45 protein-coding genes (2 of these 45 running past the window's edge) are annotated in these 57671 nt (G+C 50.1%); 10 read left to right on the forward strand and 35 right to left on the reverse strand.

From position 1 onward, the window contains the following. The 4 genes from DFQ01_RS03490 to DFQ01_RS03505 form a co-directional block, all read right to left on the reverse strand. Positions 1-559: the 5' portion of a carbohydrate ABC transporter permease gene (locus DFQ01_RS03490; RefSeq protein WP_217490346.1), read on the reverse strand. 329 nt of this gene lie to the left of the window's left edge; 559 of the gene's 888 nt are visible here — the first part of the coding sequence; it begins with the start codon at positions 557-559; its stop codon lies beyond the left edge, outside the window. 244 nt (positions 560-803) lie between these two features. Beyond that, complete coding sequence (locus DFQ01_RS03495; protein ID WP_110042496.1) at positions 804-2108, reverse strand: ABC transporter substrate-binding protein; 1305 nt, start codon at positions 2106-2108, stop codon at positions 804-806. A gap of 487 nt (positions 2109-2595) precedes the next feature. Beyond that, complete coding sequence (locus tag DFQ01_RS03500; RefSeq protein ID WP_174812569.1) at positions 2596-4152, reverse strand: response regulator; 1557 nt, start codon at positions 4150-4152, stop codon at positions 2596-2598. Beyond that, on the reverse strand, positions 4133-5935 hold the full coding sequence (locus DFQ01_RS03505) for a sensor histidine kinase (RefSeq protein WP_174812568.1): 1803 nt from the start codon (positions 5933-5935) through the stop codon (positions 4133-4135). The genes DFQ01_RS03500 and DFQ01_RS03505 overlap by 20 nt, the downstream gene beginning before the upstream one ends. A gap of 322 nt (positions 5936-6257) precedes the next feature. On the opposite strand from DFQ01_RS03505, the gene DFQ01_RS03510 reads away from it, so the two are divergent. Further along, positions 6258-8330, forward strand: a complete 2073-nt coding sequence (locus tag DFQ01_RS03510) for a CBM35 domain-containing protein (RefSeq protein WP_110042499.1) — start codon at positions 6258-6260, stop codon at positions 8328-8330. Between the two features lie 242 nt (positions 8331-8572). Here DFQ01_RS03510 and DFQ01_RS03515 read toward each other — a convergent pair whose 3' ends face one another. Beyond that, a complete protein-coding gene (locus tag DFQ01_RS03515; protein ID WP_110042500.1) occupies positions 8573-9364 on the reverse strand; it encodes a hypothetical protein in 792 nt (263 codons plus the stop codon). Positions 9365-9548: 184 nt separating this feature from the next. Between DFQ01_RS03515 and DFQ01_RS03520 the strand changes: the two genes are divergently transcribed. From DFQ01_RS03520 to DFQ01_RS03530, 3 genes are read left to right on the forward strand one after another with little or no spacing between them, the layout of a single operon-like run. Beyond that, positions 9549-10502, forward strand: coding sequence for a hypothetical protein (locus DFQ01_RS03520; RefSeq protein WP_110042501.1), 954 nt, complete (start codon positions 9549-9551; stop codon positions 10500-10502). Next, complete coding sequence (locus tag DFQ01_RS03525; RefSeq protein ID WP_110042502.1) at positions 10499-11773, forward strand: ABC transporter ATP-binding protein; 1275 nt, start codon at positions 10499-10501, stop codon at positions 11771-11773. Before DFQ01_RS03520 ends, DFQ01_RS03525 begins: the two co-directional genes overlap by 4 nt. A 6-nt stretch (positions 11774-11779) precedes the next feature. Next, positions 11780-12463, forward strand: coding sequence for an ABC transporter ATP-binding protein (locus DFQ01_RS03530; RefSeq protein ID WP_110042503.1), 684 nt, complete (start codon positions 11780-11782; stop codon positions 12461-12463). Between the two features lie 136 nt (positions 12464-12599). Here the strand turns inward: DFQ01_RS03530 and DFQ01_RS03535 are convergent, their stop codons facing one another. The 10 genes from DFQ01_RS03535 to DFQ01_RS03585 all read right to left on the reverse strand — a co-directional run bounded on the left by DFQ01_RS03535 (position 12600) and on the right by DFQ01_RS03585 (position 25465). Then, positions 12600-14720 (reverse strand): alpha-galactosidase, encoded by a 2121-nt coding sequence (locus DFQ01_RS03535; RefSeq protein ID WP_110042504.1) that lies wholly within the window; start codon positions 14718-14720, stop codon positions 12600-12602. A 6-nt stretch (positions 14721-14726) separates the two neighbouring features. Beyond that, positions 14727-15572: a carbohydrate ABC transporter permease gene (locus DFQ01_RS03540; RefSeq protein WP_110042505.1), complete on the reverse strand. Its 846-nt coding sequence runs from the start codon at positions 15570-15572 to the stop codon at positions 14727-14729. Positions 15573-15576: 4 nt separating this feature from the next. Further along, a complete protein-coding gene (locus DFQ01_RS03545) occupies positions 15577-16515 on the reverse strand; it encodes a carbohydrate ABC transporter permease (RefSeq protein ID WP_245946504.1) in 939 nt (312 codons plus the stop codon). 134 nt (positions 16516-16649) lie between these two features. Beyond that, the gene (locus tag DFQ01_RS03550) at positions 16650-17972 is read right to left on the reverse strand and encodes an ABC transporter substrate-binding protein (protein ID WP_110042506.1); all 1323 of its coding nucleotides are present in this window, start codon (positions 17970-17972) and stop codon (positions 16650-16652) included. A gap of 185 nt (positions 17973-18157) precedes the next feature. Further along, positions 18158-19774, reverse strand: a complete 1617-nt coding sequence (locus DFQ01_RS03555) for a response regulator (RefSeq protein WP_110042507.1) — start codon at positions 19772-19774, stop codon at positions 18158-18160. 3 nt (positions 19775-19777) lie between these two features. Further along, the gene (locus DFQ01_RS03560; protein ID WP_174812567.1) at positions 19778-21508 is read right to left on the reverse strand and encodes a cache domain-containing sensor histidine kinase; all 1731 of its coding nucleotides are present in this window, start codon (positions 21506-21508) and stop codon (positions 19778-19780) included. Between the two features lie 431 nt (positions 21509-21939). Further along, on the reverse strand, positions 21940-22476 hold the full coding sequence (locus tag DFQ01_RS03570; protein WP_110042510.1) for a VanZ family protein: 537 nt from the start codon (positions 22474-22476) through the stop codon (positions 21940-21942). 21 nt (positions 22477-22497) lie between these two features. Next, positions 22498-23604 (reverse strand): DUF4179 domain-containing protein, encoded by a 1107-nt coding sequence (locus DFQ01_RS03575; protein WP_110042511.1) that lies wholly within the window; start codon positions 23602-23604, stop codon positions 22498-22500. Further along, entirely contained in the window at positions 23591-24124 is a 534-nt protein-coding gene (locus DFQ01_RS03580; protein WP_110042512.1) for an RNA polymerase sigma factor, read from the reverse strand. Before DFQ01_RS03580 ends, DFQ01_RS03575 begins: the two co-directional genes overlap by 14 nt. 162 nt (positions 24125-24286) lie before the next feature. After that, a complete protein-coding gene (locus DFQ01_RS03585; RefSeq protein WP_110042513.1) occupies positions 24287-25465 on the reverse strand; it encodes a serine hydrolase domain-containing protein in 1179 nt (392 codons plus the stop codon). A 193-nt stretch (positions 25466-25658) separates the two neighbouring features. On the opposite strand from DFQ01_RS03585, the gene DFQ01_RS03590 reads away from it, so the two are divergent. Next, positions 25659-26090 (forward strand): pentapeptide repeat-containing protein, encoded by a 432-nt coding sequence (locus DFQ01_RS03590; RefSeq protein ID WP_110042514.1) that lies wholly within the window; start codon positions 25659-25661, stop codon positions 26088-26090. A gap of 272 nt (positions 26091-26362) precedes the next feature. Here DFQ01_RS03590 and DFQ01_RS03595 read toward each other — a convergent pair whose 3' ends face one another. Together DFQ01_RS03595 and DFQ01_RS03600 are read right to left on the reverse strand one after the other, a co-directional pair. Continuing rightward, complete coding sequence (locus DFQ01_RS03595) at positions 26363-27373, reverse strand: glycerophosphodiester phosphodiesterase family protein (protein WP_110042515.1); 1011 nt, start codon at positions 27371-27373, stop codon at positions 26363-26365. Then, positions 27366-27950: a TetR/AcrR family transcriptional regulator gene (locus DFQ01_RS03600; protein WP_110042516.1), complete on the reverse strand. Its 585-nt coding sequence runs from the start codon at positions 27948-27950 to the stop codon at positions 27366-27368. Before DFQ01_RS03600 ends, DFQ01_RS03595 begins: the two co-directional genes overlap by 8 nt. A gap of 207 nt (positions 27951-28157) precedes the next feature. On the opposite strand from DFQ01_RS03600, the gene DFQ01_RS03605 reads away from it, so the two are divergent. Both DFQ01_RS03605 and DFQ01_RS03610 read left to right on the forward strand, forming a co-directional pair. Next, positions 28158-28658, forward strand: coding sequence for an NUDIX domain-containing protein (locus tag DFQ01_RS03605; protein WP_245946505.1), 501 nt, complete (start codon positions 28158-28160; stop codon positions 28656-28658). Positions 28659-28669: 11 nt separating this feature from the next. After that, a complete protein-coding gene (locus tag DFQ01_RS03610; RefSeq protein ID WP_110042517.1) occupies positions 28670-29668 on the forward strand; it encodes an anti-sigma factor in 999 nt (332 codons plus the stop codon). A gap of 105 nt (positions 29669-29773) precedes the next feature. Here DFQ01_RS03610 and DFQ01_RS03615 read toward each other — a convergent pair whose 3' ends face one another. From DFQ01_RS03615 to DFQ01_RS03695, 16 genes are all read right to left on the reverse strand, one after another. Then, positions 29774-29929 carry a carbohydrate-binding protein gene (locus DFQ01_RS03615; protein ID WP_110042518.1) on the reverse strand — a complete coding sequence of 52 codons (156 nt, stop codon included), beginning with the start codon at positions 29927-29929 and terminating at the stop codon, positions 29774-29776. 770 nt (positions 29930-30699) lie between these two features. After that, on the reverse strand, positions 30700-32547 hold the full coding sequence (locus DFQ01_RS03625) for a DUF2264 domain-containing protein (RefSeq protein WP_174812566.1): 1848 nt from the start codon (positions 32545-32547) through the stop codon (positions 30700-30702). Continuing rightward, on the reverse strand, positions 32538-33659 hold the full coding sequence (locus DFQ01_RS03630; RefSeq protein WP_110042520.1) for a glycoside hydrolase family protein: 1122 nt from the start codon (positions 33657-33659) through the stop codon (positions 32538-32540). Before DFQ01_RS03630 ends, DFQ01_RS03625 begins: the two co-directional genes overlap by 10 nt. Positions 33660-33672: 13 nt before the next feature. Beyond that, entirely contained in the window at positions 33673-35493 is a 1821-nt protein-coding gene (locus DFQ01_RS03635) for a heparinase II/III family protein (protein WP_110042521.1), read from the reverse strand. Positions 35494-35632: 139 nt separating this feature from the next. Continuing rightward, positions 35633-37234: an AraC family transcriptional regulator gene (locus DFQ01_RS03640; RefSeq protein ID WP_110042522.1), complete on the reverse strand. Its 1602-nt coding sequence runs from the start codon at positions 37232-37234 to the stop codon at positions 35633-35635. Beyond that, positions 37227-39056, reverse strand: coding sequence for a cache domain-containing sensor histidine kinase (locus tag DFQ01_RS03645; RefSeq protein ID WP_110042523.1), 1830 nt, complete (start codon positions 39054-39056; stop codon positions 37227-37229). Before DFQ01_RS03645 ends, DFQ01_RS03640 begins: the two co-directional genes overlap by 8 nt. A 73-nt stretch (positions 39057-39129) precedes the next feature. Continuing rightward, positions 39130-40539 carry an ABC transporter substrate-binding protein gene (locus tag DFQ01_RS03650; protein ID WP_110042524.1) on the reverse strand — a complete coding sequence of 470 codons (1410 nt, stop codon included), beginning with the start codon at positions 40537-40539 and terminating at the stop codon, positions 39130-39132. A gap of 386 nt (positions 40540-40925) precedes the next feature. Continuing rightward, positions 40926-41768: a carbohydrate ABC transporter permease gene (locus DFQ01_RS03655; protein ID WP_110042525.1), complete on the reverse strand. Its 843-nt coding sequence runs from the start codon at positions 41766-41768 to the stop codon at positions 40926-40928. 29 nt (positions 41769-41797) lie between these two features. After that, complete coding sequence (locus DFQ01_RS03660; RefSeq protein ID WP_245946536.1) at positions 41798-42700, reverse strand: carbohydrate ABC transporter permease; 903 nt, start codon at positions 42698-42700, stop codon at positions 41798-41800. A gap of 792 nt (positions 42701-43492) precedes the next feature. Further along, positions 43493-44854: an FtsW/RodA/SpoVE family cell cycle protein gene (locus DFQ01_RS03665; protein ID WP_174812565.1), complete on the reverse strand. Its 1362-nt coding sequence runs from the start codon at positions 44852-44854 to the stop codon at positions 43493-43495. After that, positions 44851-45183, reverse strand: a complete 333-nt coding sequence (locus tag DFQ01_RS03670) for a PadR family transcriptional regulator (protein WP_110042528.1) — start codon at positions 45181-45183, stop codon at positions 44851-44853. The genes DFQ01_RS03665 and DFQ01_RS03670 overlap by 4 nt, the downstream gene beginning before the upstream one ends. Before the next feature lie 579 nt (positions 45184-45762). Beyond that, positions 45763-47259 carry a cysteine peptidase family C39 domain-containing protein gene (locus DFQ01_RS03675; RefSeq protein WP_174812564.1) on the reverse strand — a complete coding sequence of 499 codons (1497 nt, stop codon included), beginning with the start codon at positions 47257-47259 and terminating at the stop codon, positions 45763-45765. A 432-nt stretch (positions 47260-47691) separates the two neighbouring features. Then, positions 47692-49014: a sensor histidine kinase gene (locus DFQ01_RS03680; protein WP_110042530.1), complete on the reverse strand. Its 1323-nt coding sequence runs from the start codon at positions 49012-49014 to the stop codon at positions 47692-47694. Continuing rightward, complete coding sequence (locus tag DFQ01_RS03685; RefSeq protein ID WP_110042531.1) at positions 49014-49682, reverse strand: response regulator transcription factor; 669 nt, start codon at positions 49680-49682, stop codon at positions 49014-49016. Before DFQ01_RS03685 ends, DFQ01_RS03680 begins: the two co-directional genes overlap by 1 nt. A gap of 233 nt (positions 49683-49915) precedes the next feature. Next, positions 49916-51421 carry a UxaA family hydrolase gene (locus tag DFQ01_RS03690; protein WP_110042532.1) on the reverse strand — a complete coding sequence of 502 codons (1506 nt, stop codon included), beginning with the start codon at positions 51419-51421 and terminating at the stop codon, positions 49916-49918. Continuing rightward, positions 51421-52932, reverse strand: a complete 1512-nt coding sequence (locus tag DFQ01_RS03695) for a tagaturonate reductase (protein ID WP_110042533.1) — start codon at positions 52930-52932, stop codon at positions 51421-51423. Before DFQ01_RS03695 ends, DFQ01_RS03690 begins: the two co-directional genes overlap by 1 nt. 147 nt (positions 52933-53079) lie before the next feature. On the opposite strand from DFQ01_RS03695, the gene DFQ01_RS03700 reads away from it, so the two are divergent. Continuing rightward, on the forward strand, positions 53080-53940 hold the full coding sequence (locus tag DFQ01_RS03700) for an AraC family transcriptional regulator (protein WP_110042534.1): 861 nt from the start codon (positions 53080-53082) through the stop codon (positions 53938-53940). Between the two features lie 110 nt (positions 53941-54050). On the opposite strand, the gene DFQ01_RS03705 is transcribed toward DFQ01_RS03700, so the two are convergent. After that, positions 54051-54305: a hypothetical protein gene (locus tag DFQ01_RS03705; RefSeq protein ID WP_245946506.1), complete on the reverse strand. Its 255-nt coding sequence runs from the start codon at positions 54303-54305 to the stop codon at positions 54051-54053. A gap of 140 nt (positions 54306-54445) precedes the next feature. Here DFQ01_RS03705 and DFQ01_RS03710 point away from each other — a divergent pair, with 140 nt between their 5' ends. Continuing rightward, positions 54446-55072 carry a helix-turn-helix transcriptional regulator gene (locus DFQ01_RS03710; RefSeq protein WP_245946507.1) on the forward strand — a complete coding sequence of 209 codons (627 nt, stop codon included), beginning with the start codon at positions 54446-54448 and terminating at the stop codon, positions 55070-55072. Between the two features lie 60 nt (positions 55073-55132). Here the strand turns inward: DFQ01_RS03710 and DFQ01_RS03715 are convergent, their stop codons facing one another. Further along, positions 55133-57436: a glycoside hydrolase family 2 TIM barrel-domain containing protein gene (locus DFQ01_RS03715; RefSeq protein ID WP_110042535.1), complete on the reverse strand. Its 2304-nt coding sequence runs from the start codon at positions 57434-57436 to the stop codon at positions 55133-55135. A 139-nt stretch (positions 57437-57575) separates the two neighbouring features. Here DFQ01_RS03715 and DFQ01_RS03720 point away from each other — a divergent pair, with 139 nt between their 5' ends. Continuing rightward, on the forward strand, positions 57576-57671 hold the 5' portion of the coding sequence (locus DFQ01_RS03720) for an AraC family transcriptional regulator (RefSeq protein ID WP_110042536.1). The gene runs 729 nt beyond the window's last position; 96 of the gene's 825 nt are visible here — the first part of the coding sequence; it begins with the start codon at positions 57576-57578; its stop codon lies off the right edge, out of view.

Consider the following 57671-nt stretch of genomic DNA (forward strand, 5'->3'; position numbering starts at 1 on the left):
CCTTAGGGATAGTCGTTAGTCCCGTCGTCAGCAGGATCATGTTGAACGGAATACCGATCCACGTATTCGCGATAATGAGCGTAATCATCGCTGGGACAGGAGTTACGAGCCAGTCGATATGACTGCCAAGATGCAGGTGCGTGATCGAATCGTTCACAACGCCATCTCCGCTGAACATGAACTTGTACATCATTGCGGTGATGGTTGCAGGCAGCAGCCAGCTGATCATAACAAGTCCGCGAAGCCGCTGTGCAAATCGGAACGTCTTCGAGAACAAGAGTGCGAAGGCTAGACCAATAATGAACTGCAATACGATACAAGCAACCGTGTAAATTAACGTGTTCACGATCGACGTGACGAGCACGCCTTCCTCGAACAATTCCTTGTAATTACCGAGCCCAACGAACGGCTGCTCGCCATGCGAGACGTTCATCACGTTGACGTCGAGCAGGCTGAGCCGAATATTATCGATAATCGGATAACCAACAAAGAACAGCATATAAAACAAAGCGGGCAGTACAAGCACATAGCCCGTTATTTTGTTTTGTCTACTCAGCATGGACTTCATCTCACCACCCTAACTTAAGCATTTGAAGTACGGGGCGATGGCACCGCACCGTACTCCAATCGCACCTCTATCTATTAGTCCGCTTTTGATCACGAAGCATCACATGAAGTGAATTCGGCATCGAATCTTGAATGAAGCTGTGACTTCCGGTTCTCACGTAGCAAACCACTACGCTCCGATCCTCATTCCCCGCTTGATCCAACCTTCTTGGTGCTGAAAACCGGACTTTTGAACATTACTTGCCAAGAATTTTATCGATCTTCGCTTGCGCTTCCTTCGCGTTGTCTTCTGCCGTGCCGCTGCCAAGCAGCGTCTTGTCGAGCGCTTCCGACAGTGCATTCGAGATTTCAGGCCATTTTGGATGCGGACCACGCGGTTGTGCGTAGTTCATATTGTCTGCGAACACTTTCAGTTGATCGTTATCTGCCCAGTAAGGATCAGCCGCTACGTCTTTACGCGCTGGGAAGTAACCAAAGCCTTGTGCGAAATCTTTCAGCACGTCCGGCGATTCTACGTACATAGCGAAATCAACCGCTTGGTCGACATGCTTGCCGTTAACGATACCGAGGTTCTCGCCGCCTAGTACGGAGGCGTACTGTTGGTCCTTTGGTAGAAGCGCAATACCATATTTCAGATCTGGCGCGTTCGTTGCAAGCTCTGGCAGCTGCCAAGGACCGTTGACCATCATCGCGATTTTGCCAGAAGCGAATTGCTTCATCACGTCTGCTTGCGTCCAGTTGATAACGTCTTTGCTCATCGAGCCGTCATTGACCAGATCAGCCAGGAAGCCGTATGCCTTCGCGCCTTCTGCTCCGCCGACATTATCGAAAGTTGCGCCAGCCGACAGCAGCCACGGCAGGAATTGGAACGTGCCTTCTTCGTTGCCTGGAGCCGCGATGCCGATGCCCGTTGTGCCATCCTTCGTAAGCGCCTTCGCAGCGGTACGCAGCTCATCCCATGTCGTCGGAGGCGTTACGCCTGCATCCGACAGCATCTTCTCGTTGTAGAACAACGCGAGGTTGTTGCTGCCCAGTGGAATGGCGTATTGCTTGCCGTCCAGAATCGTCGAGGACCAAGGACCTGGGAAGAATTGATCTTTGTCCGCCCAAGCATTGACCTTCTCCGTAATGTCTGCGAACAAGCCCATTGCCGCGTAAGCCGCTGTATCCGGGTTGTCGATAACGACGATGTCCGGCAGATCAGAAGCAGCAAGACCAACCGACAGCTTCTTCTTAAAGTCTGCGAAAGGAATGAAGACAGGTTCGATTTCCACGTTCGGATTTTTTGCCGTATAGCCATCCGTCAGCGCCTTGATCTTATCGAAGCGCTCTTTGCCCTCGAAGTAGAACCACAGTGTAAGCTTTGTTTTCTCTGCCGTGTCCGTCTTCGCTGTGGTGTCAGTCGTTGTTGCCGCGGACGAGTCCGTTTCCGTCTTCGTCGTTGTTTGAGTCGTATCGCTATCGTTCTTGTCCGAAGAACCACAGCCAACAAGACCAGTCACAAGCGCCGCCATAACAAGGCCAGCTGCCATCTTTTTCATGCTTGAACCCCCTAAGGATCGTTGTTTGTACTTGCAAACTTAGTGTACCGAAATGAAAGCGCTTAGAAAATTTCATAATCATCCGAAAGGTGGATATATTTCATGTGACTTTATATCTATTTCGTGCATGTTCAAAAAATCCGGTTTTCAGCACCGAGAAGGCTGGATGAAAGCAGGGAATGAGGATCGGAGCGTAGTGATGTGCTACGTGAGAACCGGAAGTCTCTGCTTCATTCAGGATTCGATGCCGAATGCTCTTCCTGTGATACTTCGTGATCAAAAGCGGACTTTTTGAACTACCTCTATTAGTGCATGTTCAAAAAATCCGGTTTTCAGCACCAAGAAGGCTGGATGAAAGCAGGGAATGAGGATCGGAGCGTAGTGATGTGCTACGTGAGAACCGGAAGTCTCTGCTTCATTCAGGATTCGATGCCGAATGCTCTTCCTGTGATACTTCGTGATCAAAAGCGGACTTTTTGAACTACCTCTATCTAGCATTTAATTTCTGATACTCGCCCGGCGTCATCCCTGTCGCTTCCTTGAACACGCGGGAAAAATATTTCGGATCCGGATACCCGACCTGCTGTGCAATCTCGAACGTTCGCAGCTCGCTCCCAAGCAATAGTTCCTTCGCTTTGCGCAGCCGCAAGTCTCTTATGTACACAGAAAATGGCCGTCCGACTTCCTTGTTGAATTGGCCGCTTAGATAAGCCATCGTCACGCGAAGATTGTCGGCGATCTCATCAAGCGTAATCCCTTCGGCATACTGCTCCTGCACGATACGGACCGCCTTCTGAATCAGGAGGCTGTATACTGGCGTCTCTGCAGGAGCGTCAATGTCCAGCAGAGCCTCGCCAATTCGATTCATCGTCTGCTCGAATTGGCCAAGCGAGCGAACATCCCGCAGCGACCGCTGCCATTCACTTTGAAGCGGCTCCGGCAGCATGAATCCATGCACATCCCCCGCCAGCTTCAGCATGTAGGAAACGAACCGAATGCTGTATTCGATCGTGAGGACAGGCCCGTACTTCATATCCTTGAACTCGTTCACCATGCTGTGGAACTGCTTCTCGATGTCTTTGCTGTTTGCGGTCACAATCGCGCGGGAGCACTTGCCCTCCAGCAGCACCGGATACGGAATCTCCCGAGTTGCTACTCGGTTTACATTCTCTCGGCGAATCGCTCGCTTGCTGCCGAGCACCATCGACCATTTGGCCAACTCGAGCAGTTCCTCCATGTCCCGCTTCAGATTGGACAAGCGAAACACCTCACCAAGGCTGTACTGCACCTCTAATCCAGCTTTGCTGATTGCAGGAATAAGCCGCTCATCTACAAGCTTAGCGGCGTCGAAGTCAGCGTCCTCCGCCTGTGCGATCCCGATCAAGATGCCGCGCGAGGCAAGACCAAATACGGTACTCGTCCCAACCAACTTCCATTCCGACTCCAGCAGCGCCCGCAAGGTGGATAGTTGTTTCTCTTTATAGCTGCCATAGGAGACAACAGATAGATGAAAAGGCTGATCGTCGCGGAAGCCAAGCTTCGCTCGAATACGAGCCTCCTGCTGCTCCGCCTCTTCCCCAAGCAAGTCCATCAATCGGAGGAACATGGAATCAAGCGTCCCTGGCTCTTCTTCGACAGCCGCTTGCGCATGCTGCTGACTCTGCTGCTTCTGCTCCTCCAGATCGGCCCGCACGTTATCCAGCGCCTCGCGCAGATCGGGCACCGTAATCGGCTTCTCTAAGTAATCGCTCACGCTCATTTTCAGCGCTCGCTGCGCATATTCGAACTCGGAGTAACCGGTGAGAATAATCATTTTGTGCCGAAAACCCTTGCTCCTCAGTTGACTGAGCATCTCAAGGCCCGACATGCCAGGCATATTAATATCGGTGATGACGAGATCCGGCTTCATTTGTTCAATGACCGCCATCCCGTCTGTTCCGTTCATCGCTTCACCTACCACTTCATCTCCCGCGTCCAATCTGCCGATCAACCGAATCAGCCCTTCTCTGGAGTTGTGCTCATCTTCAACGACGACGATTCGCATCTTCTTCCTCTCCTTCCGTATCCATCGGCAGCGTAATGGTGACGACCGTTCCTTGTCCCAGCTCGCTCTGAATGTCGAGATGCCCTCGATTGCCATAGTAGCTGCGAATCCGATCCGCAACATTCCGAACCCCAAGCCCGCTGCCTGCTGCTTCGTCCTCCGATTGATGTTCCGATAAGAGCGTCTTCCGTTTGTCCTCCGGCATCCCCACGCCATTATCCTCAATTCGAATCATCAATTGTTTCGTATCCAGCTCCTTCACGACGATGCGAAGCAGCCCGCCGCTGTTCACACCGTAGAAGCCATGAATGATCGCATTCTCGATGAACGGCTGGAACGTCAGCTTGTGAACGGGGCAATGGTGCAGATGCTCTGGACATTCCACCTCGCAATTAAAGGATGAACGGAACCGATGCTGCTGAAGATAAACGTACGAGTTCATCCACTTCAGTTCCTCCCGCAGCGTAACGCGCTTATTGCTGTCCTTCACGCTGTACCGGAGAATTTGCGCCAGTTCCTTCAGCATTTGGCTGATCTGATACTCTTCCTTCTCGATGGCCATCCAGTTGATTGAATCAAGCGTATTGTATAAAAAATGCGGATTGATCTGCGCCTCCAGCGCTCTGATCTCCGCTTCCTTCTGCTTCTCTATGGCAGACTTCGACTCATTCATCAGCTCGCTTACCTTCAGCATCATCTTATTAAAGCTGAGGGCGATGACGGACAAGTCGTCGTGCGCCGTGCCTTCCACCTGGACATCAAGCGTTCCGTGCTGCGCGGTCCGCATCGCTTTCAGAATGCGCCGGATTGAACGGGTTAAGCGCCCGGAGAAAATCGTAATAAGAATAACCGTCAAGACTGCCGCTGATAGGCCGAAATAGAGGGTCAGATGCTGCATCGCGTACATTTCTTTGAACAGTTGATTCTGGTCGACGAGGTTATTCACCCATAGTTTGCTCGACATGTTGTAGTACGTGTTCAGAATGGTAGAGTCCGTGACGATGTCGTTCACATTCAGGCCAATCTGAGACTTATCGGGCGAGGAAACGATGATGCCGGACTTATCCGTTAGAAAATTCCGCTTGTTCAGCCGTGGCGAATCATTGGCGGTACTTGGTTCCTCCAGATTAATGGCCTGTGCGAGCACCGACTCGTACACCGTAATGACCGCCACACCTATTGGCTCTAAGCTAGCCACATTGAGGTCGCTTAGTTGTCTAGCAAGATGGAAGCCGTACTGCTCGTTGTTATTGATCGTGTCGATCTTGAGCGGCGGTGTAATGACCGGCTGCCCTTTCCCATCAATAGCCTTCTGGTAGATTGGAAGATGGATCAGGTCTTTCACGCTGGACCACATATTATCGTAGGGAGAGCCCGTCTGCCGGTCGTAGGTAATAAGCGTATTATTAGAAGTAAAAATCGCAATGCTGCGAATCCCTTCTTTGGCATACGAATACCGCGACAAAATGTTAATGAGCTTCCTCCTGCTAAACTCTGGTGACTCTGCCGTTGGGTCGTTGATCTCTTTCACTAGACTCATGACGTTATCGTCGGTGAACACTTGGAATAGCAAATCCTCATAGTCTTGCATCGAAGTGTCGAGATTCTTGGACGTTTGCAGCAGATTCACGTTGATCAAATCATTCATATTCGTCTTCATAGCGACCGTCGACGTGTAGTATGACATCATCTCCACGGCGAGCATCGGCAGCAGACTGACTAGCAGGAAGGTAACGAGCAATTTATTGCGGAAGCTGATGCCTTTCTTGAACGGCTTATCCATGCGCTTCTTCCCTTTCTTTTGCATCTTTGCCTATTAATCATACGATAGGACGTGGATCGTGAAAGCGTTTTTATGGTGGAAATATTATAGAAAAGTGGACATTTATTAGATGGATTTGCAGCGAATATGAAATCCTCGGATTTATTGGACTTTCGTGCAGCATCGAATATAAATATTTCCACCTATCGTAAATCATTAGAATGGAACATTCCCCCGTTTCGGATTAGCGTATTGGCTGAAGGGAGGAGATTGAACACGCTTTCAAGAGGAAGCAAGCAACTGCTATACAGATGCAATAAACGAACTAATAGGAGGTTTACTAATGAGTCCATTCGTGGCTAAGAAAACGATGAAAAAAGCGATGTTATTCGGTATGCTGACCGCGCTTGGCGGCAGCTTGATCGGTGTCTCCCCCGCTTATGCTGCTACGGCGATGACCGTCGATCTATCGAGCGTTATTGGGCCCGTCACGCATAGCGCTGCTGGCTCGCTATACGGTGTCATCGAGAGTCAGCCGGATAACAACCTGATACTCCCGCTGCATGCCAAAGCGTTCAACAACCCAGCCGTTAGCGGCTATCAGCAGCCTTGGGGCGCTGCCATTCCAGTCGCACAGAAGCTCGCTGGCACGGGCAGCCAAGTATCCATTCGCTTAGCCGATTGGTTCACAGGCTGGTACGACTATTCGAACCTAACCGACTGGTTCAACAAGCTGACGACAACGGTTAACGCTGTGAAATCGGCTGGTCTTACGAATGTGTACGGCTATGAGCTGTGGAACGAGCCGGATGGTACGTGGAAAGGCAAATATGTCGGCGGACTCGATTACAGCGACAGCTATGTACAATTTACCGTTAATGCGCCTTCGACCAAAGCGTATACGATGACGATCCGATATGCGAACGGCTCGGGCGCAAGCTCAACACACAGCTTAAGCGTCAATGGCGGCAGCGCATCGACCGTTACATATGCGAACACGGGCGGCTACTTCGGTACGGGCAGCGCTGCTTCGTTGAATGTGACTGTTAATTTGAATGCAGGCAGCAACACGATCCGATTAACCAAAGGTTCAACTGGCTACGCCGAAATCGACTATATCGATATCGCAGGCGCGAGCCCTGTACGCTATGAAGCGGAGAATGCAACGGTTAATCATGCAACCGTTTACAGTTCGGGTTATGCCTCCTCGGATTCGAGCGGCAACCTGACGTTCCGCGAGTTCTTCAGCCAAACGTACACGAAGCTGAAGCAGCTCGACTCGACGGCAAAGGCGATTGGCCCTGAGTTCGCTGGCTATAGCCATAATGCAATGCTCGACTTCATGACCTATCAGAAATCGCAAAACACCGTTCCGGATATTAGCGGCTGGCATCAGCTCGGCGGCGAGAATTTTACAGCCAACTTCAATGATTATCGCGCTATCGAGAGCTCACTAGGGATATCGGCAAGACCGATCTCCATCAATGAGTACAGCGGAGCAGCATGGTTGAATGATGAAGGCAGACCGGGCGCTGTTGCTCCGCTCATCGCGAAGTTCGAGCGTCTGAAGGTCGATACGGCGATGCAGAGCTACTGGGATGTGCCGAATCCCGGACGGCTCGGCAGCCTCCTCTCCAGCTCCACTCAACGCAATGGCGGCTGGTGGTTCTACAAGTGGTACGGTGATATGACGGGCAACATGGTTTCCGTCACGCCTCCGGACGTAAACAGTGTGACAAGTCTCGACGGCTTCGCGAATGTGGACTCGTCGCGGCAATATGCAAGCGTACTGTTCGGCGGCATTACCGATGGTACCGTCAATGCGGTCATCAAGAACTTCCCGTCGTTCTTCGGCTCGAACGGCAGCAAAGTGCATGTACGCGTCGACTGGACGCCTTTCGTCAGCAGATCGACCGCGGTGAACACGACAAATACGCTGCTTGAGGGCGACTACACGATCGCCAACAACCAGATCACTGTTTCGATGAGCGGCCTGTACAACAACGACGGCTACCGGATCTACATTACGCCTTATGGTCAGGCAACGAACGTATATGAGGCGGAGTATGCAGCGGTCAACCACTCGAATATCGCTTCGAGTACCAATGCATCCGGCGGCAAGTATGTTGCGCAGATGGACTATAGCGACAGCTACGTCGACTTCTACGTGAAAGTGGCAACTACGAAGACGTACACGATGACGATCCGCTACGCGAACGGCGGCGGTGCCAACGCGACGCAAGGTATCGCGTATAATGGCGGCCCCTGGGGGACGGTCACCTATCCAGCCACCGCAGGATGGGGCCAGTTCAGCACGGTGAACGTGAACGTCAACCTGACCGCGGGCGATAACATCATTCGCCTGGCGAAGGGTACGACGGGGTATGCGGAGCTGGATAGTGTTACGTTGAACTAGTTTGTTGGTATGGAATGCAACAAAGCCCTCACTGTGAGGGCTTTGTTCGTTATGGGTGGACAGTCAGGAGCCGCCGCGGTTGTTCGAACACGTCTAACGGTCGCCACAGGGGCTATTTTGCTGAAAAAGGAAGGTGGCCTCGCGTAACGGTTGCCATAGAACCTATTGAGTCAAATTCGCTCTGTTACGCTTGATAACCAGCCAATAAGCCCCACTGTAACCGTTACAGTTCTGAAAGGGGCTTATGGGGTCGGATAAGCGCTGTGGCAACCGTAAGCGGAGTTGTTGATGGCAGCATCCGCAACGATCTTATACGTGCCGTTCTCCTCAATCCGTACCAATGTTTGATGATCACTGGTCTTTTCCATTGGAGCATATTTTCCATTCGGCTTCGTGACATGCTGCCCCGTTGCTCCCCCATTTCCAACGCCTTGCGTATCCCAAACAATCTTGAACCTTAGAATCTGACCTTTCTGTACATGGACGGGTATCTCTTTCGATCCATTGAAATAATCAAATGTCGCTTCATACGTATTGAGCGCACTCTGCGTATACGTTTCCTTCCAGTTTACTTGTCGATCCATCGCGCTTACATTCATCCACACGAACAAAATAATAGGCAAAGCAAATGCGAATATATAACTATGCCATTGCATCTTTTTGAAAATGAATGTACCCCAGTAATACACCAACGCGAACACAACTCCAAAAGCCCCGACGAAGACAAACGCTGCAAATGAATTGTATTTCAAGCTATACGAAAAGTAGGCCAGACCAAAGAAAATATAGAGGGCCGCCTTTATCGGTTCTCTATTCCGTGAAACATACTTGAGAATGAGGTCAATGACTAGTGAGGACGAAATTCCGTATAAATAGATGATGGGCCAAATCTTCAATTCTTGCATTGAACCAAACGATTGATACCAATCACCTGTCATGGTCAAACAAAAGAACCAGAAGAACACAACAGTAAACCCCGCCGAAGCAAGCTTCATAAGTAAATACGATTGTACGTTTCGCTGTGTTTGATTCATCGCAAGCCTCCTCCACCTACCATAAGCTACTAACTGCAAGTATGTGTGGAATTGTGCAATGGGTCCAATCCATTTCTCTTTTCATAAGTATAAATTTTCCTTTTCGATCGACAGGAAACATTTTACAAGTGTATATCGTTATTAGTATGTATATACCAAATCTTTGTGGCGCAGGAGCACCGATATGAAGCTCAACATTAAAACCAAACTCTATCAAACGAATTACATTCTGATTCTCATTTGTTTCTTATCGATTGTAACTTCCTGGCTTATCTCCTATTTCGACTACGTCAACATGGTGAATAACGGTTATATAAACAAGAAATCAATTTCGTTTCGGCTGGAGGAAATGAACAAACCCTTCAACCCCAATCTATCTGGTTATATCTTAATGCAATACGATAACGAACGATTAAGTCCCAAATATGTTTATATAAACGGAGATGTGAAACTCCCCCCAATTATTAAAAACAATAACTTTAATATAGATAAGGATATAGATAGCCATGCAGCGATCGTTGGCGCATCTGCATCAATTGAATCAATTCCAAACGGATATACAATTACGGGTACTTTTGATACCTCTCATTCGTACCGGTTGTCTTCCGACATATGGCTATTAAGTAGAATTGAAGAACTCCATTTGGACAAAGGCCATTATTTTATATTCACTTCTCCATCATCAAGTCCAGAGGACAAGCTTAGTGCATTAATGAACGGGAATCCGTATGAGGTTTTATCCATGCAAAACTATGGCACCTACTCGCTAGCGTCAAATTCGTTATTCCAGAACATTTTATGGGCGCTGTATCTATTTTTTCTTTTGATTGCGCTGGCACACACTATTAATGGGCATAGAAAAGACGGCAAACTGATTACCGTGCTTTATTATTCCGGGTTTTCTACCTATCGACTGATATGGATCATGATTAAACTTCGACTCTTTTCCTTTATGTTGATTTCAATATTCTTAGTGATCTCATGCGTTCTATTAAACCGCTATATATACAGCCTCTGGGATACTTCATGGCTGCTCTATTCCTTCTGTTTTATTGGCTTTCAGTCTCTTTCTATAATCATTGCATCGATAAGCACAAGCTGCCAATATTCTGTCAAAAAAGAGGGTCATCGTTTTTGAGGCTATCCGAAATACTCTTTAAACAATCTCGAATGCTGTACTTCGCAGTCTTCTTAGTCTCTCTCTTATTTTTTTCGATGGTACTTGTGTTATTAATCAATGTTAAGCAAGCGAATCTCGAAACTCATTCAACGAACAACTTTAAGGGGAAAAATTTATATCAGTTATCAGACAACCTCTATAACGATAGAGAAACCGCGTATTTTTCTAACAGTAACAGCTATACGATTCTAAGAGATTTCTCGAATCAGTTAGCACAGAACACTTCCTTGAACTATTACAATTCAATCTGGCAACCAATCGAAATAGCTGACTTCAAAGGCGATGTCCATTTCGATGCCTATTACGAGAATGGTTCCAATCAACAGCCCTATGAAGTGAAAGGCAAGACTTATCGCGCCATTAAATCTCTTCAACTCAACGCAAAGGTATTTGAGCTGAATCATATTGAAGCAGAAGAAGGAACTCTCTTCTCCAACAATGATTTTATATTTAGCAACGATGATAGCAGCAGTATCCCTGTTTTACTTGGTTCGGATTATGCGGGCATTTATAAACCTGGCGATACAATACATATTCTATATTACCAGCGGCCTTACACGGGTAATGTGGTTGGAATCTTATCCCCCTCTCAGAAAATTATTACTGCCAATGATCCTGAACGATTACTAGATCGATATATCGTTCTGCCGTCCATGTCTTTCGATAACCATGTAAATGTACAAGCAGGAAGAATCTTCTTCAAAGCATCATTATTAAGCAAAATAAACGGAATCATTATTACTGATTTAAGTCCGATTGAATTAAATAAAGTAATGTCAACGATCTCAAACGAAACCCATTTTAATGATTTTGATATTATCGGCGCTAATAGCATTGCCATCAAACTGCTAATCAATATGACAGAAGCGAATAGAAGCTTACTATTAATAACTGCTGCAATATCCATGATCGTTGTGTTACTTCTCTTCTTGTGGATCATTTCTGTTGTAATCCGAAGCAATAGCAGTGTATACAAAGTGTTCTTAATTTCCGGTGCAAGCTTTGATCAATTATATGCTAGTACCCGAAATCAGTTCTTATTATGGGTGGGAATAAGCAGCTTCTTGCCATTATTCCCCCTTCTTATCCTTGTAAGCAATCCGCTTTATTTTGTAATAAACTACCTACTGATCGATGTGGTTTTGTGTGCATGCTTTGTTATAGCCATACATCTATTTATTAAACGTACGTTCACACGACTTAATATTGTTCAGCAATTGAAAGGATGATTGGATTTGTCTCTCACTCTAATTAATGTGAAGAAACAGTATAACAATGTGCTTTTATTCGATCATGTATCGCTAAAAGCCAATCCTGGTGAGATTATTGCGTTGAAAGGAAAAAGCGGAACCGGAAAAAGCACCCTACTAAACATTATTGCAGGATTGGAGAAGCCTTCATCAGGCGAAATCCTACTGAACGAACTTTCTTTTTCCGAAAAAAGCGTACATGAGTTAAGCAGGGTACGTAGAGAATACATCGGTTACATCTCACAGCACACGCCATTAATACCGAAACTAACGGTACTCGACAATATTACAATCCCTTTGCATTTCATTAAGAAGTCCGAAGTCAACAAAGAAATCATGGCGCGGATTGATGAATATGCTGCCTTGTTAGAGATAAAAAACTTATATGATAACAAAATCGAACAATTATCAGGCGGAGAGCAGCAGAGGGTCGGTATCATTCGTGCTTTACTCCATAATCCCAATTTAGTTGTTGCTGATGAACCAACAGCCTCATTGGATGATGAGACTTCGGCATTGGTCTTCGAATGCTTTAACCATCTCAAATCCAAAGGTGCAATCATACTGCTAAGCACCCATCATGCTGCCATAGCTGCAAAATGTGATTCCATCTATTTATTAACGCCGGATGGATTGGTATTGGAGAGCCCCGAGATCTCAGATTTATAAAATCAGACTCATGTACTTTAAATAGAAACTCAGAAATCAGTATTATATTCTAAACACAAAGAAAGTGGATCATAGGTTTTATGATCCACTTTCTTTGTGTTTTGTTATCTATCATTACTCTTGATCGTTCGTAATCTCACTTCTTCCTCACCTCAAAAATCCTCGCCGTCTTGCGCTCGTGGAGCTGGACGGACAACGATCCGTCCTCGCGGTTCCAGCCCCATTGGGCTGGACCTTCGGATGGATACACAAGTGCCACCTCAGCATCGGTCTGCTTCCACTCTACCGGCAGAGGCAGGACGCAGGTTGGCGATTCGCCCTCCAGCCGCCAGACGGCGAGGAGCAGGCCTTCGTCGTCGGTCAAGCCGAACGACATCCAGCCGTTGTTGAAGCGCGGCATGCCAAGCGGCCACACGGGGCGAGCGAATGGAATGCGCTCGCGGTATGTTTTGTACGCCGCTATGCCTTCCGCTACCAGGTCGAAGCTGTTCTGCGCAATCTCTGCAAGGTGTCCGCTCTGGTGGATACGCAGCAGCATGCTGTTGACCATGTTGAAAATAACCTCTTCGCGGTCTCCTGCCTGCAGCGGATACGACCAGACCGCGCACTGTTCAGGCGTTACGAGCGACGATGACGCAGCCGCGATAACGCCATTCTTCACATAGTTCGTTTGATCGCTGCTCGATTGAATGCTGTGACGGCTGAGCAGCGCATAGTCGAGACGCATGCCGCCGCTGCCGCAGTTCTCGATGATGAGCCCCGCATGTCGAGCGAACACCGCATCGAGCCAATCCAAGTAAGCGCGATTATGCTCCAACAGCCCGTCTCCGAAGCTGTCTGCCCCAACCTCCGTGCCGATGCCCGCATTGATGTTGTAATCCATCTTGATGTAGCCTGCACCATACTCACCGACAACGCGGTCAATGACGGAATCGGCATACGCGCGTACATCTGGATTGCGGAAGTCGAGCTGATACCGACCGTGGTCGATGACCCGCTTCCCGTGCCGCATGAAGAACCAATCGTCCGGCAGCTTGTCCGCGAGCGGGCAGTTGATGCCCATGACCTCGATCTCCAGCCATAGCCCCGGCACCATGTCCTTGGCGCGAATATAGTTCAGCACTTGTTCGATTCCGCCTGGGAACCGAGCCTTAGATGGCAGCCACTCGCCGACGCCATCCCACCACTCCCCGTCCGAATACCAGCCGCAATCGATACAGTAAATTTCGCAGCCCGCTGCAGCGGCGGCATCAATGAGCGGCAGCAGCTTCTCGGTCGTCGGATCGCCGAACAGACAGTTCATATAGTCGTTGAAAATAACCGGCAGCTTCACATTATCTTCATGGAAGCGGCGAATGCGGCGGCGATACTCATTCATCAGCACCACTGCGGCATCTAAGCCTCCCGCAGCGACTCCAACGCAAGCTGGCACGGACTCGAATACCTCGCCCGGCTGAAGCTCCTTCCACCAGCCATGCTCCGCATCGGTTGGTCCACTCAGCTGGACGTACAGCTGCCCCGTCATATCGCTCATTTCCCAATGCCACGAGCCATTATGCTCAATCTGCCATACCAGTCCAGTGCCCGTCTCGACGTTAGCCGCATACCCCATCGGCGCATACTGCGACGACGACCAAGTACCCGTCGAACTGTACGACAGACGTTTCATCGAGAACTCGTTCACCTCATGGAAGCCAAGCTCCGACAGCCGGTACGTATGCCACTGCGCCTCGCCATACCACGTATTATGCGGAATGCTGAGCCGAATCTTCTCTTCCCGCGTGCCAAGCCCGCCCATGTCGATGCCCGTAAGCGCGAAGGAAGACACATACTCGAGGCCGATCGGCTCCGAGCCGCCATGCTCAAGCTCTGTCCTTGTCCGAATGACCGACAGGCCATTGTAGAACTGCATTACGCTGCGAACCTCGAGCCCCGTTGCATCATCAACCAGATGCCACACCAGTCGCCGACCGACTTCTCCATCCACCTCCGAAGAAGCGAGGTCCTCCAGCTTCACGAGCCGAAGCCGTTTGCCTGGCGTCGTGCCCGTATGCTTGGAGCCATGATGGTCATTATGGTTCTCGCCGCTCGCGTGCACTTCGACCAGACGGAACTTGGCCCGCTTCTTGTCCGGCCACTGCTCATATTCGGCTCCAGCTTCAGTGAGGCCCATATATAAAAACCGGACGTCGCCGGTTTCCGTAATCTCGAATAACAGATGCAGGCCGTTCTCTTCGATACGAATCCATTCGCTCATTGCACGTTACCCCTTTACAGCGCCGGCAGTCATGCCTTCTACCAGGAATTTTTGCAGGAATACAAACAAGATGACAATCGGCAGAACGCTCAGTACGGAGGATGCCATCAGGCTGCCCCAATCCGTCTGATACAGCCCCTTGAACAAGCTGATGCCCGGCGTAAGCGTCCGATGCGCCTCATCGTTAATGAAGACGAAGCCGAACATAAATTCATTCCACGCGTTAAGAAAAGCGAACAGCGACGTCGCCACAAGGCTCGGCAGCGACACCGGCAGCAGAATGCGGAAGATGATGCCCACTCGCGTGCAGCCGTCGATCTCAGCCGATTCCTCCATCTCGATTGGAATGGAATCGAAGAAGCTCTTCATCATGAACGTGCACAGCGGCACCGTGAAGGTCGTGTAGGCCAGAATCAAGGACGCATACGTGTTGATAAGCCCCAGGTTTTTCATAACCAAGTACAAAGGAATAAGCAGCAGCACGCCCGGAATCATCTGCGACAGCAGCATCGCGACGCTGAACAGCTTAACGCCCCGGAAGCGGCCGTATCGGCTCAGCGCATAACCGGTGAAGATCGAGATGAGCAGCGATGCGACCGTCGTGATGGAAGCGATCATTAAGCTATTTTTGAAAAAGGTAAGGAACTTCGAGTTATTCAACACGTTGTCGAAATGCTTAAACGTCGGCGTCGAAATCCAGAAGGACGGATCGACCGTGCGGATCTCTGCATCCGGTTTGAGCGAAGTAACGACCATCCATAGGAACGGGAACAGGCAATAGACCGAGAATCCAAGCAGGACGACGTAGGTCAGTATCGTGAGAAAACGTTGTTTGCCGCGGCTGATCAGCATGGGATCACCTCCTATTTTTCTTAACCGTCATCATGTAGTAAATTACGAAGCAAGCCATCATGAAGCCCAGCATCAACGATGCGAGTGCGGATGCATTACCGAAGTTGTAATCTTGCATCGCGTAGCGATAAATCATAATCGGAAGCGTCTCCGACGAATACAGCGGACCGCCCTCTGTCATAACCCAGATGAAGTCGAAGTTGATGGCCGTCCAGATCACGTGGATAAAAATCATCGTAAGCGATACCGTCTTCAGCTGCGGCAGTACGATGTAGAAGAAACGTTTGCGTACGCCTGCGCCGTCGATTGCGGCCGCCTCTACGATGTCACGGGATACGGATTGCAGCCCTGCGAGCAGGCTAATCGTGAAGAACGGGAAGCTCCGCCAGATGTTAACGAAGACGACCGTCAGCAATGCCGTGTCGAGCTCACCTAGCCAGTAGACCGGTTCATCGAGGATGTGCAGTTTCACCAACCACAGGTTGATAATGCCGTAGTCCGGCGTCAGCATCCACGTCCACGTCAGACCTGCGACGACGATTGGAACGACCCAAGGTACGATAATAATCGCGCGGAAGACCGTTCTGCCTTTAATTTTCTGATTCAATGCAAAAGCCGAGATCAATCCGAGCACGTACTCGCCCGCTACCGAGAGCACCGTCCACACGACCGTGTTCCACAATGCCTTGCGGAAATATTCGTTGTGAATGACTTCCGTATAGTTCGCTAGACCAGCCCAGCCGCTAAGCGCTTTGTTCATCAGGTTCTTATATTGGAAGCTGTCCCAGAGCACCGTCACTAACGGATAAGCATTCATCGCAAGGAAGAACAGTACGGCAGGGAGCACGAATAGATAAGCGACTCTCTTAATCCTCTTCTCTCTAAGCGTCATGCCGAACTTGCGTTTGATCTTGGTAGGACGCTCCAGCTCTAGTTGTCTCATCTATCATTCTCACTCCATTTCCTTAAGGTACACATAATGAGCGAACTACCTTTAAAGGTATAAAAAACAAGCATGGGACTCGAAGCGCTTAGGCCTGCCGCCTCCGCCCATGCTTGTTCATTCAACGTTTGAAGTTAGCTAGCGCTTAGCTCACCTGTTTTCTTCAAGCTGTCATTGATAGCGCCCGACAACCATTTCGCAACATCTTCAGGTGAATCGTTCTTCAACATCGCACGTGCAAGCGAATCTTCCATCGCCTTCGTGATGCCGCCGAGCGATACCGCTGGGAATACGACGCCTTGCTCTGCAAGAGCCATGAAGTCTTTGCCCCAGCCGCTGTCGACTTGTTGGTCGCTGCGTGCGCTCTTGCCTGGGTTGACCACTTGCTGATAATCAGCACCAAGCAGGAACGATGCAAGCTCCCAAGCTTGATCCGGATGCTCCGATTTGTACACATACAGCGGAGCGATCTCCATGAACGTAGCTGGCGTCGCTTTGGAAGGAGGCGCTGCGACCTTCACGTCCTTCATGCCATCTGGATTCTCGGAGCTGCGTCCTTCGATCCACATGCCGTCCACAACCATCGCATACTGCGCGAGTACGAAGTTCTGGTCTTCTTCTTCCCAACCCCATGTCTTCGCGTCAGCTTTGATCGTCTTCGAGGACAACAGATCTTGATAGAACTTGAACACCTCAGCAGCTTTAGCTAGTTGATCGGGATTGTCCTGCCACGTATTCTTGTATTTGCCGTCCGCTTGTTTGTCCGCAAGGGTAAGGCCGTTCTGAGCCAGGTACATGATCAATTCCTGCGGCGAACGTACACCTGCGCCGGCGATGCCAAATGCTTCTTTACCCGTCTTCTCTTTGATCGTTGCGCCGGCTGCAATCAGCTCATCCCACGTTTTCGGCGGTTCCGTCAGTCCAGCTGCCTTCAGGATATCCTCATGGTAGAGCAGTGCGCGAATACCTAAGTAGTTCGGCAGTGCTTTCACTTTGCCATCGATCGTCAATGCTTCCATTACGTTCGGGTAGATGTTGCCTTTGTCTGCCCATTTATCCACATAAGGCGTCAGGTCAGCCAGCGCGTCCATGTTGTTCAACTCGCCGAACCATTCGGAGAGGCCCCAGCTTAAGTCTGGCGTATCGCCTGCATTGATTGCAGCTACCAGCTTGTCGTGCATAACATCGTATGAAATGACTTGCAGATTCACGTCGATATCCGCGTGAGCGTCATCAAATTCTTTGACCTTGGCTTGGATATTCTTACCTTCATCGGTGCTTGGATCAAGCGCTGCCCAGAAGTCGAGCTTCACGGTTTCTTGTTTGGTCGTCGTCGTTGAACCTTCCGTCGATGTGCTCTCTTTGCTCGTGCTATCGTCGCTGCTGCCGCATGCTGAAAGCGCGGTGGTTAGCAGTACAGCAGCAGTTAATGCACTCATTCTCTTTGTAGCTTTCATATGAACCCCTCCGTGTTACGTATTGTGCTTACATGTCTCATTATAGGAGCCGACTGCGATCGTCGGAATGCGGTCAAATTCACGTTCATGTCGAAAATATTCAGGTTACCCTGTTGGCAACAACATAGAAGGCGGAGCCTGTTCAGATCGATACAGATCGCAGGCTCCACCTCATAGTTGATACCTTATTCGGCTTGATGTCGGGCGAACTGCCGGTATTCCGTCGGCTTCATCCCCGTATGCTTGCGGAACACTTGGCTGAAATACCGCTGATCGGAATAGCCGACATAGTCGGCGATTTCGTATGTCTTCAGCTCGCTTTGCTCCAGCAGCCGCTTCGAATGCTCCATGCGCATTGCGGTCAGATATTCGACAAAGCTCTCTCCGATCGTGCTTTTGAATAGGGAACAGAAGTAGTTTTTGTTCATATAGAACTTCTGGGCAATATCATCAAGCGTCACATCGCGATAATTCAAGTCGATATACTGCTTCACAACCTCCATCAGCTGCCGTCCATTCTTCATCCTCGTTGCTGACGACGCTTTAATCAATCGATCTTGAAGCAATGTACGGATCGCCTGGCGTGCTTGCTCGGTGCGCACTTCTTGAATGCAGGTTCTCGCTTCGTTCAACTGCTGCAGCGCAGTTTCATCATGACCGCCGGCAAACTCCAGCTTCGCCAGCAGCTCGGAAGCTGCCTTCTTCCACTCCGTCGCGCTCATCTTCGCCAGCATGGCGCTGCTGAATGCTTCGTTGAGCTTATCGAGCAGAAGCCCTTCCTCGCGAAGCGCGCCTGTTCCGAGGAACATGTCCAGCAGCATATTCACTTCCTGCCAGCTCTCGATTGGCTTCACATGGTTAGCTGCTGCTGACGTGGCTTGACCGTAGATAGCGACGGTTTCCTCGCCGCCTAGCCGCAGCGATTCCAACGCTTGCACCGCTTCAGCGTAGGCTGCAGCCAGCTTGCTGATGCGCTGCTTCGGCGCGCTTGCTCCGATCTTGAGCCGAACGCGCAAATACCGCTCCGCCGAGCTTCGCAGCTTATCTAGATCGGACGCTAGCCATTCGATCGGCCGTGCCTGATGAGAGAGCAGAATGACGAACTCCGCCGCCTTCTGAAGATTGCGGAAGACAAGCGTCTGCTTGCCGACCGTCTCCTGAATCATGTTCCGCGCAGCGAACAAGAACGTGTTCCGGTCCCCGCCGTATCGCTGCTGAATCTGCTCGTCTGCTTCTAATATTTTGACAACGATCGTTGTATAACGTCCATCCGGCAGTGCAATCATGAGCTGCTCTGCCCGGACATACAGCTCGTTCTCATCAAGCTGGCCGGTAACGGCCGCCTGCATGAACAGCTCGTCGTGCATGAGCACGAGCCCCTGATTCAGCACCGCCTTCTCATTAATCCGGTCCGATTGGGATTGATGCTCTTGACGCAACTCATCGACAGCGCGGCCTAATACCGTCAGCAGCTCCGCCTCCTTAATCGGCTTAAGCAAATAATCATAGGCGTCCCGCTTGAAGGCGGTTCGCGTATAGTCGAAATCGCCATAGCCGCTCAACACGATCACTTTGGCCGGATGGTTCGACTCTTGAAGCCACTCCAGAAGCCCAAGTCCATCCATCATCGGCATGCGAATGTCAGTCACAATAATATTGGGCATAAGCTGCTCCGCCAGTCTTCTTGCATCTTCTCCATCATAAGCATGGCCAACGATTTGCCACCCAAGCTGCTCCCAAGGAATCAATGCGGTCAGCTGCTCATGTACCGTCCGTTCATCATCTACGATAAGAAATCGCATCCTCTAGCCCTCCTTCCATGGCAAACGGAATATGACACATGTTCCCGTGCCCTTCTTGCTGCGAATGCTGATGCCATAGTCCTCGCCGCAAATAAGCCGAATACGCGAATGGACGTTGACGAGCCCGATCGAGCTTTCTTTGCGATCCGATTGTGCGGGCTGTTGCAGCTGCAGTTGTGATTGCGGTCCAAGCAGGTCGGACAAGCCGCGTTTCTCCAGCTCGCCCATGCCAACGCCGTTGTCGAGCACGTAGATATAAAGCGCACCTTCGTCGCGATCAATCCGAGCCGACAGCTTCAGCAACTGACGCTCGTTATGGCACGGAATGAGGCCGTGCTCGACGGCATTCTCAACAATTGGCTGGAGAATCAGCTTCGGAATTGGGATCGTGGCGATCTCCGGCGATACGATGATACGTGTATGGATATTGCCTTGGAATCGCTTGTTGATAATGACCAAATAGTTGCGAATATGCATAATCTCGTCGCGAACCGGCACCCACTCGTTCTGAATGTTCATATTGTAGCGGTACATATTGCTGAGCGAACGACAGATCAGCTTGAGGTCCGGCACGTTCTTCACCTCGGCAATGCCCGCCATCATCTGCAGCGTATTGAACAGAAAATGCGGCGAGATTTGCGCCTGCAGCGCTTTGATCTGCGTCTCTTGATTCGTCAGCTGCAGCTTCAGATCATGTTCGATAAGCTGCTGAATCTTCTCGGCCATCCGGTTGAATTGATGGCCGAGATAACCGATTTCGTCACTGGTCATCACGTCAACCCGCGCGTCATAGTCGCCGATTTGGATACGGACCATTTTGCGATGCATATGAATGATCGGCTTCGTCATGCTGTAGCTGAGCCACAATGAGATGGCTATGGCAAGAATGGCTGTGCCAATGATGGTCAGGATGGCGACGTTACGATACAGCATCTGCTGCGGATTCCGCTCGAAGGAGTAGGAAAGCTTCCAATCGGAGTCTCCGAGATCGGTAGCAACTTGTTTGTTGCTGCGTACACCGGTCTGAATATCGTATTTGACCCCAGTCTTCTCGGGATCTGTATGATACACAGCATAGCCAGAGGCGTCGGTAACGACGAATTCGCCTTTGTACAGGTTGTTGTATGCCTCAACGAGATTGCGGAAGCTCTGTTCCTTCATATCGATGACGAGCAGCCCGGATGGCTTGCCGCGATAGCGGACCGGGTACAAGTATTGAATGATCGGCTCATTATAAAGACTCGTGTATCGAATCAACGTCTTCGGCTTATCCCCGGCCTGCTTGGATAGGAGCAGCAGTGAGCGATAGTAGGCTGTATCCATGTCGGGGTACAGCTTCGGGAAAAAGTTGCCGAGCACTTCTTCGTCGGAACGGATGAGATACATGCCTAAGATGTCTTTGACCCGGGATTGGTTGTAAACAGATAAGAAATATTCATGGATATCGCGAACGGAATCGTAAGTCCGACTGTCGCTCAGAAATTCCTTCTTTAAGGCAATGCTCTCAATAAGATCCGAATTCGAATAGATTTGGTAAGCGGTTTCATTTAAGGCCAGCGAATATTCATTGATGCGCTGCTTGAGATCAAGCTCAACGCGGCTTCTGGCGAAATCGGTGTCCTTCTTCATGTCCTGCGAGACTTGGTACAAAATAATGCCCGACGTAATCGCAAGCGGCAGCGCGGTCGTCAGCATGAGCGCAAGAAAGATTTTCATCCTAATTCGTTTGAACATATAGGATCTTGCTCCTTTGGTCTTGCTTCGTTTATCGTGCATCTATTGTGAAGGATAACGCCAGACATAACAATCAAAATATTTAACTGGAATGTTTAAAATATTCAGGTGGGAGACTGTTAAGTCGACTACGCTGAAGAAGAGATTGAATGCTGTCGCTAGGGGCGCTGCGCAAGCAAATGTTCTTCCGAACGCTGTTGAACTGTTTGAGGGCACTGCGCAGACGAATGTTCTTACGATCGCTGTTGTGTCCAGATTGTTACAAAGGCGAACGCTGCCGCTTCTTCAGAATCATTCGTCCGCTTCGCTCCTGAACAGTGGGGGGTGGGGATTTGGGAGAACGGTCATGCGCTATGCTCGACCGTTTATACTTTAGATTTAAAGAAAAAACCGCCGATTTGGCGGTTCATTCTGAACTATTTATTCATTTCTCATAAAGACAATTGACGGATGGGTTTCGCCTTGATGAGTATCTTGCAGGCAAGAAAACCAACCGCTCCACCAAGGGTATTGGCGATAAGATCGTTGATATCGGTGCTTCTGCCGCTGCCCAGCGCAATCCGCACAATCATCTGCAGAGCTTCGAAGAAAAGACTTATGCAAAGGGTACACCATACGACAGATGCCGCTCTGTTGAATGTGGACTTCAACAACGGCAGGTAAATGCCCAGCGGGATCATCATCACAATGTTGAGGACAAAAGTCTTGATGTCGATCGTCAAGATCGGGATGAAGTTGATGGTCTTATACCACGGTGTCCGATTCGCGTACTCCCCGATATTCACGTCAATCGGGAAAAATACGAGATGAAGAACAGCAAGGCTGTATACGATAAACGAGAGTATCAGCATAAACTGCGGCACGGTGTGTATTCGTCTAGCGAAAGTCCTGATTCCATAGTGCATGAATAGGACAAGGAACAGTGGAATCAACACGTACCAGGAAGGAATCGTAAATTGAATATTCACAACGAAACCTCTCTTTTCACATTAGTTGGCAGCAGGAAGTTCGATTATCGTTTCCAGTTGTTGGATGAATTGATCCTCCTGAACATCCTCATTGAAGCTGTCTCGGATAATGAAAGGTTTTACAATGAGATACTTACTCGTTCCTGGCTGCGAAGCAAAACGGCGATCGAATAGAAGGCGGTTGCCTTCCATAATGCCTTCTCCATTCAGGGCGGACAGGTGGCGACCTTGATCATCAAACACAGCTACCCCAATCGCAATTAATCGGTGCTCTTCCTTATTCGTCAACGTGATCGCATCCGTGAGGGCAATGGAAGTCGTCAGTCGTGTCGTAATTGGCGTTACGGACACCTTGGACACAGAGAAGCTAAGGTCTTTGCTAGATGTAAGGGTATCGGGACTGAGTTCGACTGTCGTATCGGTTGTTTTCTTGAATGGGATATCCACAGTAAATTCATGGTCAATCCCTTCTAGCGTGATCGTTGCTGCAGCATTGAAGGAATCAGGTGCGGCTGTTGGATCCGCAACTAATTCAAAGACGAGCGTATTCGGATAATCTTCACCGGCACTTCCGTAATAAATATTCCCATTCTGCTGCTTACCGTCGATCGTCACATAAATATTGTTAATCGCCTGATCAAGTCTCATCTTCTTGTTTCCGTTGTTATACGTTCCGTTATCCAGGTTGGGCGCCGTCACATTCAATACGAACGCTGCCCTGTTGCCGTCATACAGCGTTTCAGTTACTTGAAGACTCACATCCTCGTAAGATACGGTACGGTTAACAGTTGTAGTAAGACCAAGCTCGCCGGCTATGCGAAGTCCTATGTCGCCTTGAATTTTGCTAAAAATGCTGCCGATAACCGGGATGCTCTTCAGCGAACTCGCCATTGCTGGAGAAACAGCAGCCGTGGTGAACAAGCCAGCTGCGAGTATGCCAGCCGCTGCCGTAGTGAGTGCCAGGCGGCGAAGCTTCGACGACTTCCTTCTGTTGATGCGCGGTGCCTGTTGTGCCTGCTCAGACAGGAGTGCATAGGTTTCATCGAGACGTGACCGGACGAGGGGTGACATCTCCATATTGCTCGTATCCAGCTTGTCGAATTCCTTCTCAAGTTCAAATGCTGCCATAGTTCATCTTCCTTTCCTGTCTGCTGGTCAATGCTTGGTACAACGTATCGCGTGCTCGAGAGAGACGCATCTTTACAGCACTTTCCGAAATATCAAGCACCTTAGCTACCTGGCGTAGCGGAAGGTCTTCCAGGTAATGCAAAATAACGACGATGCGCTGCGGTTCATCCAATCGGTCCACAGCTTCTCTCAGATCAACCTTCTCATAGTCATCAGAGCTTGAGGGAATTGTTGGGACATCCGCATAGGCAACGGAATCGGCGCATTTGGCAATCAGGTTATGACATTCATTGATCAGAATGCGGAATATCCAGGTTTTGAAATACTTAGGCTCCCGCAAAGAGGGAATCGCTTTGTAAGCCTTCAGAATGGTTTCCTGCAGCGCATCTGCGACATCCTCGTCTTTGGATAAGATGGACTTAGCCATGAAATGCAGCGAGCTCTCTAATTGCCGAATCAGCTCGATAAAAGCATCAGCGTCACCAGCTGCGGCTTTCACCATAAGTTTGGTCAATTCCACTTAGCGTCCTCCTTCCTGTGTTTATTGTCTGTATAGTAGTTAGACCGCTTAGGCTAACGAATGGTCACTTTTATTTTTGTTATACTTTTTGAACCGCAAAAAGACAACCTCAACATAAAAAAAACGACCCCTACCTAAGGTAGAGATCGGTCAATCAACCTACTAGAATGAGCTAACCACAATGTTGCGCAGTTTGCGGGTTAGCGGCATGGTGCCGGCGTCTTTCTTTTGGATCATGTAGAGGAACGTCAGGTCGTCTGCAGGGCAGTTGGTGAAGAAGGCGCCGAGCCAGCCGTCCCAGCCGTATTCGCCTGTGCTACCGATAACTCCAGCCTTGCCAAAATCCGTAATAACGCGCATCATGTTGCCGTAGCTGTGGCCGCGCAGCGTGTGCCAGCCATTGAAGTACTGCTGCTGCTCGTCCGTTAGCGTGGAGGAACGCAAGTAGCGCACCGTTCTAGGACGCAAAATTTGTACGCCGTTCAGGCTGCCTTCGTTCATGAGCATCGTCGTGAACTTCGCGCTGTCATCAATCGTGGAAGCCAGTCCTGCGCCGCCCGATTCGAATCCAGGGCTGCGATCCAACTGATGGTTAATACCCAGATTGTTGCCCAGATACAGCTCCAATCCGCCTTTACCGTCATCGCCATACGTCTTCGCGAGGCGCGAACGCTTCTCTTCCGGCACCCAGAAGGCTGTATCGTTCATACCGAGCGGTGCAAAAATTTGCTGCTGCAGAAATTGTCCGAAGCTCATGCCGCTCACGACTTCAACGACTGCACCAAGCACGTCGGTGTTCGTGCCATACTGCCAAGCGGAGCCCGGCTGGAACGCAAGCGGAGCTTGGCCAAGTCGGTTCGCCAGCTCAACGGTCGTCATTGGCGAATCGCTGAACAGTCGACGGTCGAGTTCTTTGAACAGCTCGTCCGTTTCACGTTCTGCTTGATTGCCTAGGCCAGGGTACACCAAGCCGGAGGTCATGTTGAGCAGGTCCTGCAGGTTAACCTCACGTTTTGCCGGAACAAGCTTGTCTCCTTCAACAACCAGCTGTCCCTTGAAGCCCGGAAGGAATTTACTTACTGGATCGAACAAGTCGATCTCCCCACGCTCGAGCAGCATCATGACCGCTGTTGCCGTAACGGGCTTCGTCATCGAATACAGACGGAAGATCGAGTCACGTTTGATCGAAGTACCCGCAGCGATGTCTGCCAAGCCATCCTCGTGATAAAAAATCTCTTCGCCCTTGTGAATGACCATCATGTTCGCGCCTGCGACTTCGTTGTTCTCAATGCCTGCACGCAGCACGGCTTTCAATTGATTCATTGCTAATTGGTCCAACATCGATATTAAGCTCCTTATCTTGAATCTTTCGTCTTGCATCCTCCTTAATTGTACAGAAGTTGAGCCGCGGTTCAAATGATTTTTGGCTAGAAAGACTGTACTCGCTCCAAAAAAAGAATATTTGCAGGAATATGTATCAGTCGTAGCGAATGAACTCTTCAGGAAAATATTCCATATTGTGGAGGAACGCGAGATGAGTGAAACAAATAGTAAATTTTATACAGGCGATCTGACCAACTCTACAATCGAGAACGCCAACTTGAGTGAAACAACCATTAAATATGCAAACATGAAGAACGCTCAAATCATCCACGTTGACCTGACGAGCACTACCGTTCGTGCAAGTAACTTATCGGATATGAACGTAGAAGGCAATGCGTGGTGGGGCATGCACATGAAACAGTGTGATGTGTATGGACTGCATTTTGAGGCTGGTACGTTAGAAGACGCCAAGGTCTCCAACTCGCATCTCGTTAACGCAACGTTCGAGAACTGCGCCATTGATGGCCTGGTCATTAACGGGGTCTCCATCAAAGAACTGATTGAAAACCATCCGGATTACCGTTTCAATGGAGAAGCCGTTCCGCAGAAGGTACAGTATAACGAAGAAGGTGCTCGGGTTTAGCGACAACCCGTGGTGCGTAATTCCTAGGAAGTTACCAGTTCAACGATGATAATGGAGAGCTCTTCTACTGGCAGACCGAAATGCTTGCATCCTTAGAGGACAACAAGCAAGTGGGAGACTCCAAGACCACGATGAAGATTTATAATCTTCAACAGGGAAAGTTTGTTGAGAAAAAGTAGACAACCATCGAAACGAAGAGGCATCCTTTCACGGGATGCCCTCAGATGGTCCTATCCTTTAATAATCGGGCACCCCCGACTTCAGCCTGGTGATCATTCAATAACGAATTGTTCATCGGAATGATCATTATATAACGGTGCGATTCGATCGATTCGGTTCGTCCAGATGCCTCCCGAATAGTTGGATGGCAAGCTTTCGATATCCGCCGGCGAATCGAATCCACTCGAGAATTCGCTTCCGTCACCGCCGACGACGATGACACGGGTATCCGCCTGATCCATCCGATTCAAAAATTTATTAGGCCAACCCCATAGCCACTTCGCAATTTTCTCCGGGATATGCAATTCGGTATGCTCGCAAGCTTTTGGCGTGTAGCCCGTCCATCCGGCGGCAAGATACGGAATCAGACAGTCCTTCATGGTCGATTTGGACATGACACACATATCGGGCATCGCTTCTTTGACAGCGGCGATCGGCTCGTCTCCTCCGTATACCGCGAGCAGGTCCTGTTGCTCCTTCGGAAGCTTGGATAAATACTGAGCAAGCAATTTCCCCTCTTCGGGATCGTTGCTTTTGACATCGATTAGAAGCGACTTGTTCGGAAACCGATCCAGCACCTCCGTCAATGACGGCATCATACCGCTCCCTTTACCGCGAAAAGGGAAAGTGGCGCCACCATCAGCCGTGTATCCGTATCCGATGTCGACCTTCTTCAATTCGGCCATCGTGTAGTCCCTCGTAACTCCTTCTACGTTCGTGCGGCAATCCAGCGTCCAATCGTGGAACACGGCAAATTGATTATCCTTCGTAATATGCACGTCGAATTCGACGATATCCGCTCCCGCTTGAAAAGCTGCTTCCATAGACGGAATCGTATTCTCGAGATAAGGATGTTCCGGCTCGTAGATTCGTTCGGCGGTGCAAGTATCGTTCTCAACGCCTTCCAGCGAGAAGGTCTGAGCAAGCCCTCGATGCGCTAACAGGACAGGATCTCCATCACGCTGCTTCGCAAACAAAGAGCTATTGTTCAGATAAATAAAGGCAACTAAAGCAACGAAGAACAAAAAGACTTTGCTCTTAATAATTCTTTTCAGTCTATGCATCGGCAATTCCATCCCATATCACGTCGAACTTCTTCTGAAGATCAGCGGTCAGTTTATGTTCATCGGCATCTGCAGAGGCGCTAAGCAGCGTCTGGTAAAAAAGCGAGACTAGTACTATAGCGCAATCGCTTGCGTCGTGGCGACTGCGTAGAGAACCGTTATCTTTAGCTTCCTCAAGCAGCTGGCGAATGGATTGTTGAAATAACGTTAAGTTAGATGTGTCATCGGTCGAACCGGATGTCGACTGGATCGATTCAATCAAGACAAGGCGCAGTAGTTCGGCATGTTTCAAATACAGGCGCAGGAAATCATGAAATAGTTCCATTAGTCGGTCTTTCAGAGGCCCCTCACGATGTTTCCTAACAATCTCATTCAACAGATCGTTATAGGAACTGCCGACGTACAGCAACATATGCTCTTTTTTTGGAAAATAATTAAAAAATGTCCCTTTTGCGATACCGCATAATTGCGTAATCTCCTCAACGGTTACGTTCTCGTATCCTTTTTCCTTGAACAGTTGAATGGCTGTACGTACGATCAATTCCTTTGTTTTCTTCTTCCGAGGTTCTCTCAGCAATCAATCATCATCCTTTGCTATTTTTAAAAAAAAATGACCGTGGTCATAAATGACTGTGGTCATTATACGTGTTTTACTCCTCTTTTGCAAACGGCAGCGTGGTAATGAAGCCAGCTTATAGATCGCTTCCAGCCTATCCGGACTTAGGGAATTTCTGGTAAGATAAACTGAATGTGTTTTAGGTCAAACCTATTGGAGGGCAATTCAGTGGAAGTCAGACAAATGGCAACAGCGTTTTTGATCAATCAAGAACATGTATTGATGATGAAAAAAGCTCGCAGCAAACTTTTTAATTTTGAGTTTTGGGGAGGCATTGGGGGCCATCTTGAGTATGAGGAACTGAACTTCCCGATGAAAGCAAGCTACAGGGAAATTGAAGAGGAAACAGGCTTTAAAGAGCATGAAATAGAAAACTTTACACTTAAATATATTCTTATAGAAGATAGTGGCGATGAGATCAGGCAGCAATATGTATATTTTGGTGAGACGACACATAGAAACTTTATTCCTTCTGATGAAGGAGAATTGTTCTGGATTCATATAAACGAACTATTAAACCTCAACACTTCAAAAGCGATCCGAGCAACCATTCAACACTACTTGGAAAACCCTGTTCAGAATCATATCTGTGTAGGAACCGTTACGGTTAACGACGAGCAAGTTCCACTCATTCAATGGTCTACCGTTAAACAAACTTCGACCTTCTAGGAGTGAAGAACATGAAAAAAGGCAAACGGAGGAGCAGACTGTTTGTTATTCTCGCATCTCTATCAACGTTTTTGTTGGTTGTACTCATTCTTTGCTGTTACATGTATTGGAACTCACTTTATGTTTCCCGTTGGTTTGAACCGAATCCTCAGGCAGCAATGCGTATAACTTCGGATGTTATTCAGTTCAACAAGCCTGGTATTACTGCTACAGGGTTTTCAGGGAACAATCGTTTTCTTTCATGGACGTATACGCTCAAGCTTAATGAACGAATTGGGCGTGAAGAGCAAACAGTAGGCACATTCCAGGATAATTTCAAATTTTCAAAGCTTACCGGAAAATTCAATTGGAATAATGGGCAGCATCGTACGCCGTTTAATTTTCGCTATCCAGGGGAAACTTTTCCAGAAGGCTCCGAACAATCTCTAAATCCGAATGGTTGGACGACGCTTCAGAAGCTGCCTGAAGGAACCGTCGCCCAGCTAGCGATTTCACTATCTCGTCCAATGACCCATGACGAATATTACAACTTAATAATGAACTATGATGTGGCAACAGTTTGGCTTGCAATCGATACTGGTATCGAGAAAGAACTATCCACCCACAACCAGCTCCTCGGAAATGGTCTGGTCTTCGGCTACGCGCCAGATGCTTTGAATTACGGAGAAAACGGCAGCGGGAGTTTCACAATCCAAGTTAATGGAGAAGGAGAGCGCAGAGCTCAAGCATTCATGAACGAGATAGAATACCTATTAGAACATCCTAAATGGACCAATACTTTGCTATCCACCATTCAAGTAGATCCTCATGTGCGAGACGTGACGCTGGAACAGAGATATGCATTCCTACAGAAGAACGGGATTACCATATATGGCGCAGTGCTTACTGGACCAACAAAGGAACTGCTAAAGCTACAAAATAATAAAGATGTGAATTCGCCATTCGTTGGGGCTGTTGACTGGTGGAATTGGGATCAACAAAGTGCAAACGGAATAGAGTACAGTTATTAGTGCACCTAGCCGTAAGCTATTGGGAAGGCAGTCGGTCAGCTTGATCGGCTGCCTTTTGTTCAAAATCAAAAGGCGTGCCGCGATCAGCAGCACGCCTTCTTTCTATTAACGATTGAACTTAAACCAGTTAATGTTGAACAAACAGCCGCTTGGACCTATGAACTTCAGGTACAAGTTATGCGTTCCGGTAGGGGCGCCGTTAATCGTGCACGTTTGCGTCGCCCACGTCTGCCAGCAGCCAGTTGATAGAGTCACGTACATCCTATAAATAAATTTCTAAACATTTGCATTTTAAAGAGTTCCTTTCTGACTGCACGTGAGGCGGGAAGCTTACGACGCTGTGCTTAGTTGAAAAGTATTGTTCGTGGGGAGTGCAGAGGGTAAGGAAACCTATCCGGCTTGTATTGTATTGCGTAACGCGTGGCACTCTGTTGATCTAATGGCGGTGAAAGATGCATATCGTACAGGCTTTTTGAACACATCGGGTATCGGAAGCGACAATCCTGCAATTGCTGCAGGTATTTCATTCAGCAAGCTGAATCAGGACCCAAAGGATGCATATTCTGCAGGCTTCGATTGTACGATCATGCATCGGCAACACATTTACGAGCGGAAAATCGCCTCTATTCGTACGCTCCAACATCGACAGCTCGTTTAGGGGCGAAATATCACCCCTAAACGCGCGATCCATCATCGACCACACCTTTAGGAGCGGAAAACCGCCTCTAACCGTACGCTCGAACATCAGCAGCTCCTTTAGGAGTGAAAAACCGCCTCTAACCGTACGCTCGAACATCGCCAGCTCATTTTGGGGCGGAAAACCACCTCTATCCATACGATCATGCATCGGCAACACGTTTACGAGCGAAAAACCGCCTTTAATCTCCTATCCAGCTCCTACACTCATTGCCTGTGCTGCAGTTGTTCACTATGTTTAGTTGTTGCCACCCCACCCGCACACATTGGAACAAAAAAAGCTGACCCCAGAGTCAACATGCATGACTCTGGGGTCAGCCCCAGCTTACAACGCGCTACCGTTCGATCGTCACATGCTGGCCGAACGGCCCAACGATCCGTATCGCACCAGGCTCAATGGCGACCTGGAAGCGCTCGTTCCAGCCCGTCAGCTCGAACGCTTCCGGCGAGCCCGTCTCACCATAAACGGCGGAAACGAGCCAATGCTCACCTGCCGTCAGCTTCGCCTTCAGCGTCGGAATCGCGGTTCGCGGATGCATCAGGTTCGTATTGGCCTGCGCGTGAATAAGCGATGCATCGTCATATCCGGCCAATCCTGCAACGGCGCAGACGCCAAAGCCGGATCGACCGCCAACAGCAGCCTCTCCGCGAAGCTCAGTCAGCGTTGCGTCAATCGGTAAGGCAAAGCCACCTTCCGCCGCATCCAACTCCCGCGCCGTCTCCACACGATGGACGCGCAGATGCCATGGAAGTCCAGGCACAATCCATGTCGTGACCTTCACGTCACGCCAAGGTTGCCATACCGACCTCAGCACACCGCCATCTAGGATTGCAGTATCCTCGTTCTTCCGGCGCACTCGGTATATATTGTCCCCTTCGCTAAGCGCTAGCATCGAATCGAATGCGCCTTGCGACAGGCCCCACTCCGCACGCGGTACGCTAAAGCCAAACGAAGCGGAGTAGGCGAACTTCTCATACTTCGCCGACGTATGCGTGTGCTCATTCGAGCCAAGGTGCCCGGTGTTGAACGCAGCGGTATGACCGGTCGCAGCAGAATGAGCAACAACCATATGCGGTGCCCGCTGCACCGAGACCGCAGGCAGCGCCGGCAAAGCCTCTTCCTCCGCCAGCCAGAACGGATGATCATCCGGCAAGGCTAACGGCAGGAAGGCTTTCATCGCCCAGTAGACAGAGCCTGGCGCGTTATAATTTTCGGCCATAATCAAGTTCGGGTACGCATAACCAACGGTCATAATGCCATCGCTGGCGAAGATCGGCTGCTGGAACCACCAGCGAAGATGACGCAGGAACAGTCCCTTCAGCACACCGTAGGAGTAAGTTTCGTCTTCTGCATAAGCGAGCGCTCCCCAGAACGCCCCCTGCGAATAACGATACGCCATGCTTCGACCGTACGGGATTGCCTGTCCTTCTGCAGCGAACCAATGGATGAATTGCTCCGCGAACAAGCCTGCCCGCTGCCGGAACCGCTCCGCACGCTCCGGGTCTTCCGATTTCATCAGTTTGGCATACAGCAGCGCATAATATTGAATCGCGAACGGCACGTAATAATCGCTGTGCCCGCCTACGCCGTCCGCATACCAGCCTTCCTCGAGGTAAAACTGCTCGATACGCTGCAAATTCGCCTCCGTCCGCGCCTCATCAACCGGCAAGCCCAGCTTACGGAAACCAATGTTGACGAGCACTTGGAAGAACAGCCAGTTGCAGTCGTAGGCTGGATGACGATTAATTTGGCTGAGCCATTCGTAGAATCGCTGCTGCGACGCTTCAGACAACCGCCCCCAAATCTGCTCCGGCACAAGCGCCAACGAGAAGCCCATCGACGCCATCTCGACGAGCCGTTGATCGTAATCGCCTACTTTGCCCCAATACTCAGGATGCTCCGGATTCGTACCGTTGTCGATCCCCTGCACAATAAGCTGCAAGAACGACTCGTCCTCGCCGCCGCCAGCAAGGAACGGAACGAGCCCCCATAGAATACGAGAGAAGCCTTCCATCTCCGCGACATCGGTTGAATAACCAGCGCCGGAGCCATTCAGTTGCAGCCGAGCTCTCCCCTCCGAATAGCGAGGGATAAGAGGCTTCACCAGCTGCTGGAAAGCAAGCGCAAGATCCGCCTTCGTCTTCAGCGGGTTGCTAACGATTGGATGCTCAATTATTCCCATGGTATGCTGTGACCTCCTCTCAATCTAGCGAGCCCTTCAACGAAATAATAATCGCCGTAGATGAGCGGAACGTCCATGTTTTTGCGTTCTGGGTAATGGCTCGTGCCGTGCAAAATCAATCCTTCTTCGTTCTCGTCCTCAAACGCGCCATAATTCCGGTACAGCGATTCAAGAATGCGTTCGCCAGCCTGTCGGTAGCTCTTCGCCTCCGGCTCCGATACCAAGTCAGCAATCGCTAGCAAGCCGCAAGCGGCGCAAGCGCCAGCCGATGAGTCACGCAGCCACTTCGTATCCTCCGGCGCACGGAAATCCCATACCGGAACCGAATCCGCTTCCAGCTGCGACACGAAGAAATGTGCTACGCGCTTCGCAGCATCAAGGTAATCCTGGCGTCCCGTATGATGAGCAGCCAGCGCGAGTCCATGAAGCGCCCACGATGCGCCGCGCGACCATGCCGACTCCGGCGCGTACCCTTGACCGCCGATATATTCGACAACTTCGCCTGTATGCGGATCGAAGCGAACGATATGACGAACCGAGCCATCCGGACGGATAAAATGGCGAAGCACCGTACCCATATGAGCTTCCGCGATATGCTTGTAACGCGGGTCGCCGCTCTCGCGCGATGCCCAGTACAGCAGCGGCACGTTCATCGCGCAGTCGATGATCGCAAGGCCAGCGTTATCCTCGCCTTCACTCCATGGATTCCAAGCCCGAATGTAATTCCCTTGCAGATTGAAGCGACCGACCAAATAATTCGCCGCTTTGAACGCACGTCTGCGCGATTCATCCCCACCATTGCGCTTATAGTTCGCAACGCTTGTCAACGTCCACATGAAGCCGATATCGTGATCGAGACGGTAATAGCCATCCAGCACCTCATCGAGCCGTTCTTCGCACTGCTCCGCAATTTTGCGGAATTTCTCTTCATCACTGCCATCGTGCAGCAGCCAGAGCAGCCCCGGCCAGAAGCCCGCTGTCCACCAGCCCGGCTCCTCCAATCCGTAAGTACCCCCTTGGCTGGCATGCGGAAAATTCGCCCCGATCCGCTCGCTTGTCCGCTTTACTTTGGCAACCGTCTTCTCCCAAGCTTCCTGCGTCCACATTGTCATCGTGACCCATCCTTTACTTGAATTCGAAATGAAGTGCGAATTGCTGCGACCACTCGGCACTGTGCTCGGCGATCAGATGAATGCGATAATAGCTTTCTTCTTGTCCAAAATGGTTCGAAAACAGCCTCTCTATAATGGCCGGACGAAACCGTCCCGCATCATAAGTAAGCTCCGCAAGGTGGAGCCCCCCGGCCAACACAATACGCCCATCCTCCGCTATGCTCGGCTGGCAGCGAGTAACGATGACCTCCGTCACCTGGCCACCGCCTTCTGCTTCGAAAGCGAACGTATCGGTAACGGTCAGCGTTGGCTTCTCACCCTTCAGCAGGACGAAGCTTCGTTTGAAGCCTTGAAGGCCGCTCTCTGCCGGATAACAAGCTGCCAGCTCAAGCGCGAAGTGATCCACATACTCGCTCGTCGTCGCATCAAGCAGCGCAGCCTTGCTCGCCTCGCCTACCTGCTGCTGATGACCGCTCACGATCGGCAGCGAGTGACCATGCGCCCCGTTGCAATCGTATGTATAGCGCCCTTCACCGAAATAATCGGCCGTATACTCGCCGCTGCCCAGATCGGCAGCAACAGCTGGGTCGCCGTCCGCCAGCAGGATGAAATGGCCGACGTCGATATGATTGTGCGGTTCGGCGTTCGAGCCGCCCTTCGCCGCGAAGCCGAAGCTCCCGGCGCTGCTGACGCAACGCGAGATGAACCACTGCGCATCGGGCAAATACCAGCTGCCCGGCTGCCAATTCGCATCCCGCTTCGCCTCCGACTGGAACCAGAGCACGTTGCGAAGCGCAGGGGCAAACCGACTGCAATGATCGTCCGTATAGCGGGCGCGCAGCTGCAGCGGCGGATGCTCGACCTCATCGAATCGGTCTGCCAGATAATCGGACAGCCCGATATGAACGCTGACATGCGGCAGTGCATCCGAGAAGTTCGCCGGTCGATCCCCTGCCAAGTAACAACGTTGTTGAAAAAGAGCAATCGCTTTCACTTTGTCTGAAGCGAATAGGTCAGCGTTCCCGCCCGTGGCTTGGCTTAGCAAATCGGCAAAATAGACGAAGTAGCCGAAGCCGTAATTCCAATAGCCCGGCCCCTCTAGGCAAGCGCCGTCCTCGCCGAAGCCAGCCAAGTAATGATTCATCGTCTCGACGGCCTTGACCAGTATCGCTGCCTTACGGTCCGAACTCTCTTCGACGAGCAGCGCCGCCGCGCCGATTGAGCCTGCGCATACCGCCGCCCAATTATGTTCCGCCGTCTCCCAGCCGTAAGGTCCGTAAGATAAATACGGAACAAACAAACGGCGGTCGATGTGGCCTAGGATGCTCTCGCGAAGCTGTTCTGACAGACGATTGCTCAACAGGACGATGATTTCGCCAAGCGCAAATCCGGTCTCTGCCGAGAACAGGTCGATATTGCGATCGAGCTGCTGGCCGCGCATGTGCGCAGGCAAGCACCACGTCGGCTCCTCCAGCATCGCTTCGATCGTTCCGATCAGCGCTTGCAGGTAGTCCTGCCTGTCTGGATCGAGCAAACTCAGCAGGGCAAACGAGGTAAGCCGTCTTCGGCGCTCGAAATATTTCTCCTCATACGCCAATCGATTGCCCGTCTTCTCGAACCGTTCATACAGCTCCTGCGTCAGCTCCGGCTCTGGCCGCTGCAGCAGCCGCTCCCCTTCATCCCGGATCTCGGCGATCATATCCGCATACAGCGGAGAAGCTGCGATAGCTGCCCAATCGACGGGTTGCCCGCCGGATCGGCAGAGCGGCTCCTCGTGCAGCGAACGGTCCTTCAACCAGCTCTGCAGCCGCTCCTTCTCCCAGTGAAATCGCATTTGTTAACTACCTCCATTCCATCATACAGCTTCATTCTAATCCCGGGTACTGCACGAATCACGGTATCCCGTCACATTCTCACAGTACCGCGCAATCCTACCGAATCATCCCGTATAATTATTACGGGATGATTCGGTGTTATCCACGATATTCCGTCGGCGTAACCCCGACCTGATTCTTGAAGGTTTTGATGAAATAACTTTGGTTGTCGTAGCCCAGCATTTCGCATATTTCGTTGACCGGGCGGTTCGTCTGGTCGAGCAGCTCCTTCGCCCGTTCAATTTTTTTGCAGGTGACGTATTCAATAAACGTATACCCGGTTTCCTTCTTGAAGAAGCGGCTGAAGTAGCTTGGGTTCATGTGCAAGTGAGCCGCTACCTCTTCCAGCGAAATACGCTGGCCGAGATTGAGCGAGACATACTGGTACGCCTCCGTTATTTCGCGGCGTCGACTCACCGGTGTCCCCTCTTCCCGCGCATGCAGGAAGGAGCGCAGCTGTCCCTTCAGCCATTGGAACAGCTCCAGCAGCGAATCGAATTGCGCAATCTCCTTGTGCAGCGTCTCGGCGGATGACGACGAAGGCTGATACAGCAGCGCGTGCAGCTTCAGCCTCAGATCGATGAGCAGCTTCAGCACCCAATCCCGCACTTCCTCCGACGGGTAGCGCGCTTCCTGCATTCGCTTCTCCCAAGCCGCAGCGATCGCGAGCATCTTGGCCTCGTTCTTCTCGATCAATGGCTCGCGAATTTCGGCGCTGGCCTGATCGTACAGCGTAAACAGTCCCGCGCCTGACACCTGCATCGGCTGCCATCTAGCAATCTCGCTAGGAGACAGATAAAAGCGCTGCTCGACCGCCCCAAGCAATCCGCACAACATCGGCTTCAACTTCTCGGGATGCTCGCAGCCGCTGCCGGTCAAGAACGACATCTTGATCTTCAGCACCTGCTCCAGCGTCTGCTGAATCGTGCGCAGGCTCATCTGCACTTGATCATGCACATTCGTCTTAATGCCCGGCTTGAACGCGAACAGCAGCAGCGATTGACGGCTCGTATAGCCGATATGGACCACACGCAGCGGCAGGCTGCCGACCATTTCTTCCATTACATTGCTTAGTGCAAAATGCAGCGTCTGATCCGAATCGAATCGATGCTTAATCGTTGCGTAGTTGTCGAGGCTGCCGATGACGGGCAGCACCTGCTCGCCTGCCTGGAACAGGCCATAAGCGCCAAACGTCTTCTGCCAATCCGTCGTCGACAGCAGCGGCTGCTGAATGAAGTCGCGGAACATTTTCTCCTTGCGCAGCTCCCGCGTTTCGTTCACCAGATGCTTCATCTGCACCTGCTCCTGCTGCATCTGCCGCTCGCCGTCGAGGCCGGACTTGAACTTCGCCAGCAGCTTCTCCAGATCCTCAGGCTCCAGCAGATCCTTCAGCAGATAGTCTTGAACGTTCAGCCGCATCGCCTGCTGCGCATATTGAAACTCGCTGTGACAGGACAAAATCGCAATGCGAACCGAAGGGTTCAGCTCCTTCATGCGGGCGGACAACGTAAGTCCGTCCATCTTCGGCATCCCGATATCGGTGACGAGAATGTCCGGCGGCTCCGACTGCGCTTGCTCCCAAGCCGCGAGTCCATTCTCATGTTTACTGCAGAGCGTAAGACCAAGCGACGACCAATTGACCGCCTCGGACAACAGCTCCAGTACCGGATAATCGTCGTCTACGAGCATGACTTTATACATGATGTCGACTCTCCTCCCGCAGCGGAATTTGCATAATGATCCGTGTTCCTTCACGAGGTCTGCTATGTGCCGTCATGTCAAAAGCATCGCCGAACATAATCCGCATGCGCTCGGCCACATTCACGACACCGATGCCCGACATTCCGCCTTTGGAACGATCCCCCTTCGTCTCCATTAGGGACGAAGCGGCCGCCAGCTGTGCCGCCAGCTTCGCCAGCATCTCCGGCTCCATGCCGATGCCGTCATCCTCGACGGACAGTTCCAGGAATCTCTCCTTCATTACGGTGCGAACGATTATGGTACCCGCACTTTGATTCAAGCCGTGGATAAGCGCGTTCTCGACGAGCGGCTGAAGAATGAACCGAGGCACCTCGATATGAAACGCCGCGACGTCTACCTCCAGCTGCAGCCGAACCTCTTCCTTTTGCCGCAAATTCATCAAATCTACGTAATGCGTCAGCAGCTCAATCTCTTCATGCAGCGTAATCGCATCCTCGTCCCGGCTGATCGTCATCCGCAGCAGCTTGGACAACGAGGCGATCATCTTCGCGCTGTCAGGGTCGCCTCCGCGCATCACTTTCATCCGAATGGAGTTAAGCACATTGAACAGAAAATGCGGATTGATCTGCGCCTGCAGCATCGCCAGCTCCGCCTTGCGCTTTCGCGCCTGCGTGACAGATACTTCGGTAATCATATCTTTAATCCGGTCGAGCATTTGGTCGAACAGGAAGCCAAGTCTGCCGATCTCGTCCTGCCCGCGGACGCCGGAGCGAACCTCCAGATTGCCCCGCTGCACGCTCGATGCAACCCGACCCAGACGAATTAACGGCTTCGTAAACGCTCTCATAAGTACGATGAGCAGAATGAGAAAGACGAAGAACGAGACGATCTGGAACGTAAATACCCGGCTGAAAATCGAGCTGATGTTCAGAATCGCATCCTGATACGGCTGTACCGCTACCAGATGCCAATCGTTGAATGAGAGCTTCGACGTCGTGACGAGCAGCCGCTGCTTCCCGTCCCGCACGATCTGAGATGCTGGCGTTAAGCCGTCCTCCTTAAGCAGATCGCGGTATTGAAAAGGCGAATTAATGCGTTCCCCATGCGAGGAGGAAATGATCGTTCCTTCCCCGTCGACCAGCATGACGTCCTGTCCGCTCGTCAGTCCATTGAATATTTTGCTGATCTTGGTCTCCATCATCGTAACGATGACATAACCGTAAATTTTCGAGCTCTCCAGCCGCAGCGTGCGCGCAACCGAGATTTGATACGGATTGTCGACTCGATCGTAAGGAAATACGGTCGGTGTCGATCCCACCCAATACGAACGCAAGCCCGCCAAGCTCTGCAACTGCTGGAACCATGGCTCCTGCTTGAACTTCAGCGGATCGAATTCATCTTTCGAGTAATTCGTAAGTGTTGTACCGTTCGTTAAAATGATTGTAATATAGCTTTTCTCTCCGATGTAGGCAAGACTTTCCAGTTGCTGCAAAATTCGGCTCGTGTCCGTAAATTGGTTGTACGGATCGGTTGTCGACTCCGACCCGTCTACAATTCGTTTCAAGCTGCCGTTGATATCGGTATTGACTTGAATGTAATTCGTTAAGTTGAGCATGCCTTGAAGCAGATTGTTAACCGATCCTCTGACGAGCTGCATGGCGTCTACGCTATTCGAGCGCGCCTGTTGTTCGACTGCGTCCTTGGTCAATGCGTTATAGATCAGCATCGTAAAGAGCGCCGGCACCAGAATGCATATAATCGAAGCGACTGACAGCTTTGCACGCACCGTCTTGAAGGTTGAGCCACGAAGCAGCCGGTACATGATTCATCCCCCTTGTCTTATAGAAAACAAAAGGGGGACTAGCAAGCCGTCCCCTTTTGACTCATTATATCGATTATTTTTTGTTTGCGGCAATGATTTCGTCAACGCGTTTCTTCGCATTGGCAACCGTTGTATCAATATCCTGCTTCTCGAGGATCAGCTTCTCGTATTCCTCGTTAATCGCCTTATACACTTCGGCTTGATACGAAGCCGGTGCGATGATTTGCGATGCTTTGGATTTGACGAGTGTATCGACGAGCGAAGCTTTGTCGACGAGCTCTGGATTTTTTGTACCGCTCAGAATGGTATCGATGATGCTCGCTACTTGGTCGGACTTCACGCCGTTCCAAGCCGGGATGTTCTTGCCTTGTACGACTTGACCTTCCGTCGTGTACCAGCGAACGAATTCGTACGCTTCTTCCTTATGCTTCGACGTCTCGGATACCGCAACGTAGTCCGTCGTTACCGGTGTCAGCCCCGTTGGGTCGCTTGCGTTGTTCTTAGGGAACGGCGCTACTGCAACATGGAACGTGAGCGGCACTTTATCCGTTCCGCCGATCTCCGTGTTCATCCATGAGCCGATCGTCAGCATACTAACCGATTGGTTGAAGAACTGGTTGCGGTAGGCAAGCTTCTGCGAAATCATATCGGAGTAAGGAACGGAGGACTTGTCTTCCTTCTCCATCTTCACGCGCAGCTCCAGCGTTGCCTTGAAGTTCGGATCGTCCAGGTTGGAGGAGCCGTCTGCCTTCAGGAACTCCGAGCCTTCCGGCTGATTCTCCATCTTCAGCTTCAAGTATTCCATCCAGCCGCCATTCTGCGGGCCATGGAAGTAAGTGCCGTAACGTTTCGTCGCACCTTCGCCCTTCGTCAGCTTTTTGGCATAGTCCGCGTATTCATCCCATGTCCAATCCGTCGGTACAGTAAGTCCCGCTTCGTCCAGATGATCTTTGTTCAGGAGGACGTACCATGGATTGAATTTGCCTGGCAGCGCATACACTTTGCCGTTCAGGTGCGTATCCACCTTGTAATCCTCTTCGACCTTGTAGCCGTCCTTCGTGATATATTCATCCAGCGGAGCCGCCATGCCAAGCGCTACACGTTGTGCGTAAGCAGCCGCGTCACTGAACATAAGAACGTCGATCTGCTCGGAGGAGGCAGCAGCAAGATCAAGCTTTTTCGTCGCTTCCTGCGTGTCGCCCTTCTCGCTGAGCTGTACCAGCTCGACCGTTACGCCGGGATGAGAATCTTGATAAGCAGTGAGCGTCTTATTCCAGTTGTAGGCTTCCTCCGTACCGTACGTATACAGTCTGATGTTAACGGGATCGCTGCTCTTCGTTTCTTCCTTCGTGTCCGTGCTCGTGTTGGTGCTCGCATTCGTGTCTGTCGTCGTTTTCGTATCGTCTGTTTTGTCGCTGCCGCATCCTGCGAGCAACCCTACTAACATGACCCCAGCTAGACCAGCCGTCCATTTCTTATTCATCTTGCTGCCCCCTTAAAGTTTTTTGCGATGCTTCCTGCGTAATCTGCTCGTAAGCAAAAAACTTACATCGGAAGCATACGCTTAGTTTTTTGCGCCGCTTCCTGCGTATTCTGCTCGTAAGCAAAAAACTTACATCGGAAGCATACGCTTAGTTTTTTGCGCCGCTTCCTTGGATTCTGCTCGTAAGCAAAAAACTTGCATCGGAAGCATACGCTTGGTTTTTTGCGCCGCTTCTTGCTCATTCTGCTCGTAAACATAAAACCTGCAGCTCGCAATGGTTATGCTTTTATCGCTTACGGGATTGATTATAGGGAGCATCCGGCATCGCGTGATGCAAGTATTTTTACTTATTTGCAAAAAATTCGACTTTTTAACGCTATCTTACATTAACCTTTAACGCCGCCCAAAGCGATCCCTTCGATGACGCTTTTCTGCCCAATGATGAAAACAATGAGCAACGGCAGGATGGCCGATACGGCTGCCGCCATGATCAGGGAATAGAATTCGCCGCTCAAGGAAGTGAACTTCTGCATCGCGAGCGGAATCGTAAACAGCTTATCGCTTCGTATGAAGATAAGCGGATTCTGGTAGTCATTCCACGTCCAAATGAAACGCAGAATGGCATAGGTCGCAACGGCTGGTTTGACAAGCGGCAGGCCGATGGTCCAGAAAATGCGGAAGTGATTGGCCCCGTCCATTTTGGCAGACTCGATAAATTCCTGATGCACCCCCATGAAGAACTGGCGCAGCATGAACGTACCGAGCACGCTGAAGCTTCCTAATAGAATAAGGCCAAGATGGCTGTCGAACAAGCCGATCTGACGGTACAGGATGAACTGCGGGATGAGTATCGCTTGGCTTGGCACCATGTACGTCGCGAGAACGATCAAGAATAAGTAATTGCTGCCCTTAAAATGAATTTTCGAGAAGCCATAAGCGGCGAGCGCAGACACCATCGCGGAGATGACGGTCGTCGTCACGCCGACCTTGATGGAATTGAGATAATATTTCCAGAACGGATAGTCGCCGTCCCATACTTCCTTGTAGTTCGTAATCGCGTTCCATTCCTTCGGAATCCACTGGATCGGGTAGACGAATACGTCCTTCTCCACCTTGAAGGAAGTGACCAGCATCCAGACGAACGGAAGCAGGAACAGGATACTGACGGCGAACATGAGCAGGGTCAAGATAAGCTTGCGCCAGCTGATTGTAGATAGTGTTGTAGGCATACGGCCGCTTTCGCTCCTTTCTTCAAAAGTTAGTAGTTGACCCACCGCTTCTGTGCGAGCCATTGCCCGAATGTGATGAGCAGAACGAACAGGAATAGAACAGCGGCGATGGAGGAGGCGTAACCGACCTTCAGGTTGACAAACGCCGTATCGTACAAGTACCACACCATGAGCGAGGTCGATCCGATCGGCCCCCCTTGCGTCATAACGGCGATGATGTCGAACACCTTGAACGTTGAGATGACACCCGTTACGAGCAGGAAGAACGATGTTGGTGACAGCAGCGGGAACGTGATACGGCGGAATTTGGTCCAGCCATCCGCACCGTCAATGTCTGCCGCTTCGTATAGATCCTTCGGAATCGCTTGTAAGCCTGCGATGTAGATGATCATATTGAAGCCAATCGAGGTCCAGACGACGATCATCATGATCGAGATAAGCGCATAATTGGGATCGGCGATCCACATGGGCGGATGGCTGAAGCCGAGCGCCTTCAGCACTTCGTTGATCGGGCCATACGATGGCTGGAACAGTACCTGCCACACGACGGCGACCGCTACGATGCTCGAGATATAAGGCATGAAGTAAGCGACTTTGAAGTAGCTCTTGAGGTAAACATGCCGGTCGATAATGACCGCCAGCACCATCGAGATCAGCATGTAGATCGGAACGGTGAACAGGAATAGGAAGTTGTTGCGCACCGAGCGAATGAACTGGTCATCATGCAGCAGCTTCTTGAAGTTGCCGATGCCGACCCAGTTGATCCCGTCCCAGCCCTGCACGAAATTCCAGTCCGCGAAGCTGAGCACGATCGTCGCGATGATCGGAATCAGCACGAGCACGCACACGCCGATCAGCATCGGACTAACGAACAGCCAGCCGGCCAAGTTCTCCCCGGTCGACAGCGACCACGCCTTCCTTCGCTTCTTCATAAGCCCGCCCTTCACGGCGGTCTGGGTTGGAGTTTCCATAACGAACACCTCTAATTCAATGAGTAGGTTGTGATGTTGATTTCATTATAGGAAACGAGCGGGTGACCCCGATGACGGTATTTTGATCTCTTATGCGACAAATTTGACTTCTTGTTGAAGAGAGGTGGAGGAAAGGAAGAGGATAAAGAAAAGCTCTCCTAGTGGGGAGAGCTTTGGATGTTGCGCGTATGGGTTATGGGTTGAGAGTAAAGGTGGAGTGTGTAGTAGGCACGGTGCGTTAGCTTAGCCTCCACTATGTTCGTTAGCCGTCGACTTGCTCGTTGCTGCGAGAGCGTGCGCTGGCTAACGGACTGTAGCGACGCTAATCGGTCTGAGAAAGTGAGAATTTCGTGTAACGGACTGAGCGAACGCTATTTGACACTTCGACGTCACGAAAGAGCCGATTTCGGCTCAATAGCGCCACCTGAGTCCGTTAGCGCTCACTCAGGTACTTTTTGAACCCAATAGTGTCGTCTCAGTCCGTTAGCAATCTACTGATTCGCTCATCAACCTATTAGCAACCTAGCGCATCACTCGGCTTGTACTTCGCTAACGAACGCCAGTAACACTATTCGATCTATCGAGGCTAGTCTGTCGTGTAACGGACTGAGCCAATGCTATTCAGTACTTGGGAGTGTCACAATCGTCATTCGCAGCTCAATAGCGCAACCTGAGCTCGTTAGCGCTTCGGTAGGTGTGATTTTGAACAAATAGTGTGTCTGGGATATGTTGGCCATCTGCATCTTGCGTTTATTACTTAACGAGTTCGTTCTTTGGCCATTGAGGAATTTGCCCCAGCATATCTTTGCGTCGGTAGGCACCCAGCATCAGGCCAAGCGCGCCTAGCTCGATCACTGTTCCACTCGCCCAATTGACGATCGGCAGCTGCATCGCCAGAATCGGCAGCAATCCGATGCACATCAATATCGTCCATACATATTGAACGGCGAACACTGTGGTTAATCCAATAATGAGTGCCCTAGCATAACCGTCTCTCAACTGCATGCCCATCCTCGCGATCCGAATGAGAAACAATAGGACGAGCAGTGCGACAGCTATACCGAATACCCAGCCAAGACTGTAGACCAAATACGAAAAGGTCATCTCGCTTACAATGCTAGGAAGTCGTTCACTCGGGACACCAAAGCCCTGCCCCCACCAGCCGCCTGCATGGATAGCCTCGATAGAACGGTAATAATAAAAAGAGTTTTGTTCCGTACGGTGGAAGAAAGCAAGATGCCTTTCAATAGCAAAGTTCAAGCTTATAAAGCTCCTCCCTAAGACGATCGGCAGCACAGTAAGGAGCAGAACCCCCATTGAACAGACTCCGACGAACAGCAACTTCCATTTCCCTTTCATAAGTAGAAGAACCGAAATGCTGATGAGATAAATAAGAAGAGAGCCCATCGCAGGCGCCGCCATGAAGAGGCAGGACGGTACAATGATATAGATCATGGCTTCCTTCCAAAATTGGCGCAGCTGCAGCTTGTTATCTGCGACTAATACGTAAGTCTTCTCCTGATAAAGCAAACCTGCCGCGGCGACAATCAAAAGATAAGTTACGGCTGTATAGACATTAAATGTGAAATGTGCGAACGTGATATATATTTTAGCCCCATTTATAGCCCTATCCTGCCAAATGGGTATAGCCATTATGAACAAAGTGCCTACATAGATATGGCTCGAATATTGCAGCAATCTTCGATAATTAATGAAATACAACACGCCCATAACGGAAACGCCAGCTGCCGCGAACGTTATTTTGCGTATAATCGATATTCTTCCTTCATCCATGGCACTGTACAGGGAAAGCAATGTGACACCACCAACGATTAACATACCAACTAAGAGTAGGAGGACATCCCATGCCAGCTTCGGTCGATGTGCAGCATTAAGCTGCTTCCCTACTACTTGCGGATCGCCCATTTGTTCAACTGCCACGGCAATTGCTTCTTCCTCCGTCATCCCTGCATCCATTTGCTCGATAACGCATTCCTCTAGGTGATGCAGCATCTCCCGTCGAATATCGTCATGTACTGCGGAAGCTCGAACTTTAGCACAGATGCGATCGAGAAAGTCTTGTACGAGTGGATGAGAACTTAAATTACGATTCATACGCTGCCCTCCCCAACAATACGGGATACGGTGGAGCTGAACAACGACCATTCCTGCCGCTTCAGGCCAAGCTCTCGGCGCCCTTTATCCGTAATCCGGTAATATTTGCGTTTGCGGCCACCTTCCTCATCCCAGTAGGACTCGACAAGCTGTTCAACCTCAAGCGTATGCAAAATGGGATACAGCGTGCCTTCTTTGAACGTAAACAGACCTTCGGATTTCTGCTCGATCAGCTTGGTCATCTCATAGCCGTAAAGGTCTTTGTAGTCTAGAAGTTTCAGAATCAGAATGACGGTGCTGCCCTTCATTAGCTCTTTGTTAATTCTCATGATGGATTACCTCCTTACTATCGATTATCTATGTATCGGATATCTAGGTATTAGTATATACGAATTAATTCACATATACAAATAAATCCAAATTAATAAAAAAGCTCTCCCGGTTGGGAGAACTTCAAATGTGGAGATTATGAGGTTAATGTATGAGGTGCTGTATGGAATGCATACGGGACACCTAGCCGCAGTGCGCGCTTTCGCTAACGGACTGTAGCGACGCAAATCGATCTGTTTAGGCCAGTCTGTTGTTGTGTAACGGACTGAGCGGACGCTATTCGACACTTCGACGTCACGAAAGAGCCGATTTCGGCTCAATAGCGCCACCTGAGTCCGTTAGCGCTCACACAGGTACATTTTGAACCCAATAGCGTCGTCTCGGTCCGTTAGCATTCATTCGTTCATCTTGTTCTTAGTATTCAATCATTCATCTTGTTCCTGGCATTCAATCATTCATCTTGTTCTTGGCATCCGCCCTCGCCAAACGGTTAGCGCTTCAGTAGGTGCATGATCGAACAATTAGCGCCTCTGCAGCTCGTCAGCCAGGCCGAACGTATTCGTTCGTTATTTCCCCCCTTATCGTGTGACGAGTTCGTGTGTCGGTTCCAATGCCACTTGTTCAGCATGTACATTCAGCATATTCATCGCTATGATATGCATGTTGCTGCAAACAGGCAATTGAATGAAATCGATAACTTCATTTTCCTCAAAGTAAATCATAACTCGGAAGAGATAAGCGTCACTTACTTTTAGATTATCGTTCTTATCAACCAAGCTTAGTTTCATCTCAACGGATTCGTTATATCTTGGTTCGTTAATGAAATCTGTTAGAATAACGGGATAGTTCTTCTCCGTTCCATCTTGATAGATAATGGTCAGGAACGCACTGCTATCCCCCCACTCGGAGCACCCCAGTATGGCAATTCCTTTACAGCGCAGCGGGTCGACGGGAAGCACTTGCCCCATACAAGCGATATTATCCATCATATCTGAACCTATCGTCGGCATGTTGAATGTGCTGGACTCCATTTGGCCGCTGTTCACATACACATATTCGCCAGTCCCCGTAATATCTGCCGTACAAGCCGCTGAGAGCTCGTAGGAAAAACCGCGATTGTTCATATGACGGGAAAGATCAAGCGGCACGTGGCGTAAATCATCTGTATGCTTCTCAGCATTCATTGTATCTTTCACTGGATGCAGCTTACCCGAATCGAATGACGAGGAATAGATCATTTGCGCAAGGCTGTGCTCCAGTTGAACCACGTTATTCACTTTCGTAATGAAATTCGTCTTCAACTTTGCCGTTATACTCGAAGTGACGATTGCTTTCGTCATCATGTTCAAGGCCGCTTCCCAATGGGTAATGATGATATGTATTTGATCGATAATGCTTTGGAGAAACGAATTGTGTCCCTCTTTATCGATATAGTACAGGACTAATTCTTTGAACTTATGTCGGTCTAATATAATAACGTTTTTGATCAAACGATAAAATTTCGAATTCCAGAACAACCCGCCCGATTCCTGATTCCAAATAAACGATAAATCATTCGTCCAGTTGTTCTCTATGTCCGATGCAAAATGGCGCAATCCGTTTTCCTGCATAAATCTCTGAGCAGACGCATACAAAAGCTCAATCGAAGCCTGATGCTCAACAACCGGCAATATGTTCAAAGCCGCATAACGTCTGCCTGATGCTTGATCGATAACTTGAAAAGGAACCACTTCATTTTGTTTACCGAAATATGGGTCACATATCGTAAATGTCTGATTCTGAATATCCATTCCCGTGATTAAGCACATATGATTGTTATGCTCTTTGCCGAATAACGGGTCCCACGAGTTATAATAGGAGTCAAACCAAGCTAAAACCGGAAGGCCTTGACCCATTTGAGTCGCAGCCAAATCCAGCAATTCATGCAACTGCAGTTGTTCATGCATAATTACTTCTATCCCAAGAAACTGGAATAAGCACTCATTTTGAGTGTCCGACAAAATAAACTTCTCCGTAATTGGCTTCTCGCTGTCAGAGGATTCGTAGTCAAAAGCCCATGATTGTGTAAACATCAATCTGTGATCTCTTCCTACAAGCCCAGCAATTGAGGCAATGATGTCGTCCGTGCAGGTCTGGAAACTAAATCGGGGAATTGTAGGGAAGCAGTACTTGGCATTTAGATCGATTTGCATGAGTCATTTCTCCCTTATACAGAATGGATGCTTCGACGTTTAATGCTGCTAGCCTATTTGCCATATGCACGATTAAGATAATCTCTCAATCCTCTATTAGTATACTAATGGAAAAACATGCAATCAACGAAACCAAAACCATCTGAGTCCATTTTAAACAATTATTAATTGTTAAATTATATATTTTCCATCAAAACTAAGCTGCGCCATTTCGAACATTAGCCCATTGACCTGCACTAGCATTCCCGCACAAAAAAAAGCTGCCGCTTGCTGCGCGACAGCTTTCCACTAGTAATCCAAGAATCTACCCTTCGTCTAGCTCGATCTCTTCGGATATTGAATGATGAAACAAACATAACCATCGCGATTATCGACATCGATCGCCCCGCCATAGAAGTCTACAATCTTCCTCGTGATGCTGAGCCCTAGGCCAAAGTTTCCTTTGACCCCCTTATAAAATGACCGGAACAATTGCTTCTGCTCTTCATCCGATAGAAGCGGCCCGTCGTTCCGAATCTCGATGTGCCAATACGCACCTGCATCTTTTAGCGAGACTTGGATCGACTTCCTTGCAAAACGCAGCTGATTGTCCATTACATTCTCAATCGAGACCCGAAGGCGATCGGCGTTACCAGACATGACAGCTGGCTTCGCCTCGATTTGCAGCTCCCATTGAAGTTCCGTATCGACCGCTTGGAAGTTTGCCACAAGGTACGTTAGCAGCTTGTCCAAGTGCACGTCTTCACTCGTCTTATCGTTATCCATCACGTAATCGAGTGTATTCAAGTACAGGATCTGCTTAATCTTCTTCTCAAGACGCACGGCCTCTGCTTTAATGATCACAGAAGGCTCCTCCGCACCATTGTCATACATTCCATCAATAATGGCTTGCGCGTAGCTGGAAATAATCATGACAGGTGTTTTCAAATCATGCGAAATGCTCTGAAGAAACTTGCGTTCCTCTTCATCTGCAATGCGCAGCGCTTCCTTCATTTCCTTCATCGAGCTGGCTAGTCGTCCAATCTCGTCCTGCCGCTTAATGACGAGCTCGCTGTCCCAATCTTTGTTTGCAATCTTCTTCGTATAGCTCTCTAACGCTTTCAATGGCTTGCCAATGTTGTTCGCGAGGAGCTTGGCGATTGGCAGGCTGAATAGAACGATTAAGATGCCGGCGATCACAATTTGTATCATATCTTCATTACAATCGAGCGCCTGATAAGAGATCAAATAAGCTTGGTCGGCCATACGGCTAATTTGAATGAGATAGAACGTATGATCAATGCTTTGCATCCTGACCTTGCCGTTATTACGATCGAGCAGCGCTTCCTCATTTTGCACGATTGCATCATCTATTCGACTCTCCGAACCTGTAAGATGCGTAATTCGTGCGTCCTTGTCGTCATACACGAAATGAACAGCTGGCAGACTCTCCATCGAATCAACCACCCTATCGTTCAACGGCCCCTCTTGGAGATCATTCAGCACTACCGCGTGAGCAAACACGAAGACATCGCGCGTTTCTTCCTCCTCGTTATTACCGAGGACAAAGGTAAAGACCAGTAGAAATACAAGAACGATGCTGACAATAAATAGCGACACCGTCAGCCATATTCGCATCGTTAGCGATTTGATCCTCATCAGAGCACCTCTAACTTGTAACCAAATCCGTAGATTGTTTCAATGTGAACACGGCTCAGCTTCTTCCTAAGCCTTCGAATCGTGTCGTCGACGACACGGTCGGACCCGAAGTAATTGTCGCCCCATACCTTCTCAAGAATCTGCTCCCGCGACACAACCGAATTCCGATTCTCGATAAAATAAAGCAGCAGGCCAAATTCCTTATTCGTTAAAATAATCCGCTCAGCACCATCAAACACAGCTCTCTGCTTGCGATCGACGATGTAACTCTCCAATTGTGTCACAGCAGCGTATTCCTCTTTATTGCCGTAAATCCGCTGCAATAGCTTATTGGTTCGAATGATGAGCTCCCTCGGTAGAAAAGGCTTGGACAAATAATCGTCGCTGCCCAGCTCCAGCCCGACTACACGGTCCAATTCCTGATTTCTAGCGGACATGAAAATAACGGGCGTCTGATCGTTATGTTCTTTTATCGCCTTAATAAGCTGGTAGCCATCAATATCAGGAAGCATAACGTCCAATATCCATAGATCGGGCGGATTAGCGATACGCTGCATGGCCGATTGACCATCCGCGAAGGACACAACCGTATACCCTTCCTTCTCGAGGTAGATCGTTAGCAGCTTATTAAGGTTTTCCTCGTCTTCAACGAGATGAATCGTATACATAAACACTACCTCCGGCGAAGCCGTGTGATGATTGCACAATATAATTCATTATATATGGCGTGCTCGGCCTTACACTATGGTTTGCGAACTGCCATTTAATGCCGCGCAATTATCGTGTCATTTTATCGTACAATTATGTGAAAGTTGTGTGATTACTCAAAAGATAGCGAAATAACCCTAACTCTTAAACGGGCAGAGTTAGGGTTAATACAAGTCATTTATAGGTTTTTGGCTTACAAAATGACGCCATCTTTAAAGATTGCAATTTCTTTGTAGCCATTCTTCTCGTTATGGGTCACTTTCTCTCCTGATGCAATCGCAATCGTATGCTCCCATAGCTCGTCAGCCAGCTCATCCATCGTTGTTCCCTCTAAGAGCTTGCCGGCATTAAAATCGATCCAATTCCGTTTGCGCTGCGCCAGTTCGGAATTCGTTGAGATCTTAACGGTCGGGACCGGCCCGCCAAACGGCGTTCCTCTTCCCGTTGTGAAGAAGACGATATGCGCTCCTGCGGCCGTTAGTGCCGTGACAGAAACTAGGTCGTTGCCTGGCGCTTCGAGCAGATTCAATCCATGCTTCGTTGTCCTTGCCCCGTAAGGAAGCACATCGGTAACGACCGCATGGCCGCCCTTCTGCGTACAGCCAAGCGACTTCTCCTCAAGCGTGCTGATGCCGCCCGACTTGTTGCCCGGCGAAGGGTTCTCATAGATCACTTGGTTGTGCCGCACATAATACTGTTTAAAGTCGTTAATGAGCGAGACGATTTTGTCATAAACCGCTTCGTCGCACGCCCGATTCATTAAGATCGTCTCCGCACCAAACATCTCAGGCACTTCTGTAAGAATGGACGTGCCGCCAGCCGCAATTAAGCGGTCGGACAGTCGGCCAACCAGCGGGTTCGCCGTGATGCCCGAGAAGCCGTCAGAGCCGCCGCACTTTAGTCCGATCTTCAGCTTCGATACAGGTATCGGCTTGGCAGTGAAGGTTTGTGCGTATTCCACCAGTTCACCAATGAGCGCCAGCCCTTCCTCTTGTTCGTCTTCGGCCTCTTGCGATTTCATAAACTTGATCCGCTGAGGATCGTAGTCTCCGATGACCGACTTGAACGATTCAATCTGGTTATTCTCGCAGCCTAATCCCACTACCAACACACCCGCAGCATTCGGATGATGGACAAGCGATGCCAGCAGCTTTTGCGTATAAACCAAATCGTCTCCAAGCTGTGAGCAGCCGAATGGGTGCGCGAAGTGGTAGATGCCGTCTACTTGACCCGCATATAGTCGGTTGCCATCGCGTGCCATCAGTTCGCATGATTTATTAATGCAGCCCACGGTATTGATGATCCAAATCTCGTTCCGAATACCAACTTCACCGTTAGGCCTCTCATATCCCATAAATGTACGTCCCGCGTCCACCGAAGACGGAGGTATAGAAGCCTTCAAATCTTCCAGCGGCTCGTATTGGTAATCGATAATGCCGTCCAGTCCCGTTCTAAGATTATGCGTATGCACCCATGAGCCCGGCGTGATCTCTTCGCGAGCCTTGCCAATCGAGTAGCCGAACTTCAGGACATCCTTGCCAGCGGCCACCTTGCTCGTCGCAATTTTATGTCCGCTTGTAACATCCTCGGCAAGCGTGAGCACTTCTCCGTTCTCCAGCGTCAGCTCTTGTCCTCTGGACAACGGGCTTAATGCAATAATGACTTGATCGTTAGGCGCCAATCGTACCCACTGCTTCATTAGACCTCTCCTCCTTCCGCCTTCGTCCACCAATGACAGATGGCATCAGCCAAGCCCGGCCAGCTCGATAAATTTTGCTCCCATAAGGTTTCCAGCGCGAGCAGCTGCTCCACCGTCGTGCGCAGGTCTTGTTCCTTCTGCTCGGCATTCGCCCATATGGCCGCGATCTGCTGCAGTAATTCGGCATTGTCTCGGACCACATACCGCTCACCTTGCAAGTTCCGTCCTTCGTACTGACCATTAACGTGCGAGATCCGATAGTACCTCAGCAATCCTGCTACCCCTGTCGCAAGCCCTTCCGGAATGGCTTGGCCGAGCTCCGCATAATAGCTCAGCGTAGGCAATAAACGAACTTTGAACTTCGATAAGCTGTTCATTGCAATATCTTCTAACCGATGTCGGATGAATGGGTTAGCGAAGCGCTCGAACACCGTATCTGCGTATACGTTCATCTCATCAGGCGAATACGGGATAGACGGAATAATCTCCGCACGCACCATCGCTCGAACACGCTGACCAAGTACGGGGTGTTCGATCAACTCCCGTACGTGACTAACCCCATGCAGCAGCCCAAGCGGAGCCATCCACGTATGAGATGCATTGAGGATGCGCACTTTCCGCTGCTGATAAGGCCGCAGATCGTCTGTCCAATGAACATTCAAGCCCGCTTTCTTCAGCGGCAGCAGGTCATCCAGCTCCTCTTCCCCTTCAATAGCCCACAGGTGGTAAGGCTCCGCTGTCGTCAGCAGCCGATCCGAATACGACCATTGTTCGAACCATTCGGCAGCCTGCTCCTCGGCCGGGTATCCCGTCACAATCCGGTCGACAAGCGAGTTGAGGAATCGGCAGCTCGAAGCGATCCATCTTCTAAAGTCATCCGGAAAGCCCCAATCAAGGCTGTATCTCACAATATGATCTCGCAGCGCATCGCCATTGCGCTCTAACAGCTCACATGGCAGGAAGATGATGCCTTTATCCGCTGCGCCTTGAAACTTGATATAACGTTCATATAACAAATAAGCCATTTTGCCTGGATAAGAAGCGATTGGACCGTACGTTAATGGCTCCTTCTTGTAGGCGATTCCCGCTTCCGTCGTATTCGAAATGACAAAACGCAGCATCTCGCAGCTAGCTAATGCGATGAACTCGCGCCAGTTCTCATAGGGATCGAATACCTTCGAGAATACCGATACGATGCTATGACGCTCAACTGGCTGTCCGTCTTCCAGCCCGCGAACGACTAATGTATAAAGCCCATCCTGGGCCGCTAATTGTTCGATATTATGTTTACCGGAAGGCCTCGGCTGGGTAACCGCAACGCTGCCTTGGAACAACCCCCGCTCTCTGCTCGCCTGCAGCATCCAGTCCGCGAACCCTCTTAAGAAATTGCCTTCCCCGACCTGTAATACCGTAATCGGACTTGCATGGACGGCCTCATACTGCCGCTTTTGCTCTTCTGTCAGTCGTTCTACACTTAGCTGCTCAAGCTTTAATCCTTTCGCTTCCACCATTTCGTCCCCCTATAACTAATGTGAAGTAAGCGTCTTCATACCTCCATTTTCACGCATCAAAAAGGAAATGAAAATGTCGGTTTTCTATTATTTTTTATCTTATTCTGATATGATAGGCATACACTCTCCCGATAGGAGTTAGATGCTGTGCAGCCTTTTCGCAAACCTTTTCACTTTGACCCAAACTTCCCATTCGAGCTCGTCTACAAGGGCGTTCGATATTCAGATAAAGAATTGCCGGACCATCTTCACGACATGTACGAAATTGTTTACGTCCACGAGGGCAACGGGATGTTCTTCATCAATGGCTCCTTATATGAGAAAGGAAAAGACGATCTGTTCATTATTCCGGGCAACACGGTGCATCGCGCTTACCCTTCCGAGAATGACCCGATTGTCTCAACCGCTATATTCTTCGCGCCTTCTCTCATCCAGAACGATTCGCTGGACGACGGTTATGATCCGCTCCGATGCTTCAATATGGCGCGAAGAAAAAAGCAGTATAAGATCGAGCTCTCCGATTCTCTTCGGCAGACGATCGAAACGGTCATTCAAGCGATGGTAGACGAATTGAAGACCCAAGAATATGGATACCGCCACGCGCTGCAGCTGCAGCTGCAGCGGCTCCTGCTGGATTTGAGCCGACATCCTTTTACGAAGGAATCGGCATCGACCGTATCCGGATTTGTACCTCAGTGGATTCATAACGCGCTTCGTGACATCGACCATGATCCTGTGCGCTGCGGCGGACTCGCCGAGCTATCCGAGAAGGCAAACATTAGCCCAGGTCACTTCTCTAGAGCGTTCAAGCAGTTGACGGGTATGAACGTCACCGAATACGTGAACGCCAAGCGGCTTATCATCGCCAAGGAGCTGCTCCTGACAACCGATGATAATGTCGAGACGATTGCATTAACGTGCGGCTTCCAAGGGATGCGGCACTTCTATGAAACGTTCAAGAAAATAACGGGACTAACTCCGCGCGCGTATCGTATGCAAGGGAAATAGAGGGTTGCAGCTTATACAGAGAGGGCATCTTGGACGAATCCAAGATGCCCTCTTGCTTTCTTTCACCCGGACTGCTAATTCATCTGCCTCGCCGCTTGCAGCAGATTAGCTTAACGCGTCAGATCCGCGCGATGGAATTGGTAGTCTTCATCCTCGCGGGAAGTGACCGAGACATTGATCATCTCTAGGCTTTTAATGTTGTACGCTTTGAGTCCATATTTGCCTATGGCGCTCACATTCTCCAGCCGCACATTCTCAATCATACTCTCCGGCAGTCCTGCGATGAATACAGCATTGCCGGCATAGGTGTCCAACACGATATTTCGCAGAACAATATTGCTAATTTTAGGCGTTCCCTCATTCACCTCTTCGCACTTGTCCAGATCCAGCTCGTCATGGCCGTAGTACTGGTCAATGTTGATCGCTCCTCTGAACCATCTGCAATCCTCATGCTATTTTATCAAGGATGCCGTCCACCACGTGTCTCCCGGTGATCTTGTGATCATTGAATCCAATACGGTCCACCGAACCTCCGAGCAACCAGCCCAACCATGAGCGTATCGTCCTTCACTTCGATGCTTCGTTCTTCCACAGTTATACATCGGAGGAAGCCAATCTGCTAATGCTGCCCTTTACGCGGTCTTGCCCATTGCTTCGTCTAAATCTTCAGGAACGGATGCAGATCGAGACGCTGCTAAACTCGGTTATAAGCGAGATGAGAGACCAGCCGACTGGTTACTCGCTTCGCATACGAAATCTAGCGATCGAGCTTCTGCTGTTCACGGCGCGCCGCATGCTGAACCATCAGATTCTGCCAAGTGAAGAGCGCTCTCCGATCGAGACGAAGGTAACGGAAGTCGTGCGCTATATTAACGCTCATTTCGGTGAACCGCTGCCGCTCGACATGATCTCGAATCATTTTTATATAAGCAAAAGCTATCTGAGCCGCGTCTTCAAAGAAATTACCGGCTTCGGATATAGCGAGTATGTGAGCATTACCCGCATTCGAGAGGCAGAGCGTCTTCTGCGAGACACGAACTGGAGCATCATGCAAATATCGGAGCATTGCGGATTCGATAACTTCTCCCACTTCGGGAAAATGTTCAAGAAGCTGACCGGGCTGTCTCCGTGAATGTATCGGAAATGAAAAAAGGCCAGCCAATGCAGCACACGCAATGGCTGGCCTAACCTTTTACGCAACAACAATTACAAGCTCCCCAGCATGCATCCCCTCCGCGTAAGCGGACAGCACGACCCGCCCCGGATCGCCCTTGAACCGGAGGACCGTGCTTACGCATCCATGGTACATATGCATCCAATGCTGATCGTAAGGCTCGCTGGAGCAGAGATCGCCATTATCGACAGCGATAACCTCCGCCGGTCCGGTAACCTGGAACGTCACCTTCGCGCTTTCGCGGAACGCAGCAGTCCCTTCCTTATCGAATGCCCGCACGGTGAACAGCTTCTGATAGCCTTCAGCCGCCTGGAGACGTAACGACTCTGCATCGAATCGTAATCTCGTTGCTGCTTCCGCCGTTCGGAGCGTATATTGGCAAACCTCCTGCTTATCGATGAAGCCTCTCACCGTGATCGTCCCTCGCAGATACGGCAGATAGCCCGTAATCATCCGATTCGGATATTCGGATGGCTGTTTAAAGAAGAACCGCTTGCCGTTCAACTCCAATGTGACTTCTTCGCAGTTGGTTGCGATCATGTACGGAATAACGGTCTTATTGAACTGCGGGAAGCTCCAATGGCTTGCGTATCTTGGCGCATCCCAGTGCTCCTTCACGCCTTCATCCTGCAAGGAATAATCCATCACCGCGAGATAAACCATCGGCTTGTCCGACCAGTAGCTCTCGTAGAGATAGGACAGCGGCTTCCGCTCGTTGTTCGTATAGATCAAGGAGCCAGCCCATCCCTTGGCCGGATAACCCATCGATTCGCCCAAATAGTCGATCCCCGTCCACAACATGCCGCCGATCACGTAGTCATGCTTCTCGACATCGATCCATGGCACATCGTCGCTGAAATTTTGCATCTGATCCGGAGCGCCTCTGAAGAACTGATAGGTCTCCGTTCCAAGAATCAGCTTGTCTGGAATCGCCTTATGAATCGCGGGATACCACTGTTCCTGATAGTTGCAGCTGATCACGTCGACAATCTCGCCAATTCTCCGAATGCGCTCCACTCTTTCGTCCTGATCGTATATTTCCGTATCGCTCACCGTATCGACGAACTGCTGAATGTCTTCTACCTTCGCAAGATCAACATTATCCTCATATTTGAAATGCGGGTTCATCGCATACGTAATCGGTCTCGTATCATCAAGCGTAAGCAGATGGTCCTTCAACATCCGAAGAATCTCAAGCATCGAAGCCTGTCCTTGGTTCTCCACTTCGTTGCCGACGCCACATATGAAGATCGACGGATGGTTCCGATCTCTCCGAACCATGCATGCTAGATCCCGCTTCCATTCCGTCTCGAAATATCGCCGATAAGCGCCGCCCGTCCACTTATCGAACGGCTCTTCATACACTAGCAGCCCCAGCTCGTCGCATAAGTCGAGCAGCTCGGATGCCGGGATATGGTGAGCGATGCGGACCGCATTGCAGCCGATCGATTTGAACAGCATGAGCCGATCCTTCCAGATCTCAGGCGTCGCGGCGATGCCGACGCAGCCTGCATCCTGATGAATGCAGAAGCCCTTGATCTTGATCAATTGTCCGTTGACGAACATGCCCTTGCCCGCAACCATGTCGATCGTTCGAACGCCAATACGCAGCTTGTAGATGTCAGCGACTTCGCCGCTCTCCATCAGCTTCAATTCAACCTCATATAGATTCGGCTGATCCGGGCTCCACAGCTTCACCTGCGGGATTTCGAGAGAGAGCGTTCCGTTATCCGACTCGCCGCTGACCGTCAAGCGGTCATTCGTGACACGGGCCTGAACCAGTGAGGTTGTGCCAGTCTCGATCGTTACAAGTCCCGTATCCCCACTCACTGTTGATTTGACCACAATATTGTCCGGATGGAGGTGATTCTCTCTAAGTTCAAGCAGCTTAACCGTACGATAAATGCCAGCTCCCGAATACCATCTGTCGGCCGGGAAGGCCGTATTGTCGACCTTGACGAGGATGAGGTTATCGCCTTCGTGGATGTAATTCGTAATATCGAGCGTAAACCGGGAATAACCGTATTTCTGCCCGCCGGCCTCATGCCCGTTGATCCACACCGTACTGTTCTCATAGACGCCATCGAATTGCAGCTGATAAACGTATCCAACCTTCTTCTCTTGGATGACCAGATTGTTACGGTACCAGCCAATGCCCCATCGATCCCGGAAACCTTGCGCCTCAGCTTGCTTCATCTTCCGATTGATCGGAGCGTTAATGACCCAATCATGCGGCAGATTAACAGGTTCGAAGTTATGATCCTCCGGCTCTCGGAGCGTAAATTCCCAGCCGGTCATGATGGTAGTTTCTACACGACACATACGATTAACATCCTTTCGTTTCCTAGATAAGAATCCCTTGTACCTTCTTGAGCTTTGTTATATTTTAATTGTATGTACCCGCGAAACCGCTAACAATCTAATCATATTAAGAATCATATCAATATATTAAGGTGATCTGATGACAAAGAGATACATACCGATCATGACGGAATCGGATAAGGAGCTGCCCTTCTATCTCGTACAAGCAGGACAAGCTTGGAACCAAGAGCATGTC

Origin of the sequence: Paenibacillus cellulosilyticus, from assembly GCF_003182255.1 — a bacterium.
Lineage (GTDB): Bacteria > Bacillota > Bacilli > Paenibacillales > Paenibacillaceae > Paenibacillus_T > Paenibacillus_T cellulosilyticus.

Bases quoted from the DNA above. Each gene is read 5' to 3' on its own strand.
- DFQ01_RS03510 (WP_110042499.1), top strand. From the start codon at position 6,258: ATGAGTCCATTCGTGGCTAAGAAAACGATGAAAAAAGCGATGTTATTC.
- DFQ01_RS03715 (WP_110042535.1), bottom strand. From the start codon at position 57,436: ATGTGTCGTGTAGAAACTACCATCATGACCGGCTGGGAATTTACGCTC.
- DFQ01_RS03685 (WP_110042531.1), bottom strand. From the start codon at position 49,682: ATGTATACGATTCATCTCGTTGAAGACGAGGAAAACCTTAATAAGCTG.
- DFQ01_RS03630 (WP_110042520.1), bottom strand. From the start codon at position 33,659: ATGACAATGTGGACGCAGGAAGCTTGGGAGAAGACGGTTGCCAAAGTA.
- DFQ01_RS03625 (WP_174812566.1), bottom strand. From the start codon at position 32,547: ATGGGAATAATTGAGCATCCAATCGTTAGCAACCCGCTGAAGACGAAG.
- DFQ01_RS03585 (WP_110042513.1), bottom strand. From the start codon at position 25,465: ATGTTGGACCAATTAGCAATGAATCAATTGAAAGCCGTGCTGCGTGCA.
- DFQ01_RS03560 (WP_174812567.1), bottom strand. From the start codon at position 21,508: ATGTTCAAACGAATTAGGATGAAAATCTTTCTTGCGCTCATGCTGACG.
- DFQ01_RS03505 (WP_174812568.1), bottom strand. From the start codon at position 5,935: ATGGATAAGCCGTTCAAGAAAGGCATCAGCTTCCGCAATAAATTGCTC.
- DFQ01_RS03555 (WP_110042507.1), bottom strand. From the start codon at position 19,774: ATGCGATTTCTTATCGTAGATGATGAACGGACGGTACATGAGCAGCTG.
- DFQ01_RS03575 (WP_110042511.1), bottom strand. From the start codon at position 23,604: ATGGCAGCATTTGAACTTGAGAAGGAATTCGACAAGCTGGATACGAGC.
- DFQ01_RS03610 (WP_110042517.1), top strand. From the start codon at position 28,670: ATGAAAAAAGGCAAACGGAGGAGCAGACTGTTTGTTATTCTCGCATCT.
- DFQ01_RS03690 (WP_110042532.1), bottom strand. From the start codon at position 51,421: ATGAAGCAGTGGGTACGATTGGCGCCTAACGATCAAGTCATTATTGCA.
- DFQ01_RS03550 (WP_110042506.1), bottom strand. From the start codon at position 17,972: ATGAAAGCTACAAAGAGAATGAGTGCATTAACTGCTGCTGTACTGCTA.
- DFQ01_RS03645 (WP_110042523.1), bottom strand. From the start codon at position 39,056: ATGTACCGGCTGCTTCGTGGCTCAACCTTCAAGACGGTGCGTGCAAAG.
- DFQ01_RS03495 (WP_110042496.1), bottom strand. From the start codon at position 2,108: ATGAAAAAGATGGCAGCTGGCCTTGTTATGGCGGCGCTTGTGACTGGT.
- DFQ01_RS03515 (WP_110042500.1), bottom strand. From the start codon at position 9,364: ATGAATCAAACACAGCGAAACGTACAATCGTATTTACTTATGAAGCTT.
- DFQ01_RS03695 (WP_110042533.1), bottom strand. From the start codon at position 52,932: ATGGTGGAAGCGAAAGGATTAAAGCTTGAGCAGCTAAGTGTAGAACGA.
- DFQ01_RS03500 (WP_174812569.1), bottom strand. From the start codon at position 4,152: ATGCGAATCGTCGTCGTTGAAGATGAGCACAACTCCAGAGAAGGGCTG.
- DFQ01_RS03670 (WP_110042528.1), bottom strand. From the start codon at position 45,183: ATGAGAATTAACAAAGAGCTAATGAAGGGCAGCACCGTCATTCTGATT.
- DFQ01_RS03545 (WP_245946504.1), bottom strand. From the start codon at position 16,515: ATGAGACAACTAGAGCTGGAGCGTCCTACCAAGATCAAACGCAAGTTC.
- DFQ01_RS03615 (WP_110042518.1), bottom strand. From the start codon at position 29,929: ATGTACGTGACTCTATCAACTGGCTGCTGGCAGACGTGGGCGACGCAA.
- DFQ01_RS03635 (WP_110042521.1), bottom strand. From the start codon at position 35,493: ATGCGATTTCACTGGGAGAAGGAGCGGCTGCAGAGCTGGTTGAAGGAC.
- DFQ01_RS03520 (WP_110042501.1), top strand. From the start codon at position 9,549: ATGAAGCTCAACATTAAAACCAAACTCTATCAAACGAATTACATTCTG.
- DFQ01_RS03540 (WP_110042505.1), bottom strand. From the start codon at position 15,572: ATGCTGATCAGCCGCGGCAAACAACGTTTTCTCACGATACTGACCTAC.
- DFQ01_RS03535 (WP_110042504.1), bottom strand. From the start codon at position 14,720: ATGAGCGAATGGATTCGTATCGAAGAGAACGGCCTGCATCTGTTATTC.
- DFQ01_RS03680 (WP_110042530.1), bottom strand. From the start codon at position 49,014: ATGAGGATCAAATCGCTAACGATGCGAATATGGCTGACGGTGTCGCTA.
- DFQ01_RS03640 (WP_110042522.1), bottom strand. From the start codon at position 37,234: ATGTATAAAGTCATGCTCGTAGACGACGATTATCCGGTACTGGAGCTG.
- DFQ01_RS03595 (WP_110042515.1), bottom strand. From the start codon at position 27,373: ATGCATAGACTGAAAAGAATTATTAAGAGCAAAGTCTTTTTGTTCTTC.
- DFQ01_RS03660 (WP_245946536.1), bottom strand. From the start codon at position 42,700: ATGAAGAAGCGAAGGAAGGCGTGGTCGCTGTCGACCGGGGAGAACTTG.
- DFQ01_RS03655 (WP_110042525.1), bottom strand. From the start codon at position 41,768: ATGCCTACAACACTATCTACAATCAGCTGGCGCAAGCTTATCTTGACC.
- DFQ01_RS03650 (WP_110042524.1), bottom strand. From the start codon at position 40,539: ATGAATAAGAAATGGACGGCTGGTCTAGCTGGGGTCATGTTAGTAGGG.
- DFQ01_RS03665 (WP_174812565.1), bottom strand. From the start codon at position 44,854: ATGAATCGTAATTTAAGTTCTCATCCACTCGTACAAGACTTTCTCGAT.
- DFQ01_RS03590 (WP_110042514.1), top strand. From the start codon at position 25,659: ATGAGTGAAACAAATAGTAAATTTTATACAGGCGATCTGACCAACTCT.